Consider the following 56709-nt stretch of genomic DNA (forward strand, 5'->3'; position numbering starts at 1 on the left):
ATGGTGCTCGTCGCCGTGGTGCTCAACGACACGGGCGCGCTGTTCACCGGCATGCTCATGGGCCGGCGCAAGCTCGCGCCGCGCGTGAGCCCCAAGAAGACGTGGGAGGGCGCGATCGGCGGCGCGGTGCTGGGCACCGCGGGCGCCGCGGCCCTCGCGTACGTGGCGTTCGACGGACGCTGGTGGATCGGCGCCGCGGTGGGCGCCGCCTGCGTGGTCGCCGCCGTGCTGGGCGACCTCGCCGAGTCCGCGCTCAAGCGCGACATCGCGATCAAGGACATGTCGAGCGCCATCCCCGGGCATGGCGGCATCCTCGACCGGCTCGACTCCATCCTGCCCGCGGCGGCCGCCGCCTACGTGGTGTTCGCCCTGTTGATGGGAACCTCATGACCGCCACCGAGCACCCCCGCCTGCCCATGCTCGCCCCGCGCCGCGGCAAGCCGCCGCGCCACTTCGCGGACCTCGACGCCGTCGAGCGCAAGGACGCCCTCAAGCAGCTGGGCCAGCCCGGCTTCCGTGCCAAGCAGCTCGCGACGCACTACTACGACCACCTCACCGTCGATGCCGACGACATGACGGACCTGCCCGCCGCGGCGCGCGAGGACCTGGTCGCGGAGCTGTTCCCGCCGCTGCTGTCCCCGGTGACCCAGCTGGTCACGCCGGACGGCGAGACGGTGAAGACGCTCTTCACGCTGGTCGACGGCGCCAAGCTCGAGTGCGTCCTCATGAAGTACCCCGACCGCGCGACCCTGTGCGTCACCAGCCAGGCCGGCTGCGGCATGGCCTGCCCGTTCTGCGCGACCGGCCAGATGGGCCTCACCCGCAACCTGTCCGCCGCGGAGATCGTCGAGCAGGTGCGCCTCGCGGCCCGCGCCGCCCGCGACGGCTCCCTGGGCGGCGACCCCGTCCGCCTGTCGAACGTGGTGTTCATGGGCATGGGCGAGCCGCTGGCCAACTACAACGCGGTGATGACCGCGGTGCGGGCGCTCACCAGCCCCGCGCCCGAAGGCTTCGGGCTCTCGGCCCGCCACGTCACCGTCTCCACCGTGGGCCTCGTGACCGGCATCGACCGGCTGGCGGGGGAGGGCATCCCGGTGACGCTCGCGCTCAGCCTCCACGCGCCGGACGACGAGCTCCGCGACGAGATCGTCCCCATCAACGCCCGCTGGAAGGTCGACGAGGCGCTCGACGCCGCGCGGCGGTACTTCGACGCGACCGGCCGCCGCGTGAGCATCGAGTACGCGCTCATCCGCAATATCAACGACCACGCCCACCGCGCCGAGCTCCTCGCGAAGAAGCTCCGGGCGCGCGGCGACGGCTGGGTCCACGTCAACCCCATCCCGCTCAACCCGACCCCCGGCTCCAAGTGGACGGCCTCGGACCCCGCGGTGGAGCGCGAGTTCGTGCGCATCCTGCGGATGCACGGAATCCCCACCACCATCAGGGATACTCGGGGCAGCGACATCGATGGTGCCTGCGGCCAGCTTGCGATCAAGGAGAGATGATGACGGTCCTGTTCCCCAAGGTGAGCGCGGCGAAGCTGGGGTACCGGCCGGACCAGGTCGAGGCGTTCTTCGACCGCGCCCGTGCCGCGTACGAGCGCCCCACCGAGGGTGAGAGCCTCGCTGCGCTCGACGTGCGGCGCACCGCGTTCGACCTCAAGCACGGCGGCTACGAGACCGCCTCCGTCGACGCGGCGCTCGACCGCCTCGAGGTGGCCTTCGTGCAGCGCACCCGCGAGATGTACGTGCGCACCCACGGACAGGACGCCTGGATGCAGGACCTCGCCGAGCGCGCGCAGACCCTCTACCCGCGCCTGCGCCGCCCCGCCGGCGACCGCTTCGCCCACCCGGGCGGCCTGGGCAAGGGCTACTCGGTGGCCGACGTCGACGAGCTCCTGAGCCGCGTCACGTCCTTCTTCGACCGCGGCGCCCCGCTCACCGCGGAGGAGGTGCGCGCCACCACTTTCCGGCAGTCGCGCGGCTCCCGCGCCTACGACGAGGGCACCGTCGACGCTTTCCTGGCGCGCCTCGTCGACATCCTGCTCGGCGTGGGCGAGTGACCCGCACCGTCTCGCTGCTGGGTTCCACAGGGTCGATCGGCACCCAGGCCCTCGACATCCTGGCGGCCCACCCGGACCGCTTCGACGTGATCGCGCTGGCCGCCGGCGGCGGCCGCCCGGGCGACGTCATCGCGCAGGCCCGCGCGCATCGTCCGCGGTTCGTCGCCCTCGCGCGCGAGGACGCCGTCGCGGAGGTCGCCGCGGCCCTGCCCGGCGTGGAGGTCGCGGGAGGGGCCGATGCGGTGGTCGCCGCGGCGTCGATGGGCGCCGACGTGGTCCTCAACGGGGTCACCGGCTCCGTGGGCCTGCGGCCCACGCTCGCCGCGCTCGAGGCCGGCTCGACGCTCGCGCTGGCGAACAAGGAGTCGCTGGTCGCCGGCGGCGCGCTGGTGCGCGCCGCGCAGGTGCGGCCCGATCAGATCGTGCCCGTCGACTCCGAGCACTCGGCGCTCGCGCAGTGTCTGCGCGCCGGCGATGCAAGCGAGGTCGCTCGCTTGGTGGTGACGGCGTCGGGCGGAGCCTTCCGCGGCCGCAGCCGCGCGTCGCTCGAGAGCGTCACAGTGGCCGATGCGCTGGCCCACCCCAACTGGGACATGGGCCCGGTGGTGACCATCAACTCCGCGACCATGGTGAACAAGGCGCTCGAGGTGCTCGAGGCCCACCTGCTGTTCGACGTGCCGCTCGACCGCATCGAGGTGGTGGTCCACGCCCAGTCGATCGTGCACTCGATGGTCGAGTTCGTCGACGGCGCCACCATGGCGAAGGCGTCCCCGCCGGACATGCACCTGCCCATCGCGCTGGGCCTCAGCTGGCCCGAGCGCCTCCCCGACGTGGCACCCCGCCTCGACTGGACCACGGCCCAGACCTGGACCTTCGAGCCGCTCGACGAGGTCGCCTTCCCGGCGGTGAGGCTCATGCGCGAGGCGGCCGCAGCATCGTCCCTTCACCCGGCCGTGCTCAACGCCGCGAACGAGGAGTGCGTCCAGGCGTTCGTGGACGGCGCGCTCCCGTTCCTTGGGATCGTCGACACGGTGCGGCGCGTTGTGGAGTCATACAGCGCCCCCGGTGAGGTCACTCTCGACGCCGTCGACGAGGCCGAACGGTGGGCGCGCGAGCGCGCGCTCGCGGCGATCGCGGGAGGATAGGAGACATGGCGGAAGTCATCGGCTGGGGCGTCCTGGTGCTGGGACTGCTCGTCTCGATCGCGCTGCACGAGCTGGGGCATATGATCCCGGCCAAGCGCTTCGGGGTGCGGGTCAGCGAGTACTTCGTGGGCTTCGGGCCCACGCTGTGGTCGCGGCGCGGACGGGAGACCGAGTACGGCGTCAAGGCCATCCCGCTGGGCGGCTACGTCCGACTCGTGGGCATGATCCCGCCCGAGGACCGCGTCAAGCCCGTGCGCAGCACCGGCCGGCTCGCGCGGCTCATCGCGGACACCCGCGAGGCCTCCGTCGAGGAGATCCCCGAGGGCGAGGATCACCGGGCGTTCTACCACCTGACATGGTGGCGCAAGGTGATCGTCATGATGGGCGGGCCGCTGGTCAACCTGGTGCTCGCCGCGCTGATCTTCACCGGGGTGCTGTTCTTCGTCGGCACCCCCGGCAACCCGACCCTGACCGTCGCGCAGGTGACGGACTGCGTGCCCGCCGCCGGCGCCGCGGTCTGCACCGCCGGCGACCCGGCCTCGCCCGCCTCCCAGGCCGGGCTCGAGGCCGGCGACACCATCACCGCCGTCGACGGCACCCCCGTCGCCGAATGGACCGAGCTCACCACGTACGTGGCCGACCGTCCCGGCACGCCCATCACGCTGACCGTCGACCGCGACGGGGCCACCGAGACCCTCACGCTCACCCCGGCGCTGCGCGAGCGCGCGGTGTACGACGACGCGGGCGAGGTGGTCACGGACGCGTCCGGGGCGATCCTCACCGAGGAGGTCGGCTACATGGGCATCGCGCCCACGGCGGAGACCGTCCGTCAGGGCCTGGGCGCCGGCGTCGCCCTCACGGGCGAGTACCTCGCACGCACCGCCGAGGTGGTCGTCACCCTGCCCGAGCACGTCTACCACGTGGCCCGCGCCGCGGTGGGGCTCGAGGAGCGCTCGCAGGAGTCGATCATGGGCGTCGTGGGCGTGGGCCGCGTCACGGCCGAGATCTCCGCCGCGGACGTCGAGGGCTACGGGATCGGCGAGAAGGTCGCGGACATGCTCATGGTGCTGGGCGGCCTCAACCTCGCGCTGTTCGTGTTCAACATGATCCCGCTGGTGCCGCTCGACGGCGGCCACGTCGCCTCCGCGCTGTGGCAGGGGATCAAGAACGGCTGGGCCCGCGTGCGCGGCCTGCCGCGTCCCGCGCCCGTCGACGTCGCCCGCATGATGCCGCTCGCCTACGGCGTGTTCGGCCTGCTGCTCGTCATGGGCCTCATCCTCATCTACGCCGACATCGTCGCGCCCGTCAGCATCCTCTGACCGGCGCCCAAGGACCCTGGGAGATACTGGACTCGTGACCGCCATCGGACTCGGAATGCCCGCCATGCCCGCGCCTGTGCTCGCCGAGCGCCGCCCCACCCGCAAGATCAGGGTGGGCAGCGTCGAGGTGGGCGGCGACGCGCCCATCAGCGTGCAGTCGATGACGACGACGAAGACGCACGACGTGAACTCGACGCTCCAGCAGATCGCGGAGCTCACCGCGGCCGGCTGCGACATCGTGCGCGTCGCGTGCCCCACGCAGGACGACGCGGACGCGCTCGCCGCGATCGCGCGCAAGTCGCAGATCCCCGTCATCGCGGACATCCACTTCCAGCCCAAGTACGTCTTCGCCGCGATCGAGGCCGGCTGCGCCGCGGTGCGCGTCAACCCGGGCAACATCAAGCGCTTCGACGACCAGGTCAAGGAGATCGCGGCGGCGGCCAAGGACCACGGCACGTCCCTGCGCATTGGCGTCAACGCCGGCTCCCTCGACAAGCGGCTCCTGGAGAAGTACGGCAAGGCCACCCCGGAGGCGCTCGTCGAGTCCGCCGTGTGGGAGGCCAGCCTGTTCGAGGAGCACGGCTTCCACGACTTCAAGATCTCCGTCAAGCACAACGACCCCGTGGTCATGGTGCGGGCCTACGAGATGCTCTCCGAGCGCGGCGACTGGCCGCTCCACCTGGGCGTCACCGAGGCCGGCCCGGCGTTCCAGGGCACCATCAAGTCCGCCACCGCGTTCGGCGCGCTGCTGAGCCAGGGGATCGGCGACACCATCCGCGTGTCCCTGTCCGCGCCTCCCGTCGAGGAGGTCAAGGTGGGCATCCAGATCCTCCAGGCGCTCAACCTGCGCCCGCGCAAGCTCGAGATCGTGTCCTGCCCGTCCTGTGGACGCGCGCAGGTGGACGTCTACGAGCTCGCGGAGAAGGTCACGGCCGGGCTCGAGGGCATGGAGGTGCCGTTGCGCGTCGCCGTGATGGGCTGCGTGGTCAACGGGCCGGGTGAGGCCCGCGAGGCGGACCTGGGCGTGGCCTCCGGCAACGGCAAGGGACAGATCTTCGTCAAGGGCGAGGTCATCAAGACCGTGCCCGAGCGGGACATCGTCGAGACCCTCATCGAGGAGGCGATGAAGATCGCCGAGACGATGGAGCCCGAGGAAGGCGCGGCCCCGGTCGTGACCACCCCCTGACATGACCGACTCGCTGCTGCGGCGCGGCCAGCACACGCTGGCGCCGCTGCAGCGGCGCGACCTGGCCGGCGCGCTCGCGCTGGCGGGGGAGGACCCCGTCGCGAACGTGGTGCCGCTCATGCACCTCGAGATCGCGCGCGCCTCGGGCCTCATGCCGTCGTCCATGTGGGCGGTGCGCAGGCGCGTGGGCCTGCGGCACGAGTTGGTCGCGCTCGCCTGGAACGGCGCCAACCTGTGCCTGGTCGCACCCGCGGACGATTCCGAGGAGTCCGAGTCGCTGCGCGCGGACCTCGCGGCCTCCGCGGTCGCGCGCTTCACGCGGCCCGCGGCCATCGTGGGCCCCGCGCAGGTCACGCTCGACCTGTGGGGACGCGTCGAGCCGTGGTGGGGTCCCGCGCGGGAGGTCCGCGCCCGGCAGCTGTCCATGGCGATCTCCGGGGAGCCGGTCGAGACCGGCCCGGGGGACGATGCAGGCCTCGCCCTGGAGGGCGTGCGTCCGGCGGTCATGGGCGACTACCCGGTGCTCCTGCCCGCGTGCGTCCACATGTTCATCGGCGAGGTGGGCTACGACCCGCTGCGGCACGGCCGTGCCGCCTACGAGGAGCGGCTCAAGTTCCTGGTGCGGGCCGGACGCTCGTTCGTACAGTTGGGCACGATCGATGGGCGCCGCCAGGTGGCCTTCAAGGCCGAGGTGGGGGCCGTGGGCGGGGGAGCGGCGCAGCTTCAGGGCGTGTGGGTGCACCCGCGGCTGCGCGGGCGCGGGCTCGCCCGGGCCGGACTCGCCGAGGTGGTGCGCCAGGCGCGCGCCTCGATCGCGCCCACGGTGTCGCTGTACGTGAACGACTTCAACCCCGTGGCCATTCGGTCCTACGAGGCGGTGGGGTTCGAGCGCGTGGGGACCTTCGCGACCGTCATGTTCTAGGGGGTCGCCGCCGCCGCGCGCCTGGGCGGGGCCGATGCGAGTCGAGCCATCCTCAGGGCTTTCATGGGGTGTTCACCCTCCGTCCACCGTGTCGCCACCTTTCCGACACCTTGCGTCCGTAACCTCCGTGCCATGACCCACATCTGGGCGCACCGCGGTGCGCGCGTCGAGGCCCCCGAAAACACCCTGGCCGCCTTCGCCGCGGCGATCGACGCCGGTGCCGACGGCATCGAGCTCGACGTGCACCTCACGGCGGACGGGCGCCTGGTGGTCCACCACGACGAGACGGTGGTCCTGCCCACCGGGGAGCCGGCCCTCCTGCGCGACCTGCCGTACGAGGCGGTGCGCACCATCGACGTGGGCACGCCCGGGGCGGGAGTCCACCGCATCCCCACGCTCGACCAGGTGTTCGCCCTGCTCGCGCCCACGGATCTCACCCTCAACGTGGAGATCAAGGACGGCCTGGTGCGCTACCCGGGCATCGAGGGCGCGGTCCTCGCGGCCGAGCGCGGCTCCGGGATGGCCGAGCGCATCGTCTACTCGTCCTTCAACCACCACACGCTCGTCGCGCTGCGCCGGCTGCGCCGCGGCGTCGACATCGCGCCGCTGTACACGGAGGCGCTCGTCGAGCCGTGGCTGTACGCGCGCCGCCTAGGAGCGCGCGCGGTGCACCCCTTCCACCCGACGCTCGCCTTCCCGGGCACCTTCGAGGGGTTCGAGGAGAGCGGCATCGAGCTGCGTCCGTGGACGGTCAACGACCCCGCGGCGTGGCGCTCGCTCACCCTCGCCGGCGTCGACGCGATCATGACCGACGACCCGCGCGCCGCGGTGAAGGTGCGCGACGAGGTCCGCGCCGCGCGGCACGCCCGCGCCTGACCGCGCGCCCGATCACGAGCCGCCCCTGACGGCGGGCCCCCGGACGCCACCACGCGCCGGGTCCCGCCCGGCCCGCGTCTAGGCTGGGCACCATGCTTCGCATGTCAACGCTCTTCCTGCGCACCCTGCGCGAGGACCCCGCCGACGCCGAGGTCGCGTCGCACAAGCTGCTCGTCCGTGCCGGCTACATCCGCCGCGCCGCCCCCGGCATCTACACCTGGCTGCCGCTGGGACTTAAGGTGCTCGCCAAGGTGGAGCGCGTCGTCCGCGAGGAGATGGACGCCGCGGGCGGCCAGGAGGTCCACTTCCCGGCGCTGCTGCCCCGCGAGCCCTACGAGGCGACCGGCCGCTGGACCGAGTTCGGCCCCGGCATGTTCCGCCTCCAGGATCGCAACGGCGGCGACTACCTGCTCGCCCCCACGCACGAGGAGATGTTCACCCTTCTGGTCAAGGACCTGTACAGCAGCTACAAGGACCTGCCGCTGACCATCTACCAGATCCAGACCAAGTATCGCGACGAGGCCCGTCCCCGCGCCGGCCTGCTGCGCGGGCGCGAGTTCGTCATGAAGGACTCGTACTCGTTCGACGTCACCGACGAGGGCCTGGACGCGAGCTACCAGGCCCAGCGCGACGCCTACGTGCGCATCTTCGAGCGCCTGGGCCTCGAGTACGTCATCGTCTCCGCCATGGCGGGCGCGATGGGCGGCTCGAAGTCGGAGGAGTTCCTGTCGCCCACGCCCATCGGCGAGGACACCTACGTCCGCTCGCCCGGGGGCTATGCCGCGAACGTCGAGGCCGTCACCACCCCGGTGCCGGAGGCGATCGACTTCGCCGACGCGCCCGCGGCCCACGTCGAGGACACCCCCGACACGCCCACCATCGCGACGCTGGTCGACTTCGCCAACGCCCACCACCCGCGCGCCGACCGCGCCTGGACCGCGGCGGACACCCTCAAGAACGTGGTCCTCGCCGCGACCAACCCGGCGGGGGAGCGCGGCCTCCTGGTCGTGGGCCTCCCCGGCGACCGCGAGGTGGACCTCGCGCGCCTCGAGGCCGCCATGGCGCCGGCCACGGTCGAGCCTGCGACCGACGAGGACCTCGCGACGCACCCCGAGCTGGTCAAGGGGTACATCGGCCCCGGCGTGCTGGGCCCGCAGGCCCGCCCCGCGGACGTCGCCTTCCTGTCCGAGGACGACGCGACGATCCCGTACCTGCTCGACCCGCGCATCGTCCCCGGGACCCGGTGGATCACCGGCGCGAACGCGCCCGGTCGGCACGTCTTCGACCTGGTCGCCGGCCGCGACTTCGTGGGCGACGGCACCATCGAGGCCGCCGAGGTGCGCGCCGGCGACCCCGCTCCCGACGGCTCGGGCCCGCTCGAACTCGCGCGCGGCGTGGAGATCGGCCACATCTTCCAGCTGGGCCGCAAGTACGCCGAGGCGCTCGACCTGCGCGTCCTCGACGTCAACGGCAAGCAGCAGGTGGTCACCATGGGCTCGTACGGCATCGGCGTCACCCGCTGCCTCGCGCTGCTCGCGGAGAACCACCACGACGAGCTGGGCCTGCGCTGGCCCGTCCAGGTCGCGCCGTACCAGGTGCACGTGGTCGCCACCGGCAAGGACGCGGCCGTCTTCGAGGCCGCCGAGCGCCTGGCCACGGACCTCGAGGCCGCCGGCATCGAGGTCTGCTACGACGACCGCCCCAAGGTCTCGCCCGGCGTGAAGTTCAAGGACGCCGAGCTGATCGGCGCGCCGTTCATCCTGGTCGCCGGCCGCGGCCTCGCGGACGGCCAGGTGGAGCTCAAGGTGCGTGCCAAGGGCACGTCCGAGCAGCTCCCGGTGGACGATGCTGCGGCCACCGTGGCCGCGCGCGTCCGGCAGTCGCTGGCCGGCTAGGAGCCGGCGCGCCGCGCGAGGCTGGGAGCGGGCGCGCGGCGCGCGGCTATGCGCCGGCAAGGCCGGGCAGGGCGGGCACCTCGGAGGTGCCGCCCGCCCGGTCGGCCGCGCGTCCCGCGGCCTCGACCGCGGCGGCGAGGAGCCAGTCGACGTCCTCGGAAGCCGCCTCGATCGCGAGGCGCGTGTACGCGTCGCCCAGGTCGCGCTCGAGCCCGGCCGCGTAGGCCGCGCGGGCCTCCGCGTCGGTCAGCGCGTCGGCGGGGACGTCGTAGAGCTGTGCGCGCAGGCCCGTCTCGCCGGCGGCCGCCGCAAGCGCGTCGCCGCGGTCGCGGTGGAGCGCCTGAGAGGCGAGCGCATCCTGGCGCTCGTCCTCCTCGGCGGCCGCGGCGATCGCCTCGTACGCGAAGGCCAGGGCGTAGTGGGCGCGCGCCAACTCGGCCAGGGTCGTGCCGGGCACGGCGGTGTCCGCGTTCGGGACCGGCTCCCCGCCCGGGCCGGTCAGACCCGCCGCGTCGAGCGCCAGGGCGTGCCCGAGCGCGATCGACCTCAGCAGCGCGGCGAGCGACGCGTCGTCCGTCTCCAGGGCGGCGTCCAGGGCCCCCTGGGTGGCGGCGAGCACCGCCTCCGCGAGGGCCGCGCTCGGCACCTCGGGCGTCGAGTCCGGGTACTCGACGTAGATCCCGCCCAGCGCCGCGAGCCGCTCGGGCGCGGTGGCGGACTCGAGCTCCGCGAGGGTCCCCGTGGCCGCCGCGGCGGCGTCGATCACGGCCTGCTCCCGCAGGGCCGCGGCGTCGCGGACCTGCACCTCGGGGGAGGGCGTGCGCAGCGGGATGGGCGGGGTCTCGAGGCGCAGCGAGCAGCCCGTCGCGCCGCCCGCGAGCAGCGCCGCGACGGCCATGAGGGCGGCGGGGCGGCGCAGGCGGGTCACGGCGGTCATCATGACATGCCCCAGGTCGGGGCCTAGAATGACTCCGGACCAAATGAAGCAACGGAGCGCGCACGGCGCGCGGGAGGCGAACTCATGGAGCTGTCGAGCCGCATCACGGAGATCGCCGCACCCGCGGCCCAGGAGGCCGGGCTCGTGCTCGAGGGAGTCGAGGTGAGCGCGGCAGGCAAGCGCTCGCGCGTCGTCGTCACCCTCGACCTGCCCGAGACCGAGGTGGGGTCCGCGGACCTCGACCGCGTCGCGGAGGCCTCGCGGGCCATCGGCGCCGCGCTCGACGAGGCGGACGTGCCGTCCACGCCGTACGTGCTCGAGGTGACCACGCCCGGCACCGACCGCCCGCTCACCGAGCGCCGCCACTTCCTGCGCGCCCGCACCCGCCTGGTCGAACTCACGCTCGCCGACGGCCCCCTCGAGGGCCGCCTCCTGGACGTGGTGGACGATGCGCTGGTGGTCGCGGTGGACGGGCAGGAGCGGCGGGTGCCGCTCGCCGACGTGGCCTCGGGCCGCATCCTGGTCGAGATGAAGAGGGACTGACATGGACATCGACATGGCCGCACTGCGCGGACTCGAGCGCGAGCGCGACATCAAGCTCGAGGTGCTCGTGGACGCGATCGAGCAGGCGCTGGTGAGCGCGTACCTCAAGTCGCCCGGCGCCCACAGCCACGCGCGCGCCCACGTGGACCGCGCGACGGGCAAGGTGTCGATCTTCGCCCGCGAGGAGGTCGAGCACGACGCGGAGATCGAGGACCAGCCGGAGTTCGACGACACCCCCGAGAACTTCGGGCGCATCGCCACCGCGACGGCACGCCAGGTGATCGTCCAGCGCCTGCGTCAGGCGGGGGACGATGCGGTGCTGGGCGAGTACGCCGGCCGCGAGGGCCAGTTGGTGTCCGGCATCATCCAGCAGTCCTCGGACCCCAAGAACGTCCACGTCGACATCGGCGACGTCGAGGCGATCCTGCCCCCGCACGAGCAGGTCCCCACCGAGGTGTACGTGCACGGCGAGCGTCTCAAGGGCTACGTGCTCGACGTCTCGCGCGGCAACAAGGGCCCGTCGATCACGCTGTCGCGCACGCACCCCGGCCTGGTGCGCAAGCTGTTCGAGCTCGAGGTGCCCGAGATCGCCGACGGCACCGTCGAGATCATGAGCCTCGCCCGCGAGGCCGGCCACCGTACCAAGATCGCGGTGCGCGCCACCGTCCCCGGCGTGAACCCCAAGGGCGCGTGCATCGGCCCCATGGGTGCGCGCGTGCGCGCCGTCATGAGCGAGCTTCGCGGCGAGAAGATCGACATCATCGACTGGGACGAGGACCCCGCGACGTTCGTGGGCAACGCCCTGTCGCCGTCGCGCGTCGTCTCGGTGACCGTGGTCGACGAGGAGGCCCGCGCCGCCCGCGTCGTGGTGCCGGACTTCCACCTGTCCCTCGCGATCGGCAAGGAGGGGCAGAACGCCCGCCTCGCCGCGCGCCTCACGGGGTGGCGCATCGACATCCGTTCGGACGAGTCTCCGGACATTCCGGGCCGCGCCGGTTCGGCACATTGACCGGAGGCGCTAGACTGGACCAGCCGAGAGACCCGTCTCGCGTCGATGCGGCGCGCAACCACGCTCCTCACGAGCCGGTGCGCACCTGCGTCGGGTGTCGGGAGCGGGCCCCTCGGTCGGTCCTTGTGCGAGTGGCGCACGTGGGCGGCCGTGCGGTCGTCGACGAGCGTCGAAGCCTCCCGGGCCGGGGTGCCTGGCTGCATCCCGACGCGGAGTGCCTCGCGCTGGCGGTGAAACGCCGGGCCCTGCAGCGCGCGTTGCGCGTCGCGGAGCTCGATGTGACCGGCCTCGCGGTCGGTGATCCGGGATCGTGCCCACCCACGAGTCAGACGGGATGAAAGCCCATGGCCATCCGATGAGTACCTCGCGATGAGTACCCACCCGTAACGACGGCTCGACCCTGCCTCGGTCGAGTCGAGACAGGAGAATTGTGGCAAAGCCCCGCGTTCACGAGATCGCGAAGGAGCTCGGAATTCCGAGCAAGCAGCTGATCGCCAAGCTCAACGAGCTCGGCGAATACGTCAAGGGACCCGCCTCCACCCTGGAGGCCCCGGTCGTGCGCAAGGCGCGCGAGGCGTTCCCGGCCGACAAGGCCGGCGCCCCCGCCGCATCGTCCGGCGCCAAGCCCGCGGCGAAGCCCGCCGCCAAGCCGGGCGCGAAGCCCGGCCCCAAGCCCGGTCCCAAGGCCCCGGAGGCGTCCGCCCCCGAGCCCGCCGTCGAGGCCCCCGCGCCCGCGGCCCAGCCCGAGACCCCCGCGCGTCCCGCGGCCCGTCCCGGCGCCAAGCCCGGCGGCCGTGCCGAGGCGCCCGCGCGCCCCGCGGGCCAGCCCGGTCCGCGCACCCCGCAGGGTGGCCGCCCCGGCGCGACCCCCGGTGGCCGTCCCGGCGGCGCCGCTCAGCCCGGTCCGCGCGCCCCGCAGGGCGGCCGTCCCGGCGACCGTCGCGACCGTCCGGCCAAGCCTGCCGACGCGCAGGGCGCCCAGGGCGCCGCGGCGCCCGCGCAGGGCGAGGCCGGCAAGCCGCGTCCCAACGTGCCGCTGCCCAGCGACATGCCCCGCCCCCGGCCGCGTCCGGCGGGCAACAACCCCTTCTCCGACCGGTCGGCCGGCCCGCGTCCGCGGCCCCGTCCGGGCGGCAACAACCCGTTCCAGTCGCCGCGCCCCGGCCCGCGTCCGGGCGGCGGCGGCCGTCCCGGCGGTCCCGGTGCCGGTGGCGGCGCACGTCCCGGCGGCGCGCCCGCGGGCACCCCGGGTCGCGGCTTCGGCCCCCGTCCCGCCGGTGGTCCCGGCGGTGGCGCTCCCGGACGTCCGGGCGGCTTCGGCGGCCCTGGTGGCGCTCCCGGCGGTCGTCCGGCCCCCGGCGGCCGCGGCCGTGGCGGCGGCACCGCCGGTGCGTTCGGCCGTGCGGGCGGCAAGCCCGTCCGCGGCCGCAAGTCCAAGCGGGCGAAGCGGGCCGAGTACGAGCAGCAGCAGGCCCCGGCGATCGGCGGCGTGCAGATCCCTCGCGGTGACGGCAACACGCCGATCCGCCTGCGCCGCGGCGCGACGCTGACGGACTTCGCCGAGAAGATCGAGGTCAACCCCGCGTCGCTCGTCACCGTCCTGTTCCACCTGGGCGAGATGGCGACCGCGACGCAGTCGCTCGACGAGGACACCTTCGCGGCGCTGGGCGAGGAGCTGGGCTACAAGATCCAGATCGTGTCGCCCGAGGACGAGGACAAGGAGCTCCTCGAGGGCTTCGGCGTCGACCTCGAGGCCGAGGAGGCCGCGGAGTCGGACGAGGACCTCGAGCCCCGCGCGCCCATCGTCACCGTCATGGGTCACGTCGACCACGGAAAGACGCGCCTGCTGGACTCGATCCGCAAGGCGAACGTCATCGCGGGCGAGGCCGGCGGCATCACCCAGCACATCGGTGCGTACCAGGTGCACGCCGAGCACGAGGGCGTCGACCGTGCCATCACGTTCATCGACACCCCGGGTCACGAGGCGTTCACCGCCATGCGTGCCCGTGGTGCCAAGGTCACGGACATCGCGATCCTCGTGGTCGCGGCGGACGACGGCGTGATGCCGCAGACCATCGAGGCGCTCAACCACGCCCAGGCGGCCAACGTGCCGATCGTGGTCGCGGTGAACAAGGTGGACAAGGAGGGGGCCAACCCCGCCAAGATCCGCCAGCAGCTCACCGAGTACAACCTCGTGGCCGAGGAGTACGGCGGCGACACGATGTTCGTCGACGTCTCCGCGCTCCAGGGCAAGGGCATCGACGAGCTCCTCGAGGCCGTGCTGCTCACCGCGGACGCGGGCCTCGACCTGCGCGCCAACCCGAACAAGGACGCGCGCGGCGTGGCCGTCGAGGCCCACCTCGACAAGGGCCGCGGTGCCGTGGCGACCGTCCTGGTCAACTCCGGAACCCTGCGCGTCGGCGACGCGATCGTCGCCGGCACGGCCCACGGCCGCGTGCGTGCGATGTTCGACGAGCACGACAACCAGGTGGCGGAGGCGACCCCGGCGCGTCCGGTGCTCGTCATCGGCCTGACCTCGGTGCCCCGCGCCGGCGACACCTTCCTGGTGGCCGACGACGACCGCACCGCCCGTCAGATCGCGGAGAAGCGCGAGGCCGCCGAGCGCGCCGCCCAGCTGGCCAAGCGTCGCAAGCGCATCTCGCTCGAGGACTTCAACAAGGCCCTCGAGGAGGGCAAGGTCGAGACCCTCAACCTCATCATCAAGGGTGACGTCTCCGGTGCCGTCGAGGCGCTCGAAGACGCGCTGCTCCAGATCGACGTGGGCGACGAGGTCGACCTGCGCATCATCCACCGCGGTGTCGGTGCGGTGACGCAGAACGACGTCAACCTCGCGACGGTCGACAACGCGATCATCCTCGGCTTCAACGTGCGCCCGGCCGAGCGCGTCCAGGAGCTCGCGGACCGCGAGGGCGTGGACATGCGCTTCTACTCGGTCATCTACCGTGCGCTCGAGGACGTCGAGGCCTCGCTCAAGGGCATGCTCAAGCCCGAGTTCGAGGAGCGTCAGACCGGTGCGGCGGAGATCATGGAGATCTTCCGTTCGTCCAAGTTCGGCAACATCGCGGGCTGCCTGGTCCGCGAAGGCCTCATGAAGCGCAACGCGAAGACCAAGGTCGTCCGCAACGGCGTCGTGGTCGGCGAGCCCACGCTCGACACCCTGCGCCGCTTCAAGGACGACGTCACCGAGGTCAAGGACGGCTACGAGTGCGGTATCGGCCTGGGCAAGTTCAACGACATCCAGGTCGGTGACATCATCGAGACGTTCGAGATGGTCGAGATCCCGAGGGACTGATGGCGGACAGCGCACGCGCTCTGAAGCTCGCGGGCACGATCAAGAAGATCGTCGCCCGCGCGCTTCAGACCGAATTCACGGACCCCCGGCTGACGTTCGTCACGGTGACCGACGTTCGGGTCACCGGCGACCTTCAGCAGGCCTCGGTCTTCTACACGGTGCTGGGATCGGATGCCGATCGCGCGGACGCCGCCAGGGCGCTGGAGCGGGCCAAGGGCCGGCTCCGCTCCCTGGTGGGCGGCCAGCTGGGCATCCGGCTCACGCCGTCGCTCGAGTTCCACCTCGACGCCGTCCCCGAGACGGCGGCCTCGCTCGACCGTGCCCTCCACGAGGCGCACGTGCGGGACGAGGAGCTCAAGCGGCTGCGCGAGAACGCGCGGTACGCCGGCGAGGAGGACCCGTACCGTCACCCCGACGAGGACGAGGCCTGATGTGGGCCGTCGCGGCGGGCCCGAGCCCGTTCCCGGCCTGGTCGTAATCGACAAGCCGGCCGGTTGGACCTCGCACGACGTCGTCGCGCGGGTCCGCCGGCTGGCGGCCACCTCCAAGGTGGGCCACGCCGGCACGCTCGACCCCATGGCGACGGGTGTGCTCGTGCTGGGCATCGGCCGCGCCACCAAGCTGCTCACGTACGTCGTGGGGCACGACAAGGGCTACGACGCGACCATCCGGCTGGGCCGCACCACCGTGACGGACGATGCGGAGGGCGACCTCACCGCATCGGCCGACGCCTCGGGCGTGACCGACCAGGCCATCGCGGCCGCCGTCGCGGAGCTCACCGGCGACATCATGCAGCGGCCCTCTGCAGTCTCCGCGATCAAGATCGACGGCAAGCGCGCCTACGCGCGCGTGCGCGGCGGCGAGGACGTCGAGATCCCGGCCCGCCCCGTCACCGTGTCACGCTTCGAGATCCTCGAGATCCGCCGGGACACCCCCGAGACCGGGGACGATGCGGTGGTCGACCTGGACGTCCACGTGGACGTGTCCTCGGGCACCTACGTGCGCGCGCTCGCGCGCGACCTGGGCGAGGCCCTGGGCGTGGGTGGCCACCTCACGGCGCTGCGCCGCACCCGGGTGGGGCGCATCGGCCTGGACCGGGCGCGCACGCTCGAGGACCTGGGCGCCGTGGTCGACGGGGGAGAGGCGCTGCCGCGCGTGCCCCTCGCCGACGCCGCGGCCGCCGCGCTGCCGGTGATCGAGGTCTCCGACGCCGACGCGACCGCACTGGGCTACGGCCAGTGGATCGACGCGCCGGGGCTGGAGGGCACCGCCGTCGCGATCGCGCCCGGACCGCGGGCCGTCGCGATCGTCGATCCGAAGGGCGCCAAGGCCAAGCCCGTCGTCGTCTTCGAGCCCGCCTCGACGTAGTCGGGTGGGCGGCCACGCGGTCCGCCCGGTCCGCCCGGTCCGCCCGTCGCGGGCGCGCGCCACGCGGTTTGGAGAATACGTAACGCTTCTGTAGCGTAATCCTCGTTCCCGGCCCCCCGACGATGCGAGGACCCATGACCACCGACGCCACCCTTCCCCACGCCGCGCGTCCGGCCGACGAGATGCAGGGGCACTGGCTGCTCGCCCGCCTGGGCAAGCGCGTGCTGCGCCCCGGCGGCGTCGGTCTCACGACGCGGATGCTCGACCAGGTGGGGCTGCGGGCCGCCCGCGTGGTGGAGCTCGCGCCCGGACTGGGCCTCACGGCCCGCCTCATGCTCGACCGCGGCGTGCACCGGTACGCCGGCGTCGACGCGGATCCGGACGCCGCGCGTCGCGTGAGCGCCGTGGTGAAGGGCCGGGGCGACTGCGCCGTGGGCCAGGCGCACCAGACCGGGCTGCCGGGCGGCGAGGCCGACGTGGTGGTGGGCGAGGCGATGCTCACCATGCAGTCCGACCGCGGCAAGGGCGCGATCGTCGCGGAGGCGGTGCGGCTGCTGCGCCCCGGCGGGCGCTACGCGATCCACGAGCTCGCGCTCACGCCCGACGACCTCGACGGGGACATCACCGAGGAGATCCGCCTGGGCCTGGTGCACGCCATCCGCGTCAACGCCCGGCCCCTCACGACCGCGCAGTGGCGCGCCCTGCTCGAGAGCCACGGCCTCGAGATCGTGTGGGTGGGCCACGCGCCCATGGCGCTGCTGCAGATGCGTCGCAACCTGGTGGACGAGGGCCCGGCGCGCACGCTCCGCATCGTCCGCAACGTCCTGCGCGACGGGGACGCGCGCCGCCGCGTCCTCCACATGCGCCGCATCTTCCGCACGTACCGTGACCACCTGAGCGGCGTGGCCATCGTCGCCCGCAAGCCCGAGGAGCAGCCGTGACCGAGAACCTGTCGACCCCCACCCGTCCGTCCATGCTCGGACGGTCCGACTCGCCCGTGGTCGCGCGGCTCACCCACGTGGAGGACCTGGCCGCGCTGGTGACCGTCCAGCCCGAGTCCACGGTCTCGCGCACGGTGCTCAAGGAGGAGGGCGTGCGCATCGTCGTCTTCGCCTTCGACGCGGGCCAGGTGCTCACCGAGCACACGGCGGCCGTGCCCGTGCTCCTCGAGGTGCTCGAGGGCCGGCTCGCGATCACCGCCGACGGCCGCACGGAGGAGCTGCTGCCGGGCGCCGTCATGCACATGGGCACGCGCCTTCCGCACGCGGTCGATGCGCTCGAGCCGTCCAAGCTCGCGCTCATCATGCTCGACCCGCGATAGGGGAGATCCCGCGCGCGTCGGGCACAATGGCGGCCATGCATGTGTGGCGCTCCCTCGCGGAGGTTCCGGACCTAGGCCCGGCCGTGGTGACCCTGGGCAACTTCGACGGGGTGCACCGCGGACACCAGGCCGTCCTGCGCGAGATGGTGGCCGATGCACGGGCACGGGGGCAGGTCGCCCTCGCCATGACGTTCGATCCCCACCCCAAGGCCGTCCACGACCCCGCGCACCCGCCGGAGCTCATCACGGGACTCGACGACCGCCTCGAGCGGCTCGCCGCGACCGGCCTCGACGGGGTCCTCGTGGTGCGCTACACGCTCGACTTCGCGCGCCAGACGCCCGAGGAGTTCGTGCGCACGTATCTGGCCAAGGGCCTGCGCGCGTCCTGCGTGGTGATCGGCCGCGACGCGCGCTTCGGGCGGGGCAACGCGGGGGACATCGGCACCATGCGCGAGCTGGGCGAGCGGCTGGGCTTCGACGTGGACGTCATCACCGACGCGCGCGCGGTCTCGGACTCCGGCCGGCGCTGGTCGTCCACGTGGGTGCGCGAGCTGCTCGACTCGGGCGACCTGCGCGGCGCGACCGCGGTCCTGGGGCGCGAGCACCGCGTCCGCGGCACCGTCATCCACGGCGACGCGCGCGGGCGCGAGATCGGGTTCCCCACCGCGAACCTGGACGTCGAGTCGGGGATGATCCCGCGCCACGGCGTCTACGGCGGCTGGCTCACCGTGCTCGACCCGCGCAGCAACGGCGCGTGCGCCTCCCTGGTGGGCCACCGGATGCCCGCGGCGATCAGCCTGGGCATGAACTACACGGTCGGCGGGACGGACCTGCGCGTCGAGGCGTACGTGCTCGACCGGGACGACCTGGACCTCTACGGCGCGGAGGTCGCGCTCGACCTCGTGGAGTGGCGCCGGCCCATGCTCGACTTCGGCTCGCTCGACGCGCTCATCGACGCGCTCGACGAGGACGTCGCGTGGACCCGGGCGGCCGTCGGCGCGTAGTCCGGCGGCCGGGCGCGAAGGGCGGTCGCCCGGCGCGTGACCCAGGTCCCCGTCGGGTCCGGTGGTGGGCGGGCGATGATGACGGCATGACGCGCCAGCCGCAGCCCGCCGCTCCCGAGCCCGCCTCCGTCGACCTCGTCCGCGCCGCCGTGTGGCGCGGGGGAGCGGACGTCGAGATAGCCGACGCGCCCGCGCCGGAGCTCGCGCCCGGCGACGCGCTCGTGCGCATCGACCTCGCGACGGTGTGCGGCTCCGACCGCCACACCGCGACCGGGCGCCGGCCCGGACCCTGCCCCTCGGTGCTGGGGCACGAGGGGGTGGGTCGGGTGGTCGCCGTCGACGCGCATCGTCCCCCGGCCCGCACCGATGGGCGGACCCTCGAGGTGGGCGACCGCATCGTGTGGGGCGTCGCCGTGTCCTGCGGCGCGTGCGACCGCTGCCGCGGCGGGCTCACCGCCAAGTGCCGCGAGGTGCGCAAGGTGGGGCACGAGGCGTGGGACTCCCCGTGGCCGCTGTCCGGCACCTACGCCTCCCACATCCTGCTGCCGTCCGGCACCCCGGTCGCAGGGGTGCCCGATGCCGTCCCCGACGCGGTCGCGTCCCCGGCGGGCTGCGCGACCGCCACCGTCGCGGCCGCGATGGAGCGGGCGGGCGCGCTCACCGGGCGCCGCGTGCTGGTGACCGGCGCCGGCATGCTCGGCCTGGTCGCGGTGGCCATGGCGGCCGAGGCGGGCGCGGCGGAGGTGACCGCGATCGACCTGGATCCGGCGCGGCGCGAGGAGGCGCTCCGGTTCGGCGCCACGTCCGCGGCCGATGCGGTGCCGCCGCGCTCCGGGCTCGACGTCGCGATCGACCTCACGGGCGCGCCGGCCGTGATCGGCGCGGCCTTCGAGTCGCTCGACATCGGCGGGCGACTGGTGCTCGTGGGCTCGGTGACCCCCGCGCCGCCCGTGCCGTTCGACGCGGAGCGGATGGTGCGCCGCTGGCTCACCGTCGCGGGCGTCCACAACTACGAGCCGCGCCACCTGCAGCGCGCGGTCGACTTCCTCGCGACCACGGCGGACCGGCTTCCGTGGGCGGGCCTCGTCTCCGCGCCCCGCGGGCTCGAGGCGCTGAGCGGCATGCTGATGGACGAGCGGCCGTCCCACCCCCGTCTCGCCCTCGCCCCCTGAGGACGGGCGCCGCCGGCGACCCGTGCATCGGCCCTGGACACGAGCCGCGGGAAGTCGATCTCAAGGGGTACCCCTACCACAGTAAAGTCGTGGGCCCGAAGTCCCAAGTTCAAGCAAAGTGCTGTTTCGTGGACGTAAACCTTGGGGTGCAAATCGGACACGACGCGGGACACGGGCAGAACCGGGGGCCTATCGTGCAGGAATGGCCCAGACCGCAGAACCCCTCGTCGTCCTCGACGAGGTGAACAAGCATTTCGGCGAACTTCACGTCCTCAACAACATCAACCTTGCCGTCGCGACGGGCGAGGTGATCGTCGTCATCGGCCCCTCGGGATCCGGCAAGTCGACGCTGTGCCGGGCGATCAACCGCCTCGAGACCATCGACGACGGCTCGATCCGCATCGACGGCCAGGAGCTGCCCCAGGAGGGCAAGGCCCTGGCCGGCCTGCGCGCGGACGTCGGCATGGTCTTCCAGTCCTTCAACCTGTTCGCGCACAAGACGATCCTCGAGAACGTCACGCTCGGCCCGATCAAGGTGAAGAAGGTCGCGAAGAAGGAGGCCGAGGAGGAGGCCATGGCCCTCCTCGAGCGCGTGGGCGTCGCCAATCAGGCGCACAAGTACCCCGCGCAGCTCTCCGGCGGCCAGCAGCAGCGCGTGGCGATCGCGCGCTCGCTCGCGATGAAGCCCAAGGTGATGCTGTTCGACGAGCCCACCTCCGCGCTCGACCCGGAGATGATCAACGAGGTCCTCGACGTGATGACCTCGCTCGCGCACGAGGGCATGACCATGATCGTGGTCACCCACGAGATGGGCTTCGCGCGCAAGGCCGCGAACCGCGTGGTGTTCATGGCCGACGGCCGCATCCAGGAGGAGGCGGAGCCGGAGGAGTTCTTCACCAACCCGCAGTCCGAGCGTGCCAAGGACTTCCTGTCCAAGATCCTCACCCACTGAGTCCCCGCCGCCCGCGGGGGAGCGGGCGGTTTGCCAACAACAAGGAGAGATGCATGATGCGACGCACGATGACGATGGCCGCGCTGGGCGCGGTCGCCGCCATGACCCTGGCCGCATGTGGCTCGGACGACGGCGGCGAGGTTGCCGACGTCTCCGCGAGCGACTTCGAGGCCGGCACGACGATGGCCGCCCTCGCCGAGGCCGGAACCATCACCATCGGCACCAAGTTCGACCAGCCGCTGTTCGGCCTCAAGCCGCCGAGCGGCGACCCCGTGGGCTTCGACGTCGAGATCGGCAAGATCATCGCCGGCGAGCTCGGCATCTCGACCGACGACATCAACTGGGTCGAGACCGTCTCCGCCAACCGCGAGCCGTTCATCCAGGACGGCACCGTCGACATGGTCATCGCGACCTACACCATCAACGACACGCGCAAGGAGCTCATCTCCTTCGCCGGCCCGTACTACAACGCCGGCCAGTCGCTCATGGTGCTGTCCGACAACGACGAGATCAACGGCCCCGACGACCTCGCGGGCCAGCGCGTCTGCTCGGTCGAGGGCTCGACCCCGGCGCAGAACATCGCCGACAACTACCCCGACGCGACGCTGTCGCTCTTCGGCGCCTACACCGACTGCCTCGAGCCGCTGCGCAACGGCCAGGTCGACGTGGTCACCACCGACAACGTCATCCTCGCCGGCTACGTCGACGAGTCGGACGGCGCCTTCAAGATCGCGGGCGAGCCCTTCACGGAGGAGCCCTACGGCATCGGCGTCGAGCGCGAGGACACCGAGTTCCGCATGTGGATCAACGACGTGCTCGAGGAGATCTTCGAGGACGGCCGCTGGCTCGACGCCTGGAACGAGACCGCCGGCACCGTGCTGCCGGAGGCCACCCCGCCGAGCGTCGACCGCTACGAGGTGAGCTAGACCGGAAGGTCCAAGCCTGATTCCGTGCGGCCCTCTCGAGCCGAGGGGGCCGCACGGCACGTCCGGAGGAGTACATGGAAACCTTTATCAGCGAGTTCGGCACCATCTGGGGCGCCTTCCTCGCGACGCTGTCGCTGACGGCGTTGTCGGGAGTGCTGTCGCTCGTCCTGGGCACGGTCCTGGCGACGATGCGAGTGTCGCCGGTGGGGCCGCTGCGCAGCTTCGGCACGGCGTACGTGGAGATCGTCCGCAACACCCCGCTGACGCTCATGTTCTTCTTCTGGGTGTTCGTCGCGCCCAGCTTCGGGATCCTGTTCCCCGAGCTGGGGTTCTGGCCCGCCGTGGTCGCGCTGACCGTCTACACGAGCGCATTCGTCTGTGAGGCGTTGCGCTCGGGCATCAACTCCGTGGGGATCGGCCAGGCGGAGGCGGCGCGCAGCATCGGCCTCACCTTCGGCCAGACCCTGTCGCAGATCGTGCTGCCCCAGGCCTGGCGCACCGCCGTGCCGCCGCTCATCTCCGTGCTCATCGCGCTGACGAAGAACACCTCGGTGGCCGCCGGCTTCGCGTTCACGGAGCTGGTCGCCATCCAGCAGCGCCTCACCAACGCGCACCCGTCGGACGGCCTCTTCATCTTCTTCGGCATCGCGCTCATGTACCTGGTCATCACCATCCCGCTGGGCCTCGCCGCGGGTCAGATCGAGCGAAAGGTGGCGTTCGCACGATGAGCGGCTCGGTTCTCTACGACGCGCCCGGCCCCCGCGCCAAGCGCCTCGACAACATCCTCAACTGGACCTTCTCGGCCACCTTCGTCGCCGTGGGCGCCTGGATCATGTGGTCCTGGTACCAGCGCGGCATCTTCGACGACCGCTGGCAGGTCCTGTGGGACCCGCCGAAGGGTCAGACCGGGCTCGACGTGTGGTGGTCGCTGGGCCAGGGACTGCTCCGCACCCTCGAGGCGGCGGCCATCGCCGCCCCCATCGCGCTCGTCATCGGCGGCGCCATCGCGATCATCCGCCGGGGCGCCCAGTCGCGCCTGCTGTCCGGTCCCGCCGCGGTCACGACGGAGCTCGCCCGAGGGCTGCCCGTCCTCATGCTGATGTTCCTCGCGAAGCTGGTGTTCGGCTGGGAACCGCTGTGGTCCGTGGTGTTCGGCCTGGTGGTCTACAACGCCGCGGTCGTGGCGGAGATCCTGCGCGCCGGCCTCGCGGCGCTGCCCAAGGGCCAGCGCGAGGCGGGTCTGAGCATCGGCCTGTCGCCCATGCGCACCACGCTGCTCATCGAGCTGCCCCAGGCCGTGCGCATCATGCTGCCGGCCCTGGTCAGCCAGATCGTGGTGCTGCTCAAGGACACCTCGCTGGGGTACATCGTCGCCTACCCGGAGCTGCTGCGGACCATCAAGTCCAACCGCGACTTCTTCGGCGACCGCTACCTCATCCCGCTGTTCCTCGTGGGCGCGATCATCTACATCCTCATCAACCTGGTGGTCTCCCGCATGGCGACCACGGTGGAGCGCCGCATCCGCGAACGCGGCGCCGGCGAGGCCGAGCCCCCGGAGATCGGGCCCACCGGCCCCATCCCGCAGTCGGGCGTGGGCGGTCCGGCCCGCGAGGAGGGCGCCCACGCGGGCGACCCGCTGTTCGGCAGGGGCCGTCCCGCGTCCACGCAGGTCCCCACGCGTGACCTACGGCCCGGCGACGTCGAGGAGCAGCGCCGCCTGGTCGAGCGCGAGGAGCGCCGACGCGAGGAGCAGCGCCACCAGTGGGAGAAGTGGGACCGCTTCAACCCGCGTCGCGACAACGACGAGGACGACGAGAAGTAGCGTCTGCCCCACACGCAAGGAGGGCCGCCCCGCGCGCGATGCGCGGGGCGGCCCTCCTCGTTGGCGCTCGGGTTGTCAGACCGCGGCGGGGCGGCCCTCCTCGTTGGCGCTCGGGTTGTCAGACGCGGCGGCGCGTCCGTCAGACGCGGCGGCGCGTCCGTCAGACCGCGGCCGGCTCCGCGGTCAGCAGCGGAGCGATGTCCGCGAGCGAGTCGAGCACGTGGTGCGCGCCCGCGGCCTCGAGCGTGGCGCGCGACACGTCGCCCGTGGTGACGCCGATGACCACGCCCGCGCGGGCGTTGAGGCCCGACTTCACGTCCGCGATGGTGTCGCCCGCGACCAGGACCTCGGCGGCGTCGTGGATGCCGGCGGCCTCCATCGCACGGTAGATGAGATAGGGCGCGGGACGACCGGTGGGGACGTGGTCCGTGCAGAACCAGCCGTCGATCACGTCGTCGCCGTCCCAGCCCAGGCCGGCGAGCAGCGACTCGACCACGGGGATCTTGAAGCCGGTCGTGAGGTAGACCTGACCGCCCGCGGCGTGGACGGCGTCGAACGCCTCGCGGACGCCGGCGAGGGCGCGGGGCGCGACCTCGGTGTACTTGCGGGTGAGGCGCTCGGAGAAGTCCTTGAACGCGGCGGCGACGCGGTCGGCATCGGGGGTCTGGCCGCCCAGTTCCATGAGGCCCCAGATGGCCTCCTCCTTGTCGCGGCCCATCCAGGTCTCGAGGTCGGCCGCGGCGACGGTCGCGCCGGTGGCCTCGACGGCCTCCCGGAGCGCGACGTACACGAGGCCCTGCTCGTCGATGGTGGTGCCGGCCATGTCGAAGACGGCGAGTCGGATCATGGGTCTCTCCTTGATGTCAGGATGCGGCGCCGCGGGTGAGCGGCACGGGATTGTGGCTCGAGTTCTCGATGAGGAAGCTCGTGAGCCCGGGGAGGTAGCGGTCGTCCGCGGCCTCGACCGCGCGTCCGTCCGGGGTGTAGGAGACGCGGCGCTCGCGCAGCAGCGGGGAGCCGACGGGGACGCCCAGGTGTGCGGCGTCGGTCGCGTCCGCGCCGATCGCGTCGATCTCGTGGCGGGCCCGCACGAAGTGCAGGCCGTGACCGCGCAGCGTGTCGAAGATCGACGCCGAGTCGAGGTCCTGGTCGAGCAGCAGTCGTCCGGCCTCCCAGATGAAGGTGGCGCGCTCGAGCATGGTGACGACGCCGTCCGCCGTGCGCACGCGGAGGACCTGGACCACGGGGTCGCCCGGCTCGCAGTCGAGCCGACCCGCGGCGATGGCGTCCGCGGGGCGCCGGGCGAGCTCCACGGTCCGCTGGCCGGGCGTGCGGCCGGTCGCGCGCGTCCACTCCGTGAACGACAGGAACGCATCGAAGGGCTGGGGGACCGCGCCGTCGAGCACGACGGCCTGGCGGCCCTGCCCGCCGGAGATCAGCCCCGCGGTGCGCAGGGCGGCGAGGGCCTGGCGCACGGGTCCCCGCGACACCCCGAACTCCTCGCGCAGGCTCGCCTCCGACGGCACCCGGTCGCCCGGCGCCCATTCGCCGGAGACGATGCGCCGCTGCAGCTCGAGGCGCAGGCGTTCGTGGATCGGGGAGGCGGGAGTCACGCACTTCACTATACAAGTGGAGCGGTGCGTGCCGGCGGCTCCGTGCGGGGTCGCGGTGAATATCTGGTGAACGACAAGTGAAGTTGTATAGATAAGTGGCGCCGGGGCGTGGGGCGTCGCCCACCATGGACCCATGGACACCACTCAGCACTATGACCTGGCCGTCGTCGGGGCCGGTATCCTGGGCCTCGCCCACGCGTACGCCGCGCACCAGCGGGGGCTGCGCGTCGTCGTCCTCGACCGCGACCACCACCTGGTGGGCGCGTCCGTGCGGAACTTCGGGCACGCGTCGATCACCGCCCAGGAGGGGGAGCTGCTCGAGCTGGGCCGGGCCGGCCGCGCGCGGTGGCTCGAGGTCGCGGGCGCGACCGGCATCTACGCGGCGGCCGCGGGCACGCTTGTGGTGGCGCGCACCGCCGCCGAGCGCGCCCTGGTCGAGGAGCTGCACGCCGCCCGCGGGGACGACGAGGTCGAGCTGCTCGACCCCGCCGCGATGGCCGCGCGCCTCGCCCACGAGGAGGGCGCGCCCGGCGCCTCGCACGGCGGGGCCTTCCTCCCCGCGGACCTGCGCGTCGACCCCCGCGAGGCGGCGCCCGCGATCGCGCGCTGGCTCGAGGGGCAGGGCGTCGAGTTCCGCTGGGCCACCTCGGTGCTGGGCCTGGGCGACGGCGTCGTCCGCACCACCCGAGGCGACCTCCGCGCGGACCGCACCGTCGTGTGCGTCGGCCACGACATCGACTACCTCCTGCCCGACGTCGCCGCCGAGGGTGCGGTGGAGCGCTGCACCCTCGCGGTCGTCACGGTCGACGCGCCGCGCGGCTTCGCGGCCCAGGCGGGCATCCTCACCTCGACCTCGATGACGCGCTACGACGCGTTCACCTCCCAGCCCTCCGCGGCCGCCGTGCGCACGGAGGTCGAGGGGCGCGCGCCCGAGCTGCTCGAAATCGGCGCCAACGTCATGATGACGTGGCGCCCCGACGGCAGCCTCGTCGTGGGAGACACCCACGAGTACGGGCCCTCGGCGGATCCGTTCGTCTCCGAGCGGGCCATCGCGCTCGTCCTCGAGGAGGCCGCGGCCGTGCTCGGCGTGGATGCGCTGCGCGTCCGCGACCGCTGGCAGGGCGTGTACGCGTCCTCGCCCCGGCAGCCGGTGCTCGTCCGCACCCCGATGCCCGACGTGACGGTCGTCTCCGTCACCACGGGCGTCGGCATGACCACCTCGTTCGGCCTCGGTGAGCGCACCGTGGCCGCCTGGGGCGCATGAGCGCGCCCGGGCCCACCACTCGAACCCTAGGAGCACCCATGCTCGACGACACCCCCGTCCTCCTCACCCCCGGACCGCTCACCACCTCGGAGCGCACCCGCGCCGCCGCCACCCGCGACCACGGCTCGTGGGACGCGGACTTCGGCCGCCTCACCCGGGACGTGTGCGACCGCCTGCTGCGCATCGTCGGCGACCCGGCCGACGCGGTCTGCGTGCCCATGCAGGGCTCGGGCACCTTCTCCGTCGAGGCCGCCGTGCGGACGCTCGTCGGCCCGGGGGAGGGGATCCTGGTGCTCGCCAACGGCGCGTACGGGGAGCGCCTCGCGACGCTCGCCCGCATGGCCGGCCGCCGCGTCGAGGTGCTCCGCACCGCCACCGACACGCCGCCGGCCCCGGCGGACGTGGCCGCCGCGCTCGACGCCGACCCCGGCCTGGGCGTCGTCGCCGTCATCCACTGCGAGACCACCACGGGACTGCTCAACCCGGTCGAGACGATCGCGGACGTGGCGCACGCGCGCGGCCGCCGCGTCATCATCGACGCGATGAGCTCCTTCGCGGTGGTCGACGTGCCGCTCGCGCACCCCGCCGTCGACGCGGTCGTCGCGGCCTCCGGCAAGGGCCTCGAGGCGCTGCCCGGCGTGGGCTTCGTGTTCCTGTCCTCTCACGCGGTCGAGACCCGCCGCGGCCGGTGCGACTCGCACTCGCTCGACCTCATCGCGCAGCACGACTACCTGGTCGCGCACGGCCGCTGGCGCTTCACCCCGCCCACCCACGTGGTCGCGTCCCTGCGCGAGGCGCTCCTCCAGTACGAGGAGGAGGGCGGCCGCGAGGCCCGCCACGCGCGCTATCGGGCCAACTCGGACGCGCTCGTCGAGGGGATGGAGGCGCTGGGACTCCGCCTGTACCTCCCGGAGGAGCTGCGCACCCCGATCATCCATACCTTCTACGCCCCCGAGGTCGCCGACTGGAGCTTCCCCCGCTTCTACGACGCCGTCCGCGCGCGCGGCTTCATCCTGTACCCGGGCAAGCTCACGGACGAGGAGACCTTCCGCGTCGGCTGCATCGGCGCGATCGACGCGGACACGATCCGTGAGGCGGTCGCGGCCGTCGCGGAGGCCTTCGCAGAGCTCGGCTACGCGCCCGTCCCCGCCACCGCCTGACTGCCGCTCCGACGCCCGCCCGGCCCGCGCATCGGCCCCGGGCGGGCGTCCCCGGAACGGCCGCCCCCGTCCCGTCGCGGACAGGGGCGGCCGTCCTGTATGCTTGGACGTCGCCGTAAGAACGGCCGCGGATCGTAGAGCCCCGGAGAACAGGCCCGGGCGCGCCGCGCAACAACCTAGGGAGACACCATGTCGCTCGACGTCGCAACCAAGAAGTCCATCATGGCCGAGTACGGCACCGGCGAGGGTGACACCGGTTCGCCCGAGGTCCAGATCGCGCTGCTGTCGCGTCGCATCTCCGACCTGACCGAGCACCTCAAGGAGCACAAGCACGACCACCACTCGCGTCGTGGCCTCCTCCTGCTCGTCGGCCGCCGCCGCAACCTGCTCAACTACCTCCAGCGCGTGGACATCAACCGCTACCGCTCGCTGATCGAGCGTCTGGGCCTGCGCCGCTAAGCGCAGCCCGTCCGCGTTCGCCCGGTCGCGCCTCCTCGGAGTCGCAGCGACCGGGCTTTCGCGTATCCGGGGACGATGCGCCGGCCGGCTCCCGTACGCCCCGCGCGCCGCGCGCGGGGCCCGGAACCCCGGCATCGTCCCCGGTGACTGATACCATGAGGGCGGCTCGGACATCCGGGCCGACCAACACAACCTGGCAGGCCAGCCGGATGCTGATCCTCGGTGGTGATGGGCAGAACCTCCGCAGGTGCGGACCGTTCTGAGCATTTCGACTGACGATCAGTCTCAGTGGCGAGAGCCATATCCGCCTGCCTGCCTCGAATAGGCAAGGAGCAACTCCGCATGGAGGGTCCTGAGATCACTTTCGCCGAAGCCACGATCGACAACGGTCGCTTCGGCACCCGCACCGTCCGGTTCGAGACGGGTCGCCTCGCCAAGCAGGCCGCCGGCTCCGCCGCGGCCTACCTCGACGGCGAGACGATGCTGCTGTCGGCCACCACCGCGGGCAAGTCCCCGCGCGACGGCTTCGACTTCTTCCCCCTGACCGTCGACGTCGAGGAGCGCCAGTACGCCGCCGGCAAGATCCCCGGCTCGTTCTTCCGCCGCGAGGGCCGTCCCACCACGGACGCCATCCTCACGTGTCGCCTGATCGACCGTCCGCTGCGTCCGTCCTTCGTGTCGGGCCTGCGCAACGAGATCCAGGTGGTCGTGGACGTCCTCGCGATCCACCCCGACGACCAGTACGACGTCATCGCGATCAACGCCGCGTCGATGTCCACCCAGCTCGCCGGCCTGCCCTTCTCGGGCCCCATCGGCGGCGTGCGCATCGCGCTCATCGACGGCCAGTGGGTGTGCTTCCCCCGCTACTCCGAGATGGAGCGCGCGGTGTTCGACATGGTCGTCGCCGGCCGTGTCGTGGGTGACGACGTCGCGATCATGATGGTCGAGGCCGAGGCCACCGACGACGCCTTCAACCTCATCTCCGAGGGCGCCCAGGCGCCCACCGAGACCGTCGTAGCCGAGGGCCTCGAGGCCGCCAAGCCCTTCATCCGCGCGCTGTGCGAGGCGCAGGCGAAGGTCGCCGACCAGGCCGCCAAGGAGACCGCGGAGTTCCCGCGCTTCCTCGACTACCAGGACGACGTGTTCGCCGCCGTCGCGCCCGCCATCGAGGGCGACCTCGCCGAGGCGCTCCAGATCGCCGACAAGCAGACCCGCGAGTCGCGCCTGGACGAGATCAAGGCCGGCGCGCTGGAGAAGTTCGCCCCCGAGTTCGAGGGCCGCGAGAAGGAGATCTCCTCGGTGGTCCGCTCGGTCACCAAGCAGACCATCCGTCAGCGCATCCTCAAGGACGGCGTCCGCATCGACGGCCGCGGCCTCAAGGACATCCGTCCCCTCTCGGCCGAGGTTGCCGTGGTGCCCCGCGTGCACGGCTCGGCGCTGTTCGAGCGCGGTGAGACCCAGATCATGGGCATCACCACGCTGAACATGCTCAAGATGGAGCAGCAGATCGACTCGTTCTCGCCCGAGACGCACAAGCGCTACATGCACCACTACAACTTCCCGCCGTTCTCGACCGGCGAGACCGGCCGCGTGGGCAGCCCCAAGCGCCGCGAGATCGGCCACGGCGCGCTCGCCGAGCGTGCGCTCGTGCCGGTGCTCCCGTCGCGCGAGGACTTCCCCTACGCGATCCGTCAGGTGTCCGAGGCGCTCGGCTCGAACGGCTCGACCTCGATGGGCTCCGTGTGCGCCTCGACGCTCGCGCTGCTCAACGCCGGTGTCCCGCTGCGCGACCGCGTGGCCGGCATCGCCATGGGCCTCGTGTCCGACACGGTCGACGGCGAGACCCGCTACGCGGCGCTCACCGACATCCTGGGCGCGGAGGACGCGTTCGGCGACATGGACTTCAAGGTCGCCGGTACCCGTGACTTCGTCACCGCCATCCAGCTCGACACCAAGCTCGACGGCATCCCCGCCTCGGTCCTGGCCGGCGCGCTCCAGCAGGCGTACGACGCCCGCGTCCACATCCTGGGCGTGATGGAGCAGGCCATCGTCGAGCCCGACGAGATGAGCCCCCACGCCCCGCGCGTGATCTCGGTGCGCATCCCCGTCGACAAGATCGGCGAGGTCATCGGCCCCAAGGGCAAGATGATCAACCAGATCCAGGACGACACGGGCGCCGACATCTCGATCGAGGACGACGGCACCGTGTACATCGGCGCCACCGATGGCCCGTCCGCCGAGGCCGCGCGCGCGGCGATCAACGCGATCGCCAACCCGCACGTGCCCGAGGTGGGCGAGCGCTTCGTCGGCACCGTGGTGAAGACCGTCGCCTTCGGCGCCTTCATCTCGCTCACCCCCGGCAAGGACGGCCTGCTGCACATCTCGCAGATCCGCAAGCTCGTGGGCGGCAAGCGCGTCGAGAACGTCGAGGACGTCCTGGGCGTCGGCCAGAAGATCCAGGTCGAGATCACCGAGGTCGACCCGCGCGGCAAGCTCTCGCTCGGCGTCGTCGAGGAGGCCGGCTCGGAGGGCTCGTCCGAGTCCGCCGACGAGGAGTCCGTCGAGGCGTAAGGCTCTCAGCGTCACGTCCGCAGGGGCGGTCCCGGTGCGCCGGGGCCGCCCCTGCGGCGTTTCACCACCCGTCGCCCCAGCCCACCCAACCCGCACGTCGGACCGTGCCGCGCATCGTCCGACATGCGGGTCGGTGGCGACCTCCATGGCGGATGCATCCCCGAACGGTCCGACATCCGGGCGGGTTGCTGGGGAGTCCTGCGGCGGTGACGGGCCGGCGGCAGTGCGCGACTAGGTGTACCGGGCCAGCACGTTGGTAGCGCCGTTCGAGTTGTGAAGAGGAGAACCTCCGGGCTTAGTGGAGATGTCTGACGTCTGCACAACCCGGAGGTTCTCGTGTCCCACGCTAATGCTCGTCTGACCGTGCACGGCAGGCGTCTGATCGTCGAACGCCACCGACAGGGCTGGGCTCAAGCCCACATCGCGGCCGCGATGGGGGTGTCCCGCAAGTGCGTCCACACATGGATCGCGCGGTTCGAAGCCGAAGGCGACGACGGGCTGGTCGATCGCAGCAGTCGTCCCCATCATTGCCCGACGCGGGTCAGCAGCGATGTTGAGGCCGCGGTCCTCGAGCATCGACGCGCGACCCGGCAGGGCCGCGATGGTGTCGCAGCGGACCTGGGCCTTGCTCCCCGTACGGTCTCGCGCATCCTCGCCCGCCACCACATGGCCCACATCGCCGCGCTGGACCCGATCACAGGCGAGGCGATCCGCGCGTCGAAGACGACGGCGGTGCGATACGAGCGGGAGCGTCCCGGCGAACTGGTCCACATGGACGTCAAGAAGCTCGGACGCATCCCCGACGGCGGCGGCTGGCGTGGACGCGGCGAAACAGTCGCCAACCATCAATCCAGGACCGACAAGCACACCAAGGTCGGCTACGACTACATCCACTCCGTCGTCGACGACCACTCCCGCCTGGCCTACTCCGAAGTCCTCACGGATGAGAAGGGCGCGACCTGTGCCGCGTTCTTCGAGCGCGCGATCGACTACTTCGCCGCTCACGGCATCGACCGGATCGAGCAGTTGATGACGGACAACGCCTGGGCCTACCGATGGTCGCTGCGCGAGGTGTGCGCCGCCCACGGCATCGCCCAGAAGTTCATCCGCCCCCACTGCCCATGGCAGAACGGCAAGGCTGAACGCTACAACCGCACCCTTGCGACCGAGTGGGCCTACCGGCAAGTCTTCACATCGAACGACGCGCGAGCCGCAACCCTGGCACCCTGGATCGAGTACTACAACACCCGACGCCGGCATCAAGCCCTCGCAGGACTCCCACCGATCAGCCGACTGCCACCAACCTCATGACCGGGTACAACTAGGCTCGCCCCCATGCCTCACATGCTCCCGCTCGTCCACTCCGGCGCCATCGGCTCGGACCTCGCCATCGAGCAGGACCACGGCGCCATGGTGCGCCGCACCGTGCTGCCCGGCGGCGTGCGCGTGTTCACGGAGACCATCCCGGGCATGCGGTCGGCCACGCTGGGCGCGTGGGTGGGGGTCGGCTCGCGCGACGAGAATCCCGAGCATGCCGGCTCGACGCACTTCCTCGAGCACCTGCTGTTCAAGGGCACGGCCCGGCGCAGCGCGCTCGACATCGCCGAGGCCTTCGACCGCGTGGGCGGCGAGTCCAACGCGCTCACGGGCAAGGAGTTCACCTGCTACTACGCGCGGGTGATCGACCGCGACCTGCCCATGGCGATCGACGTGGTGCTCGACATGGTGACGTCGGCGCGGCTCGACCAGGCCGACTTCGACATGGAGCGCGGGGTGATCCTCGAGGAGCTCGCGATGGCGGAGGACGACCCGGGCGACGTCATCCACGAGCGCTTCGCGCAGGCCGTCCTGGGCGGTCACGCGCTCGGCCGGCCCATCGGCGGCACGCCGGAGATCATCGAGGCCGTCTCGCGCGACGCCGTCGAGGCGCACTACCGCGAGCACTACACGCCGGCCGGACTCATCGTCACGGCCGCCGGGGGAGTGGACCACGACGCGGTGTGCGCGATGGTGACCGATGCGGTGGCGAGGGGCGGCTGGGACCTCGCCGCAGCATCGTCCCCGGTGGGGCGGCGCGACCGGTTCGCGCCCGTCGAGGCGACGGCGACGCCGGAGACGCGGATCGTCAAGCACGAGCTCGAGCAGGCCCACGTGCTGCTGGGCACGCGCGGGTTCAGCGCGACCGACGACCGCCGCGCCGTCCTGTCCGTCTACAACGCGATCCTGGGCGGGGGCATGTCGTCGCGGCTGTTCCAGGAGATCCGCGAGAAGCGGGGGCTGACGTACTCGGTGTACTCGTTCGGCTCGCCCTCGACGGAGACCGGCCTGTTCGGCGTGTACGCCGCGTGCGCGCCGGGCAAGGCCGACGAGGTGACGCGCCTCCTGGGCCACGAGCTCGAGCGCATGGCCGAGGGCGTCACCCCCGGCGAGCTCGAGCGGGCGCAGGGGCAGATCGCCGGGTCGATCGTGCTGCGCCTCGAGGACTCGTACTCGCGGATGTCCCGGCTGGGCAAGGCCGAGCTGGTCTACGGCGACCTGTGGTCCATCGCGGAGATGCTCGACGAGGTCAAGGCCGTCACCGTGGACCAGGTGCAGGCCCTCGCCGCGGACATCGCCGCGCGCGAGCGCGTGTCCGTGCGCGTCGGGCCCGCGTAGGCCAACCCAGCCGGCCCGCGCATCGTCCCCGGGCCGTCCCGCGGTGGGGCGCCACTAGGGTGGTGCCATGATCAACGTCGCAGTGCTGGGCGCCTCCGGGCGCATGGGGACCCACGTGGTGAACGCGGTCGACGGCGCCGAGGACATGACCCTCGTCGCCGCGCTCGACCACCAGGACGACGTGGCCGCCGCGGCCCGGGCGGGTGCGGAGGTGGCGGTCGACTTCACCGTCCCGAGCGCCACCGAGGTGAACGTCCACGCGCTCATCGACGCCGGCGTCCACGCGGTCGTGGGCACCACCGGCTGGACGCAGGAATCGCTGCTGCGGGTCGACGAGCACCTCAAGGAGCGCCCCGAGATCGGCGTGCTCATCGCTCCCAACTTCGCGCTCAGCGCCGTGCTGTCGATGCGCTTCGCGGCCGCGGCCGCGCGCTACTTCGAGTCCGTCGAGGTGGTGGAGCTCCACCACCCCGACAAGGTCGACGCGCCCTCCGGCACCGCGACCCACACGGCGCAGGGGATCGCCGCCGCGCGGGCGGCCGCCGGCATCGCGCCCTCGCCCGACGCCACCACGCACGACCCCGATGGCGCGCGCGGCGCGGTCATCGACGGCGTCCACGTCCACGCGGTGCGCCTGCGCGGCCTGGTCGCGCACGAGGAGGTGCTGCTGGGCAACCCCGGCGAGCAGCTCACCATCCGCACCGACAGCTTCGACCGGATCAGCTTCATGCCCGGCGTGCTGCTGGGCGTGCGCGAGGTCGCCCGCCACCCCGGCCTCACCGTGGGCCTCGACGGGTACATGGCGCTGTGAGCGTGATGCGCCGCCCGGCGCTGCTCGCCGCCACGGCGATCACCGGGCTCCTGGGGATCTACATGGCGCTGGTGCTCGGGCGTGCGTTCGTGCTGCTGCGGGACGATGCGCTCACCGCCAAGGCGCTGGGCGCCGCGCTGCTGGTGATGCCGATCGTGGGCGCCTGGTACCTGTGGCACGAGTGGAGCCTGGGGTTCGCCGCACAGCGGATGGGCTCCCAGCTCGAGCAGGAGGGGCGGCTGCCGGTCCACGACGGCGCGCGCGGCGCGGGCGGTGCCCTCACCGAGGAGGCCGCGCGCGACGTCTACGAGCTGGCCCGCCGCGGCGTCGACGAGCAGCCCGACGACTGGCGGGCCTGGTTTCACCTGGCGTACGGCTACGAGGCGATGAAGGACAAGAGCCAGGCGCGCAAGGCGATGCGCTACGCCGCGGACCTGTACCGGCGGCGCTGACCCCGGTCACCCCGTCACCTCTCCACACAGAATCTTCGCTGGCCCACACACGCCTCGGCGTGTCGTCGGCGTGTCGCCGCGATATCAGCATTTTCGCGGCGGCTGCGGGCCCCGCTGTGTGGACAGGTGACGTGACCGGCGGGGAGTGCGGCGCGCGACTACAGTGCAGCGCGCGACTACAGCGCGGCGCGGTACATGAGCTCGACCAGGTCCCCCGTGGGGCCGTCGAGCGTCCTGCGCAGCCCGCCCTCGCCGAACCCGGCGGACTCGAGGAAGGCCCGGCGCGGCGCATCGTCCTCCAGGGACCAGGCGCGGGTCTCCGTGGCGCCCCGCGTGCGCAGCGTGTCGATGCACGCGGATAGTAGCCGCGAGCCGTGGCCGGCACGCCGGTGGTCGGGCGCGACCTCGAGCGCGAGGATCTCCGTGGGAGCGAGCGCGGCGAAGCCCACCACGCGCGGGCCGTCGCACGCGACGAACACCCGGTGGTCGCGGCTGGGCGGCTGCGCGATCGCCGCGGCCCACTGCGCGCGCACGTCGTCGGACGGCAGCGCGTCGACCGCGGGCCCCAGGGTCTCCCGCCAGCATGCGAGCTGGATCGCGGCGATCGCCTCCTCGTCTCCGGGGACGGCCGGGCGGGCGGAGACGTCGGCGTGGATCATGCCGACCAGCCTAGGGCCGCGCACCAGGGGCAACCGCACTAGCGTGAGGGAATGGAGGTGCTCACCACGGCGCTCGCCGCCGGAGCCGCCATCGGCACCCTGCTGATCGGCGCCGCGGTCGCGCTCATCTGGGACATCCCGCGCACCATTGTGGCCGCCATCATGGCGTTCGGCGCGGGGGTCATGCTGGCGACGCTCGCGCTCGAGCTGGTCGCCGAGTCGCGGGAGGCGGCCGGCATCAGGCCGGTGGTGATCGGCTTCGGCGTGGGTGCGGTGCTCTACGTGGGCGGCGACCGGCTGGTCGAGCGGCTGCTCTCGCGCCACGACGCTCGACACCGCTCGCGCAACATCCACTCGCGGCGCGGCACCGCCCATCCGGGCGGGGGAGGGGCCTTCGCCGTCGGCGCGTTGCTCGACGGCATCCCCGAGTCGCTCGTGATCGGCGTGCTCGTGGCGCTCACCGGCGGCTTCCCCGCGGCCATGGTGGTCGCGATCGGGCTGAGCAACATCCCGGAGGGCCTCGCGGGATCGGCGGCGATGCTGCGCGCCGGCCGGTCCAAGCGCACCATTTTGGGCCTGTGGTCGTCCATCACCGTGATCAGCATGGTCGCCGCCGTGCTGGGAACGGCCGCGCTCTCGTCCGCTCCTCCCGAGGTGCTCGCGTTCGTCGTCTCGCTCGCGGCCGGCGCGCTGCTCGCGATGGTGAGCAACGCGATGATCCCGGAGGCCTACGAGGAAGACCACTGGCTCAGCGGACTCATCGTCGCGGCCGGCTTCCTGGTCGCCTTCGTGATGAACGAGCTGTAGCCCCACCGCGCCCGGTCGAACGTTCAGGCCCAGCCGAGCGCGCGCAGCCCCGCGGCCACCGCCGCCGCGGCCGCGACCACGACGATGAACGGCGCCCGCCGCCACAGCAGCACCGCCGCGACGGCGATGGCCGCCACACGCGCGTCGAGCGCCAGCGCGCCCTCCGAGGTGAACGCCTGCACTCCGGTCAGCGCGGCCAGCAGCGCGATGGTGAGGTACCCGGCCACGCGGTGGACGCGCGGGTGCTCGAGCCATGCCTCCGGCACGGTGTGCCCGGCGAGCTTGGTGAGCCACGCGAGCAGCCCCGCGCCCGCGATGGCGACCCACATCCATGCGTACGCGCTCACTCGGGCACCGCCTCACGGGGCTGCCCCCAGCCGGCGACCACGGCGACCAGCGCGGCCACGAGCACCGGCACTCCCGCCGGAGCCACGGGGGTGAGCGCGAGGGCGATCAGCGCGGCGGCGCCCGCGACCGCCCGCGCGCGCCGGGAGCCGAGTCGGGGCCACACCAGGGCGAGGAAGGCGGCGGCCGCGGCGGCGTCGAGGCCCCAGTCGGACGGATCGCCGATGCGCGAGCCCAGCAGGGCGCCCACCAGCGTCACCGCGTTCCAGCCCAGGAAGACGCCCACCCCGGTCCACCAGAAGCCTGCGCGGCGCGCCGGCAGATCCTCGTGGGGCTGCGCGAGCGCCACCGCCGTGGACTCGTCGATGGTCACCTGCGCGGCCCACGCGCGGCGCCATCCGCGCATCGGCCGCAGGATCTGTGCGAGCCCGATCCCGTAGAACCCGTTGCGCAGCCCCAGGAACGTGGAGGTCGCGATCGCGGCCGCGGCGCCGCCGCCCGCGCCGATCACCCCGACGAACGCGAACTGCGACCCGCCCGAGAACACCAGCAGCGACAGCGCGAGCGTCTGCCACACGTCGAGGCCCGCCGCCACGGACAGCGCGCCGAAGCTCAGCGCGTACGCGCTCGTGGCCAGCGCCACGGAGATCGCCTCCTGGCGGGCGGTGGCGAGGGCGGCGCGGGGCACGGGCGCCATCCTCTCAGGGGCCGCGTCCCAGGAGGTGCTCACTGCCCGAAAACGCCGATTCTGAGCACTGAGCACCTCCTGGGACGCAGGAGTGGGGGCGTGGGCACTGAGCGCCTCCTGGGACGCAGAAGCGGGAGCGTGGGCACTGAGCACCTCGTGGGACGACGGAAGCGGGGCGGGACGCAGGAGCGGGACGCAGGGACCCAGAAGCGGGCGCCCCGTCAGCCGCGCAGGAACGTGAGGAAGCGGTACCCGAGCCCCGTGCTCGACACCGCGGGGGGCGTGGAGTCCGCAACCGACCAGCCCTCGTCCAGCACGGGCGCGTACGTGTCGCCCTCGGTCTCCAGGTCGATCTCGGTCACCACGATCTGGTCCGCGACGCGCACCGCCTCCGCGAACAGCGCCGCGCCTCCGATGATCCACACGTCCGTCCCCGGCGAGAGCGAGGCGGCCGTCTCCAGGGCATCGTCCAGGGACGATGCGGTGGCCGCCCCCGCGAAGGACGCGCCGGAGCGCGTCACCACCACGTTGACTCGGCCGGGCAGCGGACGGAAGCGGGGCGGCAGCGACTCCCACGTGCGCCGTCCCATGACGACGGCGTGGCCGCGCGTCAGCGCCTGGAAGTGGGCGAGGTCCTCGGGCAGGTGCCAGGGCATGTCGCCGTCGCGACCGATCACGGGGCGCCCCTCCGCGTCCCGCGCCTCCGCCCAGATCGCCTTGATCATGCGCCCGCCTCCAGGAGCCGCATGCCCGCGGCCGTCGCGGCCCGGCGATCGAAGGTGACCGTGGCGGCGCACCCCGCGCGCGCGGACGCCTGCGTGATGAGGGCGTCCGCGAAGTCCGCTCCGCGGGCGGTCGCGGTGAGGGCGGCCCGGACCGCGTCGGCCGCCTCGACGACGATTCCCCGGGTGGTCAGCAAGGTCTCGAGGATCGCGGCGCGCTCCTCCGCAGGGCTGTGAAAGGCCGTGCCGAGCACCCACCACAGCTCGCACAGCACGATCTGCGAGACGAAGGCAGTCTCGCGATCGCCCAGCCCCTCGAGCACGGCGGCCGCGGCGGCGGCCTGCGGCTCGTCGTCGCGCGCGAGGTAGCGCACCAGGACGTTCGTGTCGAGGCCGATCACCGGTTCGCCTCGCTGACACCGCGGCCGATCGCCTCGTCCATGTCCTCGACGGTGAGCGGGGTGGCGGGGGCGCGGTGGGCGAGGGCGCCGCGCAGCACGGTGATGGAACCGTTGGCCGGCCGCACCTCGAACACGCCGGGCGCGATCTCCGTGAACTGGATGCGATCGCCGGCGTGGAGGTCGAGGGCCGCGCGGACCTCGACCGGGATGGTGACCTGGCCCTTCGACGTCAGTGTGGCTGTCGGCATCTCTCCACCTTACGCTTGCGCAGAATCCTTACGCAATGCCTTACTTCGCCGGGCGTCTGCCTCGCCCCGCGGCCGTGGCTCACACCGCCACCGGCGCCTTGATGCCGGGGTGGTGCTGGTAGTCCTCGATGACCACGTCGTCGATGTCGTAGTCGAAGAGCGACTCCCGCTCCGCGAGCCGCAGCGTGGGGTAGGGGTACGGCTCGCGCGAGAGTTGCCGCTCCACCTGCTCCATGTGGTTGGAGTAGATGTGGCAGTCGCCGCCGGTCCACACGAAGTCCCCGACCTCGAGCCCGGTCTGCGCCGCGATCATGTGGGTGAGCAGCGCGTAGGACGCGATGTTGAAGGGCACTCCCAGGAACAGGTCCGCCGAGCGCTGGTACAGCTGGCACGACAGTCGGCCGTCGGCCACATAGAACTGGAACAGGGCGTGGCACGGCGGCAGCGCCATGTCATCCACGAGCGCCGGGTTCCAGGCCGACACGATGTGCCGCCGCGAGTCCGGGTTGGTCCGGATCGATGCGACGACCTTCGCGATCTGGTCGACGTGACCACCGTCGGGCGCGGGCCAGGAGCGCCACTGGTAGCCGTACACCGGCCCCAGCTCGCCGTCCGCGTCCGCCCACTCGTCCCAGATGGAGATCCCGCGCTCCTGCAGCCACCGCACGTTGGTGTCGCCGCGCAGGAACCACAGCAGCTCGCCCACGATCGAGCGCACGTGCACCTTCTTGGTGGTGATGAGCGGGAAGCCCTGCGACAGGTCGTAGCGGATCTGGCGGCCGAACACGGACCGCGTGCCCGTGCCGGTGCGGTCGGACTTGACCGTGCCGGTCGCGAGCACGTCGCGCAGCAGGTCCTCGTACGGGGTGGGGATCGAGGTCACGCCCAGCACTCTACGCGCGCCCTCCGACACGCACGGGCAGGCGTGCGGGGAGCCGGGGGAGAGGCCCGCGCAGGAGGGACGATGCACGGATTGCGGGCCCCGCCCAGGTCCGCTCGGGACCGTCGCGGGGTAGGTTGAGGAGCATGACTGCACACCGCCCCTTCGGCACCGTCCTCACGGCGATGGTGACCCCGATGCACGAGGGAGGCGCGCTCGATCTGGAGGCCGCCCAGGCCCTCGCGCGCTTCCTCGTCTCCCGAGGCTCCGACGGCCTGGTCCTGTCCGGCACCACCGGCGAGGCCCCCACGACCCACGCCCCCGAGAAGGCCGACCTCCTGCACGCGGTGCGCGAGGCCGTCGGCCCCGACGTCACGGTGCTCACCGGCGCCGGCTCCAACGACACCGCGCACGCGGTGCGCATGGCCGAGCAGGGCGAGGAGGCCGGCGCCGACGGCATCCTCGCGCTCACCCCGTACTACTCCAAGCCCACGCAGGCGGGCGTCGTCGCGCACTTCCGCGCGATCCTGGGCGCCACCGGCCTGCCCGCGATGCTCTACGACATCCCGGGCCGCACCGCGCTCGCGATCTCCGACGAGTCCTACGACGAGCTCGCCGCGCACCCGCGCGTGGTGGCCGTCAAGGACGCGACCGGCAACGTCTCGCAGGCCAAGGAGCGCATGGCGCGCACGGGTCTCGCCTGGTACTCCGGCGACGACCCGCTCACGCTCGACTTCCTGCGCGCCGGCGCCGTGGGCGTCGTCTCCGTCTCCAGCCACGTGGTCTCGCGCGAGATCGCCGCGATGATCGCGGCGCACGACGCGGGCGACGCCGACGAGGCCGACCGCATCCACGCGTCGCTCCTGCCGGTCCACGCCGCGATGTTCACCGGCCCGGGCGCGACCAACGCCAAGTCGGCCGTGCACCACCTGGGCGTGATCGGCAGCCGGGCCATGCGCCTGCCGCTGCTGCCCAACAACCCCGCGGAGCACGACGCGCTCGTCGCCGCCCTGGCCGTGGCGGAGGTGGCCGCGTGAGCTTCGTCCACGACCTGCCCCAGCCGCCCGCGCTGAAGCCCGGCACCCTGCGCCTCGTCCCGCTCGGCGGGCTCGGCGAGGTGGGCCGCAACATGCACACCCTCGAGATCGACGGCCGCATCCTCATCATCGACTGCGGCGTGCTGTTCCCGGAGGACCACCAGCCGGGCGTCGACCTCATCCTCCCGGACCTCGACTACCTCGAGGACCGCCTGGACGACATCGAGGCGATCGTCCTCACGCACGGCCACGAGGATCACATCGGCGCCGTGCCCTACCTGCTGCGCATGCGCCCCGACATCCCCATCCTGGGCTCGCAGCTCACGCTCGCCTTCATCGAGGCGAAGCTCAAGGAGCACCGCATCACGCCCGTGACCCTCGCGGTCAAGGAGGGCCAGGTGGAGCAGCTGGGCAAGTTCGGCCTCGAGTTCGTGGCCGTCAACCACTCCATCCCGGACGCGCTCGCGGTCATGGTCCGCACGGACGCCGGCACCGTGCTCAACACCGGCGACTTCAAGATGGACCAGCTGCCGCTCGACGGCCGCATCACGGACCTGCGCGCCTTCGCCCGCCTGGGCGAGGAGGGCGTCGACCTGTTCATGGTCGACTCGACCAACGCCGAGGTCCCCGGCTTCACCACGGCCGAGGTCGAGATCGGCCCGGTCCTGGACCGCCAGTTCGCGGAGGCGACCGGGCGCATCGTCGTCGCGTCCTTCGCCAGCCACGTCCACCGCGTCCAGCAGGTCATCGACGCCGCCGAGGCGCACGGCCGCAAGGTGGCCTTCGTGGGCCGGTCGATGGTCCGCAACATGAACATCGCGGCGGAGATGGGCTTCCTGCGCGTGCCCGACGGCATCCTCGTCGACCCCAAGCAGGCCGACCAGATGCCGCGCACCCACGTGGTCTACATGTCGACCGGCTCGCAGGGCGAGCCCATGGCGGCGCTCAGCCGCATGGCCAGCGGCGACCACAAGGTCGAGGTGGGCGAGGGGGACCTGGTGATCCTCGCATCGTCCCTGATCCCGGGCAACGAGAACGCGGTCTTCCGCGTCATCAACGGCCTCATGCGCCTGGGCGCGACCGTGGTCCACCAGGGCAGCGCGCGCGTGCACGTGTCCGGCCACGCCAGCGCCGGCGAGCTCATCTACTGCTACAACATCCTGCGCCCCAAGAACGTCATGCCCATCCACGGCGAGGTGCGCCACCTGCTCGCCAACGGCGCGCTCGCGGTCAAGACCGGCGTGCCCGAGGAGAACGTGGTCTTGGTGGAGAACGGCGCCGTGATCGACCTCAAGGACGGCGTCGCGCAGGTCGTGGGCGCGGTGGACTTCTCCAACGTCTACGTGGACGGCTCGTCCGTGGGCGAGATCACGGAGACCGAGCTCAAGGACCGCCGCATCCTGTCGGAGGAGGGCTTCGTGTCCGTCTTCGCCGTGGTCGACTCCTCGAGCGGCCGGGTGGTCTCCGGGCCGGAGGTCCACGCGCGCGGCCTCGCGGAGGACGATGCGGTGTTCGCCGCGATCCTGCCGAACATCAAGGACGCGATCGAGGAGGCGGCGAGCGGCGGCAAGGCCGACTCGCACCAGCTCCAGCAGGTCGCGCGCCGCGTGCTGGGCCGCTACGTGGGCACCAAGCTGCGCCGCCGTCCGATGATCATCCCGGTGGTCGTCCAGGCGTAGCCGAGCCTCGCCGCGAGGGTCGCCCGGGGAGCCTCCGCGCCACCCGGGACCCTCGCGGGTACCGTGGGGAACCATGGCACAGACTCGGCAGACGCGTCCCTCGACGCGCTCGTCGGCCAGCAACGCGTCCGGCGGACGCGGCGGCCAGGGCGCGCGCGGGGGACAGGGGAAGGGCAACCCTCCCAAGAAGAAGGCACCCGCCGCCCTGCGCGGCGCGCGCAAGGCGGCCGAGGGCACGGCGAGCGCGATCGGCTCGGGTGTCCGGGGCATCGGCCACGGCGCCCGCGACGTGAGCCCCGCGGTGCGCCGCGACGGCCTCGCGATCGCGCTCATCATCGTCGCGATCATCGTCGCGTCCCGCGAGTGGTTCCACCTGCCCAGCTGGGCGGGGACGGCGATCCACTGGCTCGCCGCCGGCACGTTCGGCGTGCTCGCGATGGGCCTGCCCGTGGTGCTGCTCATCATGGCCATCCGCCTCATGCGCGCCCCGCAGGAGGAGGCCGCCAACCACCGCATGACGCTCGGCGCGTTCATGCTGGGCACGCTCGTGTGCGGCATCATCCACGTCGCGCACGGCGAGCCCAGCCCCAGCGCGAACCTCGAGGAGCTCCAGGGCTCCGGCGGCATCCTGGGCTGGGCGATCGGCACCCCGCTGTCGCTGCTGGTGTCCGCGCCGCTCGCGATCGTCGTCATGTCGCTGCTGTCGCTGCTGGCCGTCCTCATCATCACGGGCGTGTCGCTGCGCGAGGCCGCCGAGTGGTTCCGCGAAGTCGCGAGCCACGCCCGCGGCGAGGAGGCCCCGGCGGAGGACGAGGAGCTCGACCTGCCCGAGCACCGCACGCTCGAGCGGCCCAGCACCTCCACCCACGTGCCCACGCGTGCGGGCCGGCGACCCAACATCTTCGCGGGCCTCATCGAGCGCGTGATCGCGGGCCGCCGCGACCACGTCCGCGACACCGGCCTGGACTCGTACGAGGCGGACGAGGCCTTCGCCTCCGCCGCGACCGTCGAGCGCACCGACTTCGACCGCCTCATCGCTCCCGACGCGCCCGTCACCGAGCGCCTGTCGCCCTACGACGGCGCGGCCGAGGAGGCCGCGACGCCCGCGCAGGGCACGCCGGCCGCCACGCCGGTGGGCCGGCGCGCGACGGCCCCGGCGGGACCGCCGGCCCCGGCCCCTGCATCGTCCCTGGGAAGCCCCGCACCCGGCCCCACCAGCGTCCTTCCCACGGAGGACGTGGACACGGCCGCCCTGGAGGTGGACGACGTGGACACGGCGGCCCTGGCGATGGACGATGCGCCGGGCGGCCCGGTCGCGCCGCCCGCCACGTCCGTGGTGCCGCGCGGCGAGCAGGGCGTGCTCGAGAACTCCAACCCCTACGTGCTGCCGTCGATGGAGATGCTGGTCCACGGCGCGCCCCACAAGGAGCGCTCCGCCGCGAACGACCGCGTGGTGGCCGCGCTCACCACGGTGCTCGAGGAGTTCGGCGTCAACGCGGAGGTCACCGGCTTCACGCGCGGCCCCACGGTCACGCGCTACGAGGTCGAGCTGGGCCCCGGCGTCAAGGTCGAGAAGATCACGCAGCTCAACAAGAACATCGCGTACGCGGTGGCGAGCGCGGACGTGCGCATCCTGTCGCCCATCCCCGGCAAGTCCGCGATCGGCATCGAGATCCCCAACGTGGACCGCGAGACCGTGGTGCTGGGCGACGTGCTCCGCTCGCAGGTGGCGCAGCGCAACGACCACCCGATGGCGATCGGCATCGGCAAGGACGTCGAGGGCGGCTACGTCATGGCCAACCTGGCGAAGATGCCGCACCTGCTGGTCGCGGGTGCGACCGGCGCCGGAAAGTCGGGCTTCGTCAACTCCCTCATCACCTCGATCCTCATGCGCGCGACGCCGGACGAGGTGCGCATGGTGCTGGTCGACCCCAAGCGCGTCGAGCTCACCATCTACGAGGGCATCCCGCACCTCATCACCCCGATCATCACCGACGCGAAGAAGGCCGCGCAGGCCCTCGAGTGGGTGGTGAAGGAGATGGACATGCGCTACGACGACCTGGCGCTGTTCGGCTACAAGCACATCGACGACTTCAACAAGGCGGTGCGCGCCGGCAAGGTGAAGCCGCTGCCGGGCTCCAACCGCGTCATCAAGACGTACCCGTACCTGCTGGTGATCGTCGACGAGCTCGCGGACCTCATGATGGTCGCGCCGCGCGACGTCGACGAGTCCATCCAGCGCATCACGCAGCTCGCGCGTGCGGCCGGCATCCACCTGGTGCTCGCGACGCAGCGCCCGTCCGTCGACATCATCACGGGAACCATCAAGGCGAACGTGCCCTCGCGCCTGGCCTTCGCCACCAGCTCGCTCGCCGACAGCCGCGTGGTGCTCGACACCCCGGGCGCGGAGAAGCTGATCGGCCAGGGCGACGCCCTGTTCCAGCCCATGGGCGCCTCGAAGCCGTTCCGCGTGCAGGGCTCGTGGGTGACGGAGACGGAGATCCACGCCGCGGTCGAGCACTCCAAGCGCCAGGCCGACCCCGAGTACCGCGACGACGTCACCCAGGCGTCGGGCAGCGGCCCCGCGGTGGCCGAGGACATCGGCGAGGACCTCGACGACCTGCTCCAGGCGGCCGAGCTGGTCATCACCACGCAGCTCGGGTCGACCTCGATGCTCCAGCGCAAGCTCAAGATGGGCTTCGCCAAGGCCGGTCGCCTCATGGACCTGCTGGAGACCAGGGAGGTCGTCGGACCGAGCCAGGGATCCAAGGCCCGTGACGTATTGGTCACACCTGACGAACTCGCGTCCACTCTTGCTGTCCTCCGTGGAGAGTCCTCCGCTACGGTTTTGCCAACCGACGCACCGAGCGAGGCTGAGGACGACGAATGGACGGATTCGTAGGGCTGTTCGACCGGCCCGCCGCGGTCGCGGCCTTCGCCGCGCTCCTGGTCGTCCTGGCCGCGGTCGCCGGCTATTCGTTCTGGCGCTCGTCGCGCGAGCGCTGCGCCCGCGAGGCCGTGGTGGCCCAGGAGGCACGGCTGCGCAGCCAGTTCGAGGCCGTCATGGCGCACACCCGCGACGGGGTGCTCATCTCGACGCTCTCGGGGGACGTCGCGCTCGTCTCGGACGTGGCCGCCGCGATCCTGGGCATCGACCCCGCGGAGGTGGTGGGCCGGCCCGTGGCGCGGCTGCCGCTGCGCGTCGTGGACGCCAAGTCCCAGCCGCTGGGCCCGGCCGAGGCCTTCACCGCATCATCCGATGGGCGCCCGCGCATCGTCGGGGTGCCGGGCCGGCGCGGCCCCGACGACGTCCGCTGGCTGCAGGTCGAGGCGCGCACCGTCCAGGACGGTCCCGAGGGTCCGCTGGTCGTGACGAGCCTGATCGACGCGGCCGGACTGCGCGAGGCCGCGGAGGCGCTGAGCAACTCCGACGCCCAGTTCCGCCGCGCGATGGAGAACGCCCCCACCGGGATGGCGCTCGTCGACCTCGAGTGGCGTCTGCTCGAGGTCAACCGGTCCTTCGCGGAGATGATGGGCTCCACCGTCGCGGCGCTGCGCGGCACCCCGTTCTCCGCGCTGTCGCACCCGCAGGACCTCCAGGCCGAGCGCGACCAGCTGCAGCGCCTCTACGACGGCCACCAGAGCCGGTTCTCGCTCGAGAAGCGATACGTGCGCGCCGACGGCAACGTCGTGTGGGCGGTGCTCGACGTCGCGCTGGTGCGCTTCGCCGGCGGCGCCCCGGACCACTACGTGGTCCAGGTGCGCGACACGACCGACGACCGCATGCACTCCGAGCTGCTCAACCACCGCGCGATGCACGACCCGCTCACGGGCCTGGCGAACCGGACGCTGCTGCACGAGGTGCTGCAGAAGATGCTGGACCAGCCCGACGCGGACGGCCGGGTGGGCGTGATCGCGATCGACCTCGACGGATTCAAGGCGCTCAACGACCGCTTCGGCCACGCGACGGGCGACACGGCGCTGGTGCACGTCGCGGGCGTGCTGCGCGCGGCGGCCGGCGGGCGCGGGACGGTGGCCCGCCTGGGCGGGGACGAGTTCGTGGTCGCGGTCCAGGGGCCGGACACCTCGAAGGCGCTGTTCGACATCGCGGCGTCCTTCCACGAGGGGCTGCGCCGCCCGCTGACCATCAAGCGCCACCAGATCCAGCTGGCCGGGTCCGTGGGGATCGCGCTGGCGGACGAGGACACGCGACCCGGCGGCGGGCCCGCCCTGCTGGGCGCCGCGGACGCGGCCATGTACCGCGCGAAGGCGACGGGCCGCAACCGCACGGAGGTCTACGAGCCGTCCATGCGCACCCGTTCCGAGGGCGAGGAGGAGCTCGCGCAGGAGCTCGCGCGGGCGATCGACCGCGGCGAGCTGGTGCTGCACTACCAGCCCATCCTCGACCTCGCGTCGCGCCGCATGGTGGGCTACGAGGCGCTGGTCCGCTGGCACCACCCCGTCCGCGGGCTGCTGCTCCCGCCGGCCTTCCTGCCGCTCATCGAGGACCGCGGCCTCGCCACCACGCTGAGCGCCTCGCTGGTGGAGCAGGCCGCGCACTTCCTGTCCCGCCACGAATCGAAGACCTCGTGGGTGTCGCTCAACGTCACCGCGGACCAGCTGGGCGACTCCGAGTTCGCGGACCGGGTGCTGAGCGCGATCGCCCGCCACCGGATCAGCCCCCAGCGCATCGTGGTCGAGCTCACCGAGGCGTCGATCGTGGCGCCCAACACGCGCATCCGCCACGAGCTCACCGAGCTGCGCAACGCCGGCGTGCCCATCCTGCTGGACGACTTCGGCACCGGCGTGTCGCCGCTGTCGTACCTGCGCGACCTGCCGGTCAGCGGCGTCAAGCTCGACATGTCCTTCGTCGCGGGCATCCCCGACGACCCGGCGGGCGCCCGCGTGTCGCGCGCGCTGGGAGCGCTCGCCCGGGAGCTGGGGCTCGACACGATCGCCGAGGGCATCGAGACCGAGGCGCAGGCGGAGTTCCTGGCCGACTGCGGCTGGCGCCTGGGCCAGGGCTGGCTGTTCGGCGTCGCGCAGCCGCCGGGCTCGGTGATGTCCCAGGCGGCTCAGATGAGCGACGGCCGCATCGCGCCGTGGCCCGAGGAGCACCCGCGCGAGGCCGACGCGCGCTGAGCCGTCCCGCTCAGGCCGAGGGCGTCGCGCCGCCGGTGCTCAGCCACGCCACCACCACGTCGCCGATGAGCGCGCGGTGGTGGTCGCGCAGGGCGGGATCGAGCAGATCCCGGTCGAACAGGAAACCGAACGTGTACCGGTTCGCGACCTGGAAGAAGCAGTACGCGCTGATGACCAGGTGCACGTCGAGCGCGGTCACGCCGTCCCGCACCGTGCCCTCGGCGCGGCCGCGCGCGAGGATCGTGTCGAGCAGCCCCACCGCGTCCGAGTTGATCCCGCGCAGGGATTCCAGCCGCGTGATGTGCTCGCCGCGGTGGATGTTCTCGATCGACACGAGCCGGATGAAGTCGCTGTGGTCGAGGTGGTGGTCGTACGTGCGCTCGGCGATGCGCCGCAGCGCCACGGCGGGCGGGAGGTCGCTCACCTGCACCTCGTGCTCGGCGTCGCGGATGCCCCGGTACGCCTTCTCCAGGACCGCGAGGTAGAGCTTCTCCTTGGAGCCGAAGTAGTAGTAGATCATCCGCTTGGTGGTCGCGGTGCGCTCGGCGATGTGATCGACGCGCGCGCCGGTGTAGCCCGAGTCCGCGAACACCTGGGTGGCGACCTCGAGCAGCTCGGCGCGGGTGCGCTCGGCGTCGCGGCGGCGGACGGGCTGCGGGGGCACGGGCGTCAGCCTAGGCGCGGGTCGGGGCGAGGACACGGTCACGCCCCCGCCAGGATGCGGCGCGGGTTGTCCACCAGGAGCGTGGCGAGCGTCCGGTCGTCCACGCCGGCGGCGCGCAGGCGGGGCAGGATCGTCGCGGGCAGGTGGTCGAGCCGCCAGTCCGGCGCGTGGGCGGCCCGCCAGGACGGGGGAGTGACGCGGCTGAACACCGCGGCGTCGTGGGACAGGACGATGCGCTCGGCGTAGCCCCGGTCCAGGAGCGCGAGCAGCGTCGCGATGCGCGCGCCGTCGTCGCCCGCGTGCGCCATCCCGAAGCGGTCGAAGCCCAGATACGAGCCGCGATCGGCGAGCCGCATGAGGTAGTCGAGGTCGCCGCTGTCCCCGCTGTGGCCGATCACCACGCGTTCGAGCGGCACCCCCAGCCGCGCGAGCAGGTCCTGCTGCGCGAGGCCTCCGCGGGCCGCGGCGTCGGAGTGCGTCGTGAGGGGCGCGCCGGTGCGCGCGTGCGCGGTTGCGGCGGCCGCGAACACCCTCGCCTGCGGGGGCGTGGGCTCCGCCCCGTCGGAGAAGACCTTGATGATCCCGGCGCGCACCCCGGTGTCGCCGATGCCGTGCTCGAGGTCGCGCACGAACAGCGCGACCAGGGGGTCGGGGCCGCCCACGAGGGAGTCTGGGCCGTGCGACAGCACCGCGGGGGGCAGGCCCGCCGCCGCATACCAGCCGGTCGCCGCGACGATCCGCAGGGGGACGCGGGAGGCGACCTCGCGCACGCGCGACACGTCGCGGCCCAGGCCGGGCACGGTGAGGTCGACCAGGGTGGACACCCCGAGCCCGGCGAGCCGGGTGAGCTCCTCCACCGCGCGCTCGATCGCCGCCGCCTCGTCCCACTCAGGATGGGGCAGGTCCGCGTCGAGCACGGGGTCGAGCACGAAGAGATGCTCGTGCATGAGCGTGGTGCCGAGGGAGTCCCCCGGCACCACGCCCATGATGGTGGGCACGTCGCTCATGCGCGTGGTGCCGGATCAGGGGGCGGTGGCGCGCATCGCCTCGTAGACCGACAGGAGCTCGCCGGTGTAGGTCTCCATGAAGAAGGCCTCGGCCTTCTCGGAGAAGGCGGCGCGGTCGACGTCGTCGACGATCTCCCACTCGTCGCCGCCGCGCCACTCGTCGAGCGTGGCCTCCTCGGACTCGGCGACGCAGGCCGTCACCTCGTCCACGGCGGTCACCACCGCGGCGGAGAGCGCCTCCTGCTGCTCCGCGGACAGCTCGTCCCACTTCGAGCTCATGATCACCAGGTTGGTGTTCTGCTGGTGGGCGGACAGGCTGAGGTAGTCCTGCACCTCGGCGAAGTTCTGCGCGACGATGTTGGTCAGCGGGTTCTCCTGGCCGTCGACCGTCCCGTTCTGGAGGGCGAGGTACAGCTCCTCGTAGGCCACCTCGGTGGCCGTCGCGCCCAGCGCCTGCGCGTTGAGCAGGTACTGCGGGGAGCCCGGGAAGCGCATGCGCACGCCCTCGAGGTCCTCGGGGGTGCGGATGGGCGCGTCGACCGTGGTGAAGTGACGGGCGCCCGCGGACCACACGCCCAGCGTCTGGACGCCGGCCGCCTCCGCGAAGCCGTCGACCAGGACCGACGACTCGTCGCTGGCCATGAAGGCCGCGATGTGCTCCGGCGAGTCGAAGCCGAAGGCGGCGTCCATGACGCTGATGGGCTCGTACACGGCGCCCAGCGCCGAGGCGCCCTGGATGTCCATGTCGATGTCGCCGGACACCACGGAGGCGATGCGGTCGGCGTCGCCGCCCAGCTGGCTGGCGGGGAAGATCTCGATGGTGAGGCCCACGTTGGCGGCCTCGACCACGTCGGCGATGACCTGCGCGCCGCAGCGGTGCTGCGGCTGGTCCTCGGTGTAGCTGTGGGCGAGAGTGATCTCGAGAGACTCCATCGAGTCGGTGGTCTCGCCGCCGTCATCGGCGGCGGCGGTGCTGCCGGTGTCGGTGTCCGTGTCGTCGGAGTCTCCCGAGGAGCAGGCAGCCAGCATCAGTGCCGGTACCGCGGCGAGAGCGATCCAGCGCACACCGTGGGGACGTCGTGCGTTCATCGTTCCTGTCCTTTCATAGGTGCCCAGTGGGCGTTTTCCCCGGCAGCCTCCGCGGCGACCAGGCCTTCCAGATCCGCGAGCATCGCTCGTCGGTCTGCAGTCTCATGGGTGAAGATCTCGAACGCGTCCGCGGCCTGGTGCAGCGCCATGCCGAGGCCGGTGAGGACGCGGCAGCCCCGCCGCCGGGCGCTCGCGACGAGCGCGGTCTCGACGGGGCGGTAGACGATGTCCGCGACGAAGGCCTGCGGCCGGAGCAGCGCCGCGTCGACCGCGGCCCCCGGGTGCGCGGCCATGCCCATCGGGGTCGCGTTGACCACGCCGTCCGCGTGCGCGAGCGCCTCCGCCACCCGGTCCAGCGCGATCGCCCGCCCGCCCGTGGCCGCGGCGAGCGCCGCGGCGCGGGACGGGTCCGCATCGGCGATCGTGAGCTCGCCCACGCGGGTCGCCAGCGCGTGCGCGACCGCCGCTCCCGCGCCTCCGGCGCCCACGAGCACCACCGCCTCGCGCGCGCAGCCCGCCAGCGCGTCGTCCATCGCCGCTCCGAAGCCGCTCACGTCGGTGTTGTGGCCGGTCCGGCGGCCGCCCGCGAGGGTGACCGTGTTGACCGCGCCGACGGCCGCGGCGGCGGGGGACAGGTCGTCGAGCAGCGGCACGACGACCTGCTTGGCGGGGTGGGTGATGTTGAGGCCGTCGTAGCCCAGCTCCTGCGCGCATCCCAGCAGGCGTTCGAGGCCCTCCGGGGTGGCCGCGGTGCGGGGGATGTCGATGGTGCGGTAGATGTACGCCATCCCGTGGCGGGCGCCCTCGAGCTCGTGCATCGCGGGGCTGAGCGACGGGCCGACGCCCTCGCCGATGAGCCCGACGAGCACGGTCCGGGGCCGGGCGGGTGCGAGGCTCACAGTCCCAGCACCCCCGGCAGCCACATGACGGTCGCGGGGAAGAGGATGATGAGCAGCGCGATCACCAGCAGCGGCACCATGAACGGCAGGGTGCCCTTGAAGACCTCGCCCACGCGTGTCTGGGACACGGACGCGGTGACGAACAGCACCGTGCCGACCGGCGGTGTGAGCAGGCCGATCATGAGGGACACGATCACCACGACGCCCAGCACGATGGGATCGACGCCGAACTGCCCGGCGATGGGCAGCAGGATGGGCACCACCAGCACCAGGATCGCGGTCGCGTCGATGACGGTGCCCAGGATCAGCATCATCACTGCGGTGAGCAGGAGGAACATCACGGGGCTCGAGGTGATGGACAGGACCGCGTCGGTGAGGATCTGCGGCAGGCGCTCCCTGGCGAGGATGTAGCCCAGCAGCGACGCGGTGGCGACGATGAGCATGATGCCGGCCGTGGTCGTCACCGCCTCCTTGACCGCGGTGATGAATCCCGCGAGGCTGAGCGAGCGCTGGACCAGTCCCACGATGACGATGAACACGACGCCCACGGCGGCGGCCTCGGTGGGAGTGAAGACGCCGCCCAGGATGCCGCCCAGGATGATGACCGGCGCGAACATCGGCAGGATCACGCCCTTGCCGGAATCGACCACCTCCCGCATGGAGAACGGCTCGGTGGTGACCTTCTCGCGGAAGCGCACCAGGAGGTACACGACGAGGCACAGGCCGATGGCGATGGCGAGCGCCGGCAGCACGGAGGCCGCGAACAGCGCCCCGGTGGAGACCGCGGCGAGGCCCGCGAAGATGACCGCGGGGATCGACGGCGGCATGACCGGCGCGACCAGGGACGACGAGGCGCTCACGCCGGTGGCGAAGCGACGGCTGTAGCCGTGGCGGAGCATCGCGGGGATCTGCACCTTGCCCAGGGCCGCCGCATCGGCCACCGCGGAGCCGCTCATCCAGGAGAACGCCAGCGACGTGCCGATCGAGACGTAGCCCAGGCCGCCGCGCACGCGGGCGAGCAGCGCGAGCGCGAACCGGAAGAACCGCTCCGCGATCCCGGTGTGGTTCGCGAGCGTGCCGAGCAGCACGAACAGTGGCACCGCGAGCAGCGGGAAGCTCGCCGCCGCGTTCGTCACCGTGCGCAGCGCGGCTCCCGCCGACTGGCCGATCACGGCCATGTAGACCAGGGACGGGCCCAGGAACGCGAAGGCGACGGGCACCCTCAGCTGGAGCAGGACGGCGATGGCGAGGGCCAGCAGCAGGAGGGTCATGACGCGGTCTCCCCGGGCATCGGGTTCATGTGGTCCTCGGCCTCCTGCTCGCGCAGGACCGGTCCGTTCACGGCCACGGAGACCGCCGCGATGGCGGAGCGGACCGTGATCGAGACGGCCCCGAGCAGCACCGGGATGTAGACCCATGACATGGGGATGCGCAGCACGGGCGACTTGACGATGCCCTGGGTGGTCACGAGCGCCCAGGCCTCGATGGTGAGGCCGACGCCGGTGGCGCACACGACGACCATCGCGAAGACCTGGACCGCGCGCACGACCATGCGGTTCGGGATCGCGTCCGCGATCTCGAGCGCGATGTGCCCGCGGGTGGACACCAGCACGCCGGCGACCACGAAGGTGAGCCACACCAGGGAGAAGCGCGAGATCTCGCCGGTCCATGCGATCTGGTCGATCGGGAGGTAGCGCTGGAGCGCCTGGAAGAACACGAGCACGAGGATGGTGAGCAGCGCGAGCGCGCCGACGGCGATCTCCGCACCCGAGACCACGGCGCCGATGCGGCGCAGCGCTGGGGGCAGTCCTCGCCGAGAGGAGGGTTCGGTCACGAGACGTCCTTGTCCGGTCCGTGGGCGCCGCGGGGTCGGCGTCCTGGGGCGAACGTACCGATTGGTACATTGCGAGCGCAAGACCCTTTTCCGGATCGTGACCGAAGCAATGTACTTGCTGTTACATTGCGAGCATGCGCACCTCGATCGCGACGGTCTGCCTCTCCGGAGGGCTGGTGGAGAAGCTCCACGCCTGCGCCGCGGCGGGCTTCGACGGCGTCGAGATCATGGATGCGGACCTGGTGGGCGCCTTCGAGTCGCCCGAGGAGATCCGGGCGCTGTGCGCCCGCCTGGGCCTGCGGATCGACATGTTCCAACCGTTCCGCGACGTCGAGGGCGTGGACCCCGTCACCTTCGCGGACACGCTGCGGCGGGCCGAGGCGAAGTTCGACGTGATGGAGCGCCTGGGCACCGACCTCATGCTCGTGTGCTCCAACGTGGGCACGGCGACCGTCGACGACGACGCGGTGGCCGCCGCGCAGCTGGGCGAGCTCGCGGACCTGGCGGCCGCGCGCGGGATCCGGCTCGCGTACGAGGCCCTCGCCTGGGGCAGGTACGTCGACGACTACCGGCGGGCCTGGCGCATCGTCCAACTGGCCGACCGTCCCAACCTGGGCACGTGCCTCGACTCGTTCCACATCCTGTCGCGGGGTCACGACCCGGCCGCGATCGAGGAGATCGACGGCGACAAGATCTTCTTCCTCCAGTTGGCCGACGCGCCCGCGCTCGACATGGACGTGCTGTCCTGGAGCCGTCACCACCGACTGTTCCCGGGCGAGGGGGCGTTCGACCTCACCGCGTTCCTGGGCCACGTGCTCGCGGCCGGGTATCGCGGGCCGTACTCGCTCGAGGTGTTCAACGACACGTTCCGGCAGACCGACGTGGGGCGCACCGCCGCGCACGCGCGCCGCTCGCTCACGTGGCTGGCCGACCGCACCGCCGCCGCGCACGACTGGGGCATCGACAGGCTTCCCGACCCGCAGCCCGCGCGCGGCATCGACTTCGTGGAGGTCGCGGGGGAGAGCCTCGACGCCGTCGACGAGATGCTGGCCCAGTTGGGGCTCACCTTCCGCGGGCGGCACCGCAGCAAGCCCGTGCGCCTGTGGAGCGCGGGCGAGGCCCGCATCATTCTCAACGAGCAGCGCCGCGACGAGGCGCCGCTGGTCGCCGGGCTGGGCCTGGTGGTGGACGATGCGCGGGTCGCCGCGGACCGGGCGCGCGCCCTGGGCGCGCCGGCCGTCTATCGACGCACCTACGCGGGCGAGCAGGAGCTGCCCGCCGTCGCCGCACCCGACGGCACCGAGGTGTTCTGGGGCGACCGGTCCGGAAGCGGCTCCTGGGTGGAGGAGTTCCTGGGCGGCGACGCGATCCCGGGCCCCCTCGACGGCGTGATCGACCACGTCAACCTGGGCTATCGCTGGCAGCACTTCGACGAGGCCGTGCTCTTCGCCGGCTCCGTGCTGGCGCTCGCGACCGAGTCGACCGCGGAGGTGCCCGGACCCATGGGGCTGGTGCGCAGCCAGGTGATGCGCACCGCGGACGGGGTGGTGCGCCTCCCCATCAACCTCGCGCCGCCCACCGCCCCGGTGCCGCCCCGGCACATCGCGATCCGCTGCGACGACGTGGTGGGCGCCGCGCGGCGGGCCAGGGCCGCGGGGCTGCGGTTCCTCAGGATGCCCGCGAACTACTACGACGACCTGGCGGCGAGGTTCGGTCCGGCGCTCGATCCGGCCCTGCTCGAGGACCTGCGCGAGCTCGACCTCTGCTACGACCGCGACGGGGAGGGGGAGTTCATCCACCTCTACACCCCGCGCGTCGGCGGCGTGTTCTTCGAGCTCGTCGAGCGCCGCGGCGGCTACGACGGCTACGGCGCGGCGAGCGCGCCGGTGCGCCTGTCCGCGCAGCGCGCGGCGGGCTGACGGGCCGGTCGGCTCAGGACTCGACGCGCGGGACCGCCGTGACGGCCTCCGCGAGGGCGGCCACCGGCTCGGTGACCTCGGGCGCGTCCCCGCCCACCGCATCGGCCACCCGCGCGTGGCGCGCGGCGACCTCGTCCGCCGTGAGCGCGCCCACGCCGTCCGCGATGTCCGCCAGCGCGTGCAGGCGGTGCCCGGACACCCGATCCACGGTCACGCCGGTCCACCCGACGTCGACCGCGGGCGCCTCGCCGGGGAACAGCTCGAAGGTCGCCGAGAGCAGCACGCCCGACGACGTCTCGGCCACGCAGCAGTGGTCGTCCTGGTTGGACAGGAAGTTGCCCAGGCCGAAGGCCGTCCACATGCCGTCTCCGCTCGGTCCGCCGGGGAGCAGCTCGATGGGCTGGGGCACGTGGGCGTGGTGTCCGATGTAGAGGTCCACCAGGCCCGACTCGGCGATCTGGGTGGCGATCGCGCGCTGCGCGTCCGTGGGGGCGGTGCGGTACTCGACGCAGCAGTGGACGGAGGCGAGCACGATGTCCGCGCCGGCGTCCCGCGCCTCCTGCGCGGCATCGATGATGGGGCGGGCGTCCGCGGCGTCGGCGTCGAAGACGTTGACCGCCCACGGCCTGCCCTCGGGCATCGGCAGCCCGTTGAGGCCGTACGTGAAGGAGATCTGGGCGACGGTCACCTGCTGGTCCCCGTCGCTCACCTCGTACATCGCGACCCGCGCGGCCTCCTCCTCGGTGCGCGCGGAGCCCGCGTGCTGGAGGCCCTCGGCGTCGAGCGCGTCGAGGGTGGCGGTGAGCCCGGCGAAGCGCTGGTCGACCGTGTGGTTCGACGCGGTCGAGCAGCCGTCCCAACCCATGCCGGCCAGGTCGCGGACCAGCTCGGGCGCCCCCGCGAACAGCGGATAGCCGGACAGCGCGACGCCCTCGGGCGCGATGGGCACCTCGAGGTGGCACAGGGCCAGGTCCGCGCCCTCGACGTACGGGGCGAAGCCCTCGAGCAGCGGGGAGAAGTCGTAGGAGTCGCCCGATGCGGCCGAGCGGTTCACGGGGCCGTGCGTGAGCACGTCGCCCGCGGCGACGAGCGTGAACCGCACCGGCTCCGGTTCGGCCGGCTCGGTCGGGGAGGGGGTCACCACCGGGGACGATGCCTCGGTCGCCGGGGAGGGCGCCGTCGCGGCCTCGACGGCCGGGCCGTCGTGGGTGCCGGGCGAGCCGGGCCACGCGGCGAGCGCGCCCGCGCCGAGTCCGGCGGCGAGCGCGACCACCGTCGCGACGAGCGCGCCGAGGCCCCTCCGCCGGGTGCGGGCATGCGTGGACGTCGTGGCGGGCATGGCCTCCAGTATGAGGGCGGCCGGGCCATCCCCCGTCATCCCCGGGGCGGACACGGCCCGCCCGCCGTCCGTCCACGGTGTGACGGGCACTACAGTGTGGGGGGTGACCTCCGCCGTTCCCAATGCGCTGACCCTCGCGCGCATCGTGGCGGTGCCCGCGGTGATCGTGCTGCTCCTGCTCGACGACGGCGCGGACGGCGCCGCCCGCTGGTGGGCGGTGGGCCTGTTCATGGCCGCCAGCGCGACCGACTACCTGGACGGCTACCTCGCCCGCAAGTGGGGCGTGGTGAGCGCGTTCGGCAAGCTCGCCGATCCGATCGCGGACAAGGCGCTCGTGCTCGGCACGCTGCTCACGCTGGTGATCGTCGACGGGCTGCCCTGGTGGCCGCTGCTCATCATCGGTGCGCGTGAGATCTGGGTCACGGTGGGCCGGCTGCTCGTCGCCTCCGGCACGGTCATCGCCGCCTCTCCGGGAGGCAAGGCGAAGACGTTCGCCCAGCTGCTCGCCCTGTGGCTGTACCTGCTGCCGGGCATGCCCGGCTGGGTCGACACGACCGCGTGGTGGGTGCTCATGGCGGCGACCGCGCTCGCGC

The 56709-nt window shown here is 72.7% G+C and carries 55 protein-coding genes (2 of these 55 only partly in view); 38 read left to right on the forward strand and 17 right to left on the reverse strand.

Features of this window, described 5'->3' with window-relative positions; all coding sequences use genetic code 11:
- The 9 genes from AOM03_RS00540 to AOM03_RS00580 all read left to right on the forward strand — a co-directional run.
- Positions 1-390: the 3' end of a phosphatidate cytidylyltransferase gene (locus tag AOM03_RS00540; RefSeq protein ID WP_062377226.1), read on the forward strand. 774 nt of this gene lie to the left of the window's left edge; 390 of the gene's 1164 nt are visible here — the last part of the coding sequence; the start codon falls outside the window, past its left edge; the stop codon is at positions 388-390.
- Positions 387-1505: a dual-specificity RNA methyltransferase RlmN gene (gene rlmN, locus AOM03_RS00545; RefSeq protein ID WP_062377228.1), complete on the forward strand. Its 1119-nt coding sequence runs from the start codon at positions 387-389 to the stop codon at positions 1503-1505. The genes AOM03_RS00540 and rlmN overlap by 4 nt, the downstream gene beginning before the upstream one ends.
- On the forward strand, positions 1505-2062 hold the full coding sequence (locus AOM03_RS00550) for a DivIVA domain-containing protein (protein WP_062377230.1): 558 nt from the start codon (positions 1505-1507) through the stop codon (positions 2060-2062). Before rlmN ends, AOM03_RS00550 begins: the two co-directional genes overlap by 1 nt.
- Positions 2059-3207 carry a 1-deoxy-D-xylulose-5-phosphate reductoisomerase gene (gene dxr, locus AOM03_RS00555; protein WP_062377232.1) on the forward strand — a complete coding sequence of 383 codons (1149 nt, stop codon included), beginning with the start codon at positions 2059-2061 and terminating at the stop codon, positions 3205-3207. The genes AOM03_RS00550 and dxr overlap by 4 nt, the downstream gene beginning before the upstream one ends.
- A gap of 5 nt (positions 3208-3212) precedes the next feature.
- A complete protein-coding gene (locus AOM03_RS00560) occupies positions 3213-4526 on the forward strand; it encodes a M50 family metallopeptidase (protein WP_062377234.1) in 1314 nt (437 codons plus the stop codon).
- Positions 4527-4560: 34 nt separating this feature from the next.
- A complete protein-coding gene (ispG, locus tag AOM03_RS00565) occupies positions 4561-5712 on the forward strand; it encodes a flavodoxin-dependent (E)-4-hydroxy-3-methylbut-2-enyl-diphosphate synthase (RefSeq protein ID WP_227589826.1) in 1152 nt (383 codons plus the stop codon).
- A gap of 1 nt (position 5713) precedes the next feature.
- Entirely contained in the window at positions 5714-6634 is a 921-nt protein-coding gene (locus AOM03_RS00570) for a GNAT family N-acetyltransferase (RefSeq protein ID WP_062377236.1), read from the forward strand.
- 132 nt (positions 6635-6766) lie between these two features.
- On the forward strand, positions 6767-7510 hold the full coding sequence (locus AOM03_RS00575) for a glycerophosphodiester phosphodiesterase family protein (RefSeq protein ID WP_062377238.1): 744 nt from the start codon (positions 6767-6769) through the stop codon (positions 7508-7510).
- Between the two features lie 101 nt (positions 7511-7611).
- Positions 7612-9405 carry a proline--tRNA ligase gene (locus AOM03_RS00580; RefSeq protein WP_062379043.1) on the forward strand — a complete coding sequence of 598 codons (1794 nt, stop codon included), beginning with the start codon at positions 7612-7614 and terminating at the stop codon, positions 9403-9405.
- Positions 9406-9451: 46 nt separating this feature from the next.
- On the opposite strand, the gene AOM03_RS00585 is transcribed toward AOM03_RS00580, so the two are convergent.
- Positions 9452-10342, reverse strand: a complete 891-nt coding sequence (locus AOM03_RS00585) for a DUF4439 domain-containing protein (RefSeq protein WP_227589828.1) — start codon at positions 10340-10342, stop codon at positions 9452-9454.
- A gap of 84 nt (positions 10343-10426) precedes the next feature.
- Between AOM03_RS00585 and rimP the strand changes: the two genes are divergently transcribed.
- From rimP to AOM03_RS00650, 14 genes are all read left to right on the forward strand, one after another.
- Positions 10427-10885, forward strand: coding sequence for a ribosome maturation factor RimP (rimP, locus tag AOM03_RS00590; RefSeq protein WP_062377242.1), 459 nt, complete (start codon positions 10427-10429; stop codon positions 10883-10885).
- Position 10886: 1 nt separating this feature from the next.
- On the forward strand, positions 10887-11894 hold the full coding sequence (gene nusA / locus AOM03_RS00595) for a transcription termination factor NusA (protein WP_062377244.1): 1008 nt from the start codon (positions 10887-10889) through the stop codon (positions 11892-11894).
- Between the two features lie 140 nt (positions 11895-12034).
- Positions 12035-12232, forward strand: a complete 198-nt coding sequence (locus tag AOM03_RS13120; RefSeq protein ID WP_369345443.1) for a YlxR family protein — start codon at positions 12035-12037, stop codon at positions 12230-12232.
- Between the two features lie 92 nt (positions 12233-12324).
- Entirely contained in the window at positions 12325-15207 is a 2883-nt protein-coding gene (gene infB, locus AOM03_RS00600) for a translation initiation factor IF-2 (protein WP_062377246.1), read from the forward strand.
- Positions 15207-15638: a 30S ribosome-binding factor RbfA gene (rbfA, locus tag AOM03_RS12930; RefSeq protein ID WP_062377248.1), complete on the forward strand. Its 432-nt coding sequence runs from the start codon at positions 15207-15209 to the stop codon at positions 15636-15638. Before infB ends, rbfA begins: the two co-directional genes overlap by 1 nt.
- A 1-nt stretch (position 15639) precedes the next feature.
- Positions 15640-16575 (forward strand): tRNA pseudouridine(55) synthase TruB, encoded by a 936-nt coding sequence (truB, locus tag AOM03_RS00610; RefSeq protein WP_062377251.1) that lies wholly within the window; start codon positions 15640-15642, stop codon positions 16573-16575.
- A 134-nt stretch (positions 16576-16709) separates the two neighbouring features.
- Complete coding sequence (locus tag AOM03_RS00615; protein WP_062377253.1) at positions 16710-17516, forward strand: class I SAM-dependent methyltransferase; 807 nt, start codon at positions 16710-16712, stop codon at positions 17514-17516.
- Positions 17513-17896 (forward strand): cupin domain-containing protein, encoded by a 384-nt coding sequence (locus AOM03_RS00620; protein WP_227589830.1) that lies wholly within the window; start codon positions 17513-17515, stop codon positions 17894-17896. The genes AOM03_RS00615 and AOM03_RS00620 overlap by 4 nt, the downstream gene beginning before the upstream one ends.
- 35 nt (positions 17897-17931) lie before the next feature.
- Positions 17932-18900 carry a bifunctional riboflavin kinase/FAD synthetase gene (locus AOM03_RS00625; RefSeq protein WP_062377255.1) on the forward strand — a complete coding sequence of 323 codons (969 nt, stop codon included), beginning with the start codon at positions 17932-17934 and terminating at the stop codon, positions 18898-18900.
- A gap of 86 nt (positions 18901-18986) precedes the next feature.
- Positions 18987-20072 (forward strand): zinc-binding dehydrogenase, encoded by a 1086-nt coding sequence (locus tag AOM03_RS00630; RefSeq protein ID WP_062377257.1) that lies wholly within the window; start codon positions 18987-18989, stop codon positions 20070-20072.
- A gap of 202 nt (positions 20073-20274) precedes the next feature.
- Positions 20275-21024 (forward strand): amino acid ABC transporter ATP-binding protein, encoded by a 750-nt coding sequence (locus AOM03_RS00635; protein WP_062377259.1) that lies wholly within the window; start codon positions 20275-20277, stop codon positions 21022-21024.
- Between the two features lie 53 nt (positions 21025-21077).
- Positions 21078-21950 carry a glutamate ABC transporter substrate-binding protein gene (locus tag AOM03_RS00640; protein ID WP_062377261.1) on the forward strand — a complete coding sequence of 291 codons (873 nt, stop codon included), beginning with the start codon at positions 21078-21080 and terminating at the stop codon, positions 21948-21950.
- Positions 21951-22024: 74 nt separating this feature from the next.
- A complete protein-coding gene (locus tag AOM03_RS00645) occupies positions 22025-22678 on the forward strand; it encodes an amino acid ABC transporter permease (RefSeq protein ID WP_062377263.1) in 654 nt (217 codons plus the stop codon).
- The gene (locus tag AOM03_RS00650) at positions 22675-23772 is read left to right on the forward strand and encodes an amino acid ABC transporter permease (protein WP_156157559.1); all 1098 of its coding nucleotides are present in this window, start codon (positions 22675-22677) and stop codon (positions 23770-23772) included. Before AOM03_RS00645 ends, AOM03_RS00650 begins: the two co-directional genes overlap by 4 nt.
- Before the next feature lie 160 nt (positions 23773-23932).
- Here AOM03_RS00650 and AOM03_RS00655 read toward each other — a convergent pair whose 3' ends face one another.
- Both AOM03_RS00655 and AOM03_RS00660 read right to left on the reverse strand, forming a co-directional pair.
- On the reverse strand, positions 23933-24619 hold the full coding sequence (locus tag AOM03_RS00655) for a phosphonatase-like hydrolase (RefSeq protein ID WP_062377269.1): 687 nt from the start codon (positions 24617-24619) through the stop codon (positions 23933-23935).
- 16 nt (positions 24620-24635) lie between these two features.
- Positions 24636-25385 carry a GntR family transcriptional regulator gene (locus AOM03_RS00660; RefSeq protein ID WP_062377272.1) on the reverse strand — a complete coding sequence of 250 codons (750 nt, stop codon included), beginning with the start codon at positions 25383-25385 and terminating at the stop codon, positions 24636-24638.
- Positions 25386-25518: 133 nt separating this feature from the next.
- Between AOM03_RS00660 and AOM03_RS00665 the strand changes: the two genes are divergently transcribed.
- From AOM03_RS00665 to AOM03_RS00700, 8 genes are all read left to right on the forward strand, one after another.
- Positions 25519-26649, forward strand: coding sequence for a TIGR03364 family FAD-dependent oxidoreductase (locus AOM03_RS00665; protein ID WP_062377274.1), 1131 nt, complete (start codon positions 25519-25521; stop codon positions 26647-26649).
- Positions 26650-26687: 38 nt separating this feature from the next.
- On the forward strand, positions 26688-27809 hold the full coding sequence (locus tag AOM03_RS00670) for a 2-aminoethylphosphonate--pyruvate transaminase (RefSeq protein ID WP_062377276.1): 1122 nt from the start codon (positions 26688-26690) through the stop codon (positions 27807-27809).
- Positions 27810-27998: 189 nt separating this feature from the next.
- The gene (gene rpsO / locus AOM03_RS00675) at positions 27999-28268 is read left to right on the forward strand and encodes a 30S ribosomal protein S15 (protein ID WP_062377278.1); all 270 of its coding nucleotides are present in this window, start codon (positions 27999-28001) and stop codon (positions 28266-28268) included.
- A gap of 342 nt (positions 28269-28610) precedes the next feature.
- On the forward strand, positions 28611-30839 hold the full coding sequence (locus AOM03_RS00680) for a polyribonucleotide nucleotidyltransferase (protein ID WP_062377280.1): 2229 nt from the start codon (positions 28611-28613) through the stop codon (positions 30837-30839).
- A 336-nt stretch (positions 30840-31175) separates the two neighbouring features.
- Positions 31176-32150: an IS481 family transposase gene (locus tag AOM03_RS00685; RefSeq protein WP_082091989.1), complete on the forward strand. Its 975-nt coding sequence runs from the start codon at positions 31176-31178 to the stop codon at positions 32148-32150.
- A gap of 24 nt (positions 32151-32174) precedes the next feature.
- Entirely contained in the window at positions 32175-33494 is a 1320-nt protein-coding gene (locus tag AOM03_RS00690) for a M16 family metallopeptidase (protein ID WP_062377284.1), read from the forward strand.
- A gap of 67 nt (positions 33495-33561) precedes the next feature.
- The gene (gene dapB / locus AOM03_RS00695; protein ID WP_062377286.1) at positions 33562-34305 is read left to right on the forward strand and encodes a 4-hydroxy-tetrahydrodipicolinate reductase; all 744 of its coding nucleotides are present in this window, start codon (positions 33562-33564) and stop codon (positions 34303-34305) included.
- Positions 34302-34757, forward strand: a complete 456-nt coding sequence (locus AOM03_RS00700) for a hypothetical protein (RefSeq protein ID WP_082091990.1) — start codon at positions 34302-34304, stop codon at positions 34755-34757. Before dapB ends, AOM03_RS00700 begins: the two co-directional genes overlap by 4 nt.
- 176 nt (positions 34758-34933) lie before the next feature.
- Here AOM03_RS00700 and AOM03_RS00705 read toward each other — a convergent pair whose 3' ends face one another.
- Positions 34934-35416 carry a GNAT family N-acetyltransferase gene (locus AOM03_RS00705; RefSeq protein ID WP_062377288.1) on the reverse strand — a complete coding sequence of 161 codons (483 nt, stop codon included), beginning with the start codon at positions 35414-35416 and terminating at the stop codon, positions 34934-34936.
- Positions 35417-35467: 51 nt separating this feature from the next.
- Between AOM03_RS00705 and AOM03_RS00710 the strand changes: the two genes are divergently transcribed.
- Positions 35468-36223, forward strand: coding sequence for a ZIP family metal transporter (locus AOM03_RS00710; RefSeq protein WP_062377290.1), 756 nt, complete (start codon positions 35468-35470; stop codon positions 36221-36223).
- Positions 36224-36246: 23 nt separating this feature from the next.
- Here AOM03_RS00710 and AOM03_RS00715 read toward each other — a convergent pair whose 3' ends face one another.
- The 6 genes from AOM03_RS00715 to AOM03_RS00740 all read right to left on the reverse strand — a co-directional run bounded on the left by AOM03_RS00715 (position 36247) and on the right by AOM03_RS00740 (position 39510).
- Positions 36247-36570 (reverse strand): AzlD domain-containing protein, encoded by a 324-nt coding sequence (locus AOM03_RS00715; protein WP_439645008.1) that lies wholly within the window; start codon positions 36568-36570, stop codon positions 36247-36249.
- On the reverse strand, positions 36567-37265 hold the full coding sequence (locus tag AOM03_RS00720) for an AzlC family ABC transporter permease (protein WP_062377292.1): 699 nt from the start codon (positions 37263-37265) through the stop codon (positions 36567-36569). The genes AOM03_RS00715 and AOM03_RS00720 overlap by 4 nt, the downstream gene beginning before the upstream one ends.
- 212 nt (positions 37266-37477) lie before the next feature.
- Positions 37478-37981, reverse strand: coding sequence for a dihydrofolate reductase (locus AOM03_RS00725; RefSeq protein WP_062377295.1), 504 nt, complete (start codon positions 37979-37981; stop codon positions 37478-37480).
- Complete coding sequence (locus tag AOM03_RS00730; protein ID WP_062377297.1) at positions 37978-38379, reverse strand: type II toxin-antitoxin system VapC family toxin; 402 nt, start codon at positions 38377-38379, stop codon at positions 37978-37980. The genes AOM03_RS00725 and AOM03_RS00730 overlap by 4 nt, the downstream gene beginning before the upstream one ends.
- On the reverse strand, positions 38376-38627 hold the full coding sequence (locus AOM03_RS00735) for an AbrB/MazE/SpoVT family DNA-binding domain-containing protein (protein WP_062377299.1): 252 nt from the start codon (positions 38625-38627) through the stop codon (positions 38376-38378). The genes AOM03_RS00730 and AOM03_RS00735 overlap by 4 nt, the downstream gene beginning before the upstream one ends.
- Positions 38628-38706: 79 nt before the next feature.
- Complete coding sequence (locus AOM03_RS00740) at positions 38707-39510, reverse strand: thymidylate synthase (RefSeq protein ID WP_062377301.1); 804 nt, start codon at positions 39508-39510, stop codon at positions 38707-38709.
- A 143-nt stretch (positions 39511-39653) separates the two neighbouring features.
- Between AOM03_RS00740 and dapA the strand changes: the two genes are divergently transcribed.
- The 4 genes from dapA (at position 39654) to AOM03_RS00760 (ending at position 47365) form a co-directional block, all read left to right on the forward strand.
- Complete coding sequence (gene dapA, locus AOM03_RS00745; RefSeq protein ID WP_062377303.1) at positions 39654-40544, forward strand: 4-hydroxy-tetrahydrodipicolinate synthase; 891 nt, start codon at positions 39654-39656, stop codon at positions 40542-40544.
- On the forward strand, positions 40541-42223 hold the full coding sequence (locus AOM03_RS00750; protein WP_062377305.1) for a ribonuclease J: 1683 nt from the start codon (positions 40541-40543) through the stop codon (positions 42221-42223). The genes dapA and AOM03_RS00750 overlap by 4 nt, the downstream gene beginning before the upstream one ends.
- A 73-nt stretch (positions 42224-42296) precedes the next feature.
- Positions 42297-45125 (forward strand): FtsK/SpoIIIE family DNA translocase, encoded by a 2829-nt coding sequence (locus AOM03_RS00755; protein WP_062377307.1) that lies wholly within the window; start codon positions 42297-42299, stop codon positions 45123-45125.
- Positions 45110-47365, forward strand: a complete 2256-nt coding sequence (locus AOM03_RS00760; RefSeq protein ID WP_082091991.1) for a putative bifunctional diguanylate cyclase/phosphodiesterase — start codon at positions 45110-45112, stop codon at positions 47363-47365. Before AOM03_RS00755 ends, AOM03_RS00760 begins: the two co-directional genes overlap by 16 nt.
- A 10-nt stretch (positions 47366-47375) precedes the next feature.
- On the opposite strand, the gene AOM03_RS00765 is transcribed toward AOM03_RS00760, so the two are convergent.
- Genes AOM03_RS00765 through AOM03_RS00790 form a run of 6 tightly spaced genes read right to left on the reverse strand, consistent with a single transcriptional unit; the run spans position 47376 to position 52858 of the window.
- Complete coding sequence (locus AOM03_RS00765; RefSeq protein ID WP_062377309.1) at positions 47376-48029, reverse strand: TetR/AcrR family transcriptional regulator; 654 nt, start codon at positions 48027-48029, stop codon at positions 47376-47378.
- A gap of 38 nt (positions 48030-48067) precedes the next feature.
- On the reverse strand, positions 48068-49036 hold the full coding sequence (locus tag AOM03_RS00770) for a phosphotriesterase family protein (RefSeq protein ID WP_062377319.1): 969 nt from the start codon (positions 49034-49036) through the stop codon (positions 48068-48070).
- Positions 49037-49051: 15 nt separating this feature from the next.
- Complete coding sequence (locus AOM03_RS00775) at positions 49052-50125, reverse strand: DctP family TRAP transporter solute-binding subunit (RefSeq protein WP_082091992.1); 1074 nt, start codon at positions 50123-50125, stop codon at positions 49052-49054.
- A complete protein-coding gene (locus AOM03_RS00780) occupies positions 50122-51024 on the reverse strand; it encodes a shikimate dehydrogenase (protein ID WP_062377324.1) in 903 nt (300 codons plus the stop codon). Before AOM03_RS00780 ends, AOM03_RS00775 begins: the two co-directional genes overlap by 4 nt.
- A complete protein-coding gene (locus AOM03_RS00785; RefSeq protein WP_062377326.1) occupies positions 51021-52295 on the reverse strand; it encodes a TRAP transporter large permease in 1275 nt (424 codons plus the stop codon). Before AOM03_RS00785 ends, AOM03_RS00780 begins: the two co-directional genes overlap by 4 nt.
- A complete protein-coding gene (locus AOM03_RS00790; RefSeq protein ID WP_162197251.1) occupies positions 52292-52858 on the reverse strand; it encodes a TRAP transporter small permease in 567 nt (188 codons plus the stop codon). Before AOM03_RS00790 ends, AOM03_RS00785 begins: the two co-directional genes overlap by 4 nt.
- Before the next feature lie 134 nt (positions 52859-52992).
- On the opposite strand from AOM03_RS00790, the gene AOM03_RS00795 reads away from it, so the two are divergent.
- Positions 52993-54777, forward strand: coding sequence for a sugar phosphate isomerase/epimerase and 4-hydroxyphenylpyruvate domain-containing protein (locus AOM03_RS00795; RefSeq protein WP_062377331.1), 1785 nt, complete (start codon positions 52993-52995; stop codon positions 54775-54777).
- A gap of 13 nt (positions 54778-54790) precedes the next feature.
- On the opposite strand, the gene AOM03_RS00800 is transcribed toward AOM03_RS00795, so the two are convergent.
- The gene (locus AOM03_RS00800; protein WP_062377333.1) at positions 54791-56116 is read right to left on the reverse strand and encodes a CapA family protein; all 1326 of its coding nucleotides are present in this window, start codon (positions 56114-56116) and stop codon (positions 54791-54793) included.
- A 103-nt stretch (positions 56117-56219) separates the two neighbouring features.
- Here AOM03_RS00800 and pgsA point away from each other — a divergent pair, with 103 nt between their 5' ends.
- On the forward strand, positions 56220-56709 hold the 5' portion of the coding sequence (gene pgsA / locus AOM03_RS00805; protein WP_227589831.1) for a CDP-diacylglycerol--glycerol-3-phosphate 3-phosphatidyltransferase. The gene runs 80 nt beyond the window's last position; only the first 490 of its 570 coding nucleotides appear in the window; it begins with the start codon at positions 56220-56222; its stop codon lies off the right edge, out of view.

The sequence above is a fragment of the Demequina pelophila genome, from assembly GCF_000971175.1.
Taxonomy (GTDB): Bacteria; Actinomycetota; Actinomycetes; order Actinomycetales; family Demequinaceae; genus Demequina; species Demequina pelophila.

Excerpts from the sequence above, each read along its gene's own strand:
- rlmN (WP_062377228.1), top strand. The coding sequence starts at position 387 with ATGACCGCCACCGAGCACCCCCGCCTGCCCATGCTCGCCCCGCGCCGC.
- AOM03_RS00550 (WP_062377230.1), top strand. The coding sequence starts at position 1,505 with ATGACGGTCCTGTTCCCCAAGGTGAGCGCGGCGAAGCTGGGGTACCGG.
- AOM03_RS00560 (WP_062377234.1), top strand. The coding sequence starts at position 3,213 with ATGGCGGAAGTCATCGGCTGGGGCGTCCTGGTGCTGGGACTGCTCGTC.
- AOM03_RS00570 (WP_062377236.1), top strand. The coding sequence starts at position 5,714 with ATGACCGACTCGCTGCTGCGGCGCGGCCAGCACACGCTGGCGCCGCTG.
- AOM03_RS00575 (WP_062377238.1), top strand. The coding sequence starts at position 6,767 with ATGACCCACATCTGGGCGCACCGCGGTGCGCGCGTCGAGGCCCCCGAA.
- AOM03_RS00580 (WP_062379043.1), top strand. The coding sequence starts at position 7,612 with ATGTCAACGCTCTTCCTGCGCACCCTGCGCGAGGACCCCGCCGACGCC.
- AOM03_RS00585 (WP_227589828.1), bottom strand. The coding sequence starts at position 10,342 with ATGACCGCCGTGACCCGCCTGCGCCGCCCCGCCGCCCTCATGGCCGTC.
- rimP (WP_062377242.1), top strand. The coding sequence starts at position 10,427 with ATGGAGCTGTCGAGCCGCATCACGGAGATCGCCGCACCCGCGGCCCAG.
- nusA (WP_062377244.1), top strand. The coding sequence starts at position 10,887 with ATGGACATCGACATGGCCGCACTGCGCGGACTCGAGCGCGAGCGCGAC.
- rbfA (WP_062377248.1), top strand. The coding sequence starts at position 15,207 with ATGGCGGACAGCGCACGCGCTCTGAAGCTCGCGGGCACGATCAAGAAG.
- AOM03_RS00615 (WP_062377253.1), top strand. The coding sequence starts at position 16,710 with ATGACCACCGACGCCACCCTTCCCCACGCCGCGCGTCCGGCCGACGAG.
- AOM03_RS00625 (WP_062377255.1), top strand. The coding sequence starts at position 17,932 with ATGCATGTGTGGCGCTCCCTCGCGGAGGTTCCGGACCTAGGCCCGGCC.
- AOM03_RS00630 (WP_062377257.1), top strand. The coding sequence starts at position 18,987 with ATGACGCGCCAGCCGCAGCCCGCCGCTCCCGAGCCCGCCTCCGTCGAC.
- AOM03_RS00635 (WP_062377259.1), top strand. The coding sequence starts at position 20,275 with ATGGCCCAGACCGCAGAACCCCTCGTCGTCCTCGACGAGGTGAACAAG.
- AOM03_RS00640 (WP_062377261.1), top strand. The coding sequence starts at position 21,078 with ATGATGCGACGCACGATGACGATGGCCGCGCTGGGCGCGGTCGCCGCC.
- AOM03_RS00645 (WP_062377263.1), top strand. The coding sequence starts at position 22,025 with ATGGAAACCTTTATCAGCGAGTTCGGCACCATCTGGGGCGCCTTCCTC.
- AOM03_RS00650 (WP_156157559.1), top strand. The coding sequence starts at position 22,675 with ATGAGCGGCTCGGTTCTCTACGACGCGCCCGGCCCCCGCGCCAAGCGC.
- AOM03_RS00655 (WP_062377269.1), bottom strand. The coding sequence starts at position 24,619 with ATGATCCGACTCGCCGTCTTCGACATGGCCGGCACCACCATCGACGAG.
- AOM03_RS00665 (WP_062377274.1), top strand. The coding sequence starts at position 25,519 with ATGGACACCACTCAGCACTATGACCTGGCCGTCGTCGGGGCCGGTATC.
- AOM03_RS00670 (WP_062377276.1), top strand. The coding sequence starts at position 26,688 with ATGCTCGACGACACCCCCGTCCTCCTCACCCCCGGACCGCTCACCACC.
- rpsO (WP_062377278.1), top strand. The coding sequence starts at position 27,999 with ATGTCGCTCGACGTCGCAACCAAGAAGTCCATCATGGCCGAGTACGGC.
- AOM03_RS00680 (WP_062377280.1), top strand. The coding sequence starts at position 28,611 with ATGGAGGGTCCTGAGATCACTTTCGCCGAAGCCACGATCGACAACGGT.
- AOM03_RS00690 (WP_062377284.1), top strand. The coding sequence starts at position 32,175 with ATGCCTCACATGCTCCCGCTCGTCCACTCCGGCGCCATCGGCTCGGAC.
- dapB (WP_062377286.1), top strand. The coding sequence starts at position 33,562 with ATGATCAACGTCGCAGTGCTGGGCGCCTCCGGGCGCATGGGGACCCAC.
- AOM03_RS00705 (WP_062377288.1), bottom strand. The coding sequence starts at position 35,416 with ATGATCCACGCCGACGTCTCCGCCCGCCCGGCCGTCCCCGGAGACGAG.
- AOM03_RS00710 (WP_062377290.1), top strand. The coding sequence starts at position 35,468 with ATGGAGGTGCTCACCACGGCGCTCGCCGCCGGAGCCGCCATCGGCACC.
- AOM03_RS00720 (WP_062377292.1), bottom strand. The coding sequence starts at position 37,265 with ATGGCGCCCGTGCCCCGCGCCGCCCTCGCCACCGCCCGCCAGGAGGCG.
- AOM03_RS00725 (WP_062377295.1), bottom strand. The coding sequence starts at position 37,981 with ATGATCAAGGCGATCTGGGCGGAGGCGCGGGACGCGGAGGGGCGCCCC.
- AOM03_RS00735 (WP_062377299.1), bottom strand. The coding sequence starts at position 38,627 with ATGCCGACAGCCACACTGACGTCGAAGGGCCAGGTCACCATCCCGGTC.
- dapA (WP_062377303.1), top strand. The coding sequence starts at position 39,654 with ATGACTGCACACCGCCCCTTCGGCACCGTCCTCACGGCGATGGTGACC.
- AOM03_RS00755 (WP_062377307.1), top strand. The coding sequence starts at position 42,297 with ATGGCACAGACTCGGCAGACGCGTCCCTCGACGCGCTCGTCGGCCAGC.
- AOM03_RS00760 (WP_082091991.1), top strand. The coding sequence starts at position 45,110 with ATGGACGGATTCGTAGGGCTGTTCGACCGGCCCGCCGCGGTCGCGGCC.
- AOM03_RS00770 (WP_062377319.1), bottom strand. The coding sequence starts at position 49,036 with ATGAGCGACGTGCCCACCATCATGGGCGTGGTGCCGGGGGACTCCCTC.
- AOM03_RS00775 (WP_082091992.1), bottom strand. The coding sequence starts at position 50,125 with ATGAACGCACGACGTCCCCACGGTGTGCGCTGGATCGCTCTCGCCGCG.
- AOM03_RS00785 (WP_062377326.1), bottom strand. The coding sequence starts at position 52,295 with ATGACCCTCCTGCTGCTGGCCCTCGCCATCGCCGTCCTGCTCCAGCTG.
- AOM03_RS00795 (WP_062377331.1), top strand. The coding sequence starts at position 52,993 with ATGCGCACCTCGATCGCGACGGTCTGCCTCTCCGGAGGGCTGGTGGAG.
- AOM03_RS00800 (WP_062377333.1), bottom strand. The coding sequence starts at position 56,116 with ATGCCCGCCACGACGTCCACGCATGCCCGCACCCGGCGGAGGGGCCTC.